At 55.8% G+C, this 57,671-nt stretch carries 45 protein-coding genes (2 of these 45 running past the window's edge); 21 read left to right on the top strand and 24 right to left on the bottom strand.

The window, feature by feature from the left end:
- On the top strand, positions 1-1,330 hold the 3' portion of the coding sequence (locus tag ACYVHX_RS07810; protein ID WP_460671076.1) for an MBL fold metallo-hydrolase. 77 nt of this gene lie to the left of the window's left edge; the window shows 1,330 of its 1,407 coding nt (coding positions 78-1,407); the start codon falls outside the window, past its left edge; its stop codon occupies positions 1,328-1,330.
- Position 1,331: 1 nt separating this feature from the next.
- On the opposite strand, the gene nuoK is transcribed toward ACYVHX_RS07810, so the two are convergent.
- From nuoK to ACYVHX_RS07790, 4 genes are all read right to left on the bottom strand, one after another.
- Complete coding sequence (nuoK, locus tag ACYVHX_RS07805) at positions 1,332-1,640, bottom strand: NADH-quinone oxidoreductase subunit NuoK (protein WP_460671075.1); 309 nt, start codon at positions 1,638-1,640, stop codon at positions 1,332-1,334.
- Positions 1,641-1,644: 4 nt separating this feature from the next.
- The gene (locus ACYVHX_RS07800) at positions 1,645-2,169 is read right to left on the bottom strand and encodes an NADH-quinone oxidoreductase subunit J family protein (protein ID WP_460671074.1); all 525 of its coding nucleotides are present in this window, start codon (positions 2,167-2,169) and stop codon (positions 1,645-1,647) included.
- Between the two features lie 24 nt (positions 2,170-2,193).
- The gene (locus ACYVHX_RS07795) at positions 2,194-3,888 is read right to left on the bottom strand and encodes a 4Fe-4S dicluster domain-containing protein (protein WP_460671073.1); all 1,695 of its coding nucleotides are present in this window, start codon (positions 3,886-3,888) and stop codon (positions 2,194-2,196) included.
- A 382-nt stretch (positions 3,889-4,270) separates the two neighbouring features.
- Positions 4,271-6,679 (bottom strand): alpha-ketoacid dehydrogenase subunit alpha/beta, encoded by a 2,409-nt coding sequence (locus ACYVHX_RS07790; RefSeq protein WP_460671072.1) that lies wholly within the window; start codon positions 6,677-6,679, stop codon positions 4,271-4,273.
- Positions 6,680-6,968: 289 nt separating this feature from the next.
- On the opposite strand from ACYVHX_RS07790, the gene ACYVHX_RS07785 reads away from it, so the two are divergent.
- Positions 6,969-7,427 carry a DUF1573 domain-containing protein gene (locus ACYVHX_RS07785; protein WP_460671071.1) on the top strand — a complete coding sequence of 153 codons (459 nt, stop codon included), beginning with the start codon at positions 6,969-6,971 and terminating at the stop codon, positions 7,425-7,427.
- 65 nt (positions 7,428-7,492) lie between these two features.
- On the opposite strand, the gene ACYVHX_RS07780 is transcribed toward ACYVHX_RS07785, so the two are convergent.
- From ACYVHX_RS07780 to ACYVHX_RS07770, 3 genes are all read right to left on the bottom strand, one after another.
- Positions 7,493-8,863, bottom strand: coding sequence for a hypothetical protein (locus ACYVHX_RS07780; protein ID WP_460671070.1), 1,371 nt, complete (start codon positions 8,861-8,863; stop codon positions 7,493-7,495).
- A 3-nt stretch (positions 8,864-8,866) separates the two neighbouring features.
- Complete coding sequence (locus tag ACYVHX_RS07775; RefSeq protein WP_460671069.1) at positions 8,867-9,094, bottom strand: hypothetical protein; 228 nt, start codon at positions 9,092-9,094, stop codon at positions 8,867-8,869.
- Between the two features lie 135 nt (positions 9,095-9,229).
- Complete coding sequence (locus ACYVHX_RS07770; protein ID WP_460671068.1) at positions 9,230-12,112, bottom strand: putative LPS assembly protein LptD; 2,883 nt, start codon at positions 12,110-12,112, stop codon at positions 9,230-9,232.
- 228 nt (positions 12,113-12,340) lie between these two features.
- Here ACYVHX_RS07770 and ACYVHX_RS07765 point away from each other — a divergent pair, with 228 nt between their 5' ends.
- The 5 genes from ACYVHX_RS07765 to ACYVHX_RS07745 all read left to right on the top strand — a co-directional run bounded on the left by ACYVHX_RS07765 (position 12,341) and on the right by ACYVHX_RS07745 (position 19,581).
- Positions 12,341-13,195 (top strand): N-acetylmuramoyl-L-alanine amidase family protein, encoded by an 855-nt coding sequence (locus ACYVHX_RS07765; protein ID WP_460671067.1) that lies wholly within the window; start codon positions 12,341-12,343, stop codon positions 13,193-13,195.
- A gap of 213 nt (positions 13,196-13,408) precedes the next feature.
- Positions 13,409-14,392, top strand: a complete 984-nt coding sequence (locus tag ACYVHX_RS07760; protein WP_460671066.1) for an MlaD family protein — start codon at positions 13,409-13,411, stop codon at positions 14,390-14,392.
- Between the two features lie 95 nt (positions 14,393-14,487).
- On the top strand, positions 14,488-16,113 hold the full coding sequence (locus ACYVHX_RS07755; protein ID WP_460671065.1) for an acyl-CoA carboxylase subunit beta: 1,626 nt from the start codon (positions 14,488-14,490) through the stop codon (positions 16,111-16,113).
- Positions 16,114-16,245: 132 nt separating this feature from the next.
- Entirely contained in the window at positions 16,246-16,368 is a 123-nt protein-coding gene (locus tag ACYVHX_RS07750; RefSeq protein WP_460671064.1) for a hypothetical protein, read from the top strand.
- A 195-nt stretch (positions 16,369-16,563) separates the two neighbouring features.
- On the top strand, positions 16,564-19,581 hold the full coding sequence (locus ACYVHX_RS07745; protein WP_460671063.1) for a hypothetical protein: 3,018 nt from the start codon (positions 16,564-16,566) through the stop codon (positions 19,579-19,581).
- Here the strand turns inward: ACYVHX_RS07745 and ACYVHX_RS07740 are convergent.
- Positions 19,578-19,823: a hypothetical protein gene (locus ACYVHX_RS07740; protein ID WP_460671062.1), complete on the bottom strand. Its 246-nt coding sequence runs from the start codon at positions 19,821-19,823 to the stop codon at positions 19,578-19,580. The two genes, ACYVHX_RS07745 and ACYVHX_RS07740, sit on opposite strands and share 4 nt — an antisense overlap.
- A 407-nt stretch (positions 19,824-20,230) precedes the next feature.
- Positions 20,231-20,548, bottom strand: a complete 318-nt coding sequence (locus tag ACYVHX_RS07735) for a thioredoxin family protein (RefSeq protein ID WP_460671061.1) — start codon at positions 20,546-20,548, stop codon at positions 20,231-20,233.
- A 212-nt stretch (positions 20,549-20,760) separates the two neighbouring features.
- Here ACYVHX_RS07735 and ACYVHX_RS07730 point away from each other — a divergent pair, with 212 nt between their 5' ends.
- The 4 genes from ACYVHX_RS07730 to ACYVHX_RS07715 all read left to right on the top strand — a co-directional run bounded on the left by ACYVHX_RS07730 (position 20,761) and on the right by ACYVHX_RS07715 (position 23,757).
- Entirely contained in the window at positions 20,761-21,978 is a 1,218-nt protein-coding gene (locus tag ACYVHX_RS07730; RefSeq protein ID WP_460671060.1) for a PAS domain-containing sensor histidine kinase, read from the top strand.
- Positions 21,956-23,011 (top strand): response regulator, encoded by a 1,056-nt coding sequence (locus ACYVHX_RS07725; RefSeq protein ID WP_460671059.1) that lies wholly within the window; start codon positions 21,956-21,958, stop codon positions 23,009-23,011. The genes ACYVHX_RS07730 and ACYVHX_RS07725 overlap by 23 nt, the downstream gene beginning before the upstream one ends.
- 105 nt (positions 23,012-23,116) lie before the next feature.
- The gene (locus ACYVHX_RS07720; protein ID WP_460671058.1) at positions 23,117-23,353 is read left to right on the top strand and encodes a hypothetical protein; all 237 of its coding nucleotides are present in this window, start codon (positions 23,117-23,119) and stop codon (positions 23,351-23,353) included.
- The gene (locus tag ACYVHX_RS07715; protein WP_460671057.1) at positions 23,350-23,757 is read left to right on the top strand and encodes a PIN domain-containing protein; all 408 of its coding nucleotides are present in this window, start codon (positions 23,350-23,352) and stop codon (positions 23,755-23,757) included. Before ACYVHX_RS07720 ends, ACYVHX_RS07715 begins: the two co-directional genes overlap by 4 nt.
- A gap of 55 nt (positions 23,758-23,812) precedes the next feature.
- Here the strand turns inward: ACYVHX_RS07715 and ACYVHX_RS07710 are convergent, their stop codons facing one another.
- The 11 genes from ACYVHX_RS07710 to ACYVHX_RS07660 all read right to left on the bottom strand — a co-directional run bounded on the left by ACYVHX_RS07710 (position 23,813) and on the right by ACYVHX_RS07660 (position 36,712).
- Positions 23,813-24,721 (bottom strand): SMP-30/gluconolactonase/LRE family protein, encoded by a 909-nt coding sequence (locus ACYVHX_RS07710; protein ID WP_460671056.1) that lies wholly within the window; start codon positions 24,719-24,721, stop codon positions 23,813-23,815.
- Positions 24,722-24,799: 78 nt separating this feature from the next.
- Positions 24,800-25,906, bottom strand: a complete 1,107-nt coding sequence (locus ACYVHX_RS07705; protein ID WP_460671055.1) for a bile acid:sodium symporter family protein — start codon at positions 25,904-25,906, stop codon at positions 24,800-24,802.
- A gap of 182 nt (positions 25,907-26,088) precedes the next feature.
- Positions 26,089-27,369 carry an amidohydrolase/deacetylase family metallohydrolase gene (locus ACYVHX_RS07700; RefSeq protein WP_460671054.1) on the bottom strand — a complete coding sequence of 427 codons (1,281 nt, stop codon included), beginning with the start codon at positions 27,367-27,369 and terminating at the stop codon, positions 26,089-26,091.
- Between the two features lie 48 nt (positions 27,370-27,417).
- Positions 27,418-28,635, bottom strand: coding sequence for an aminotransferase class V-fold PLP-dependent enzyme (locus ACYVHX_RS07695; RefSeq protein ID WP_460671053.1), 1,218 nt, complete (start codon positions 28,633-28,635; stop codon positions 27,418-27,420).
- 10 nt (positions 28,636-28,645) lie between these two features.
- Positions 28,646-30,103 (bottom strand): PQQ-dependent sugar dehydrogenase, encoded by a 1,458-nt coding sequence (locus ACYVHX_RS07690; RefSeq protein ID WP_460671052.1) that lies wholly within the window; start codon positions 30,101-30,103, stop codon positions 28,646-28,648.
- Between the two features lie 2 nt (positions 30,104-30,105).
- Positions 30,106-30,546: a c-type cytochrome gene (locus ACYVHX_RS07685; RefSeq protein ID WP_460671051.1), complete on the bottom strand. Its 441-nt coding sequence runs from the start codon at positions 30,544-30,546 to the stop codon at positions 30,106-30,108.
- 23 nt (positions 30,547-30,569) lie between these two features.
- Positions 30,570-32,330: a c-type cytochrome gene (locus ACYVHX_RS07680; protein ID WP_460671050.1), complete on the bottom strand. Its 1,761-nt coding sequence runs from the start codon at positions 32,328-32,330 to the stop codon at positions 30,570-30,572.
- A 35-nt stretch (positions 32,331-32,365) separates the two neighbouring features.
- On the bottom strand, positions 32,366-33,619 hold the full coding sequence (locus ACYVHX_RS07675) for an amidohydrolase/deacetylase family metallohydrolase (RefSeq protein ID WP_460671049.1): 1,254 nt from the start codon (positions 33,617-33,619) through the stop codon (positions 32,366-32,368).
- Between the two features lie 4 nt (positions 33,620-33,623).
- A complete protein-coding gene (locus tag ACYVHX_RS07670) occupies positions 33,624-34,844 on the bottom strand; it encodes an aminotransferase class V-fold PLP-dependent enzyme (RefSeq protein ID WP_460671048.1) in 1,221 nt (406 codons plus the stop codon).
- A 108-nt stretch (positions 34,845-34,952) separates the two neighbouring features.
- The gene (locus tag ACYVHX_RS07665) at positions 34,953-35,417 is read right to left on the bottom strand and encodes a RidA family protein (RefSeq protein ID WP_460671047.1); all 465 of its coding nucleotides are present in this window, start codon (positions 35,415-35,417) and stop codon (positions 34,953-34,955) included.
- A gap of 170 nt (positions 35,418-35,587) precedes the next feature.
- Positions 35,588-36,712, bottom strand: a complete 1,125-nt coding sequence (locus ACYVHX_RS07660) for a FecR family protein (protein ID WP_460671046.1) — start codon at positions 36,710-36,712, stop codon at positions 35,588-35,590.
- Positions 36,713-37,207: 495 nt separating this feature from the next.
- On the opposite strand from ACYVHX_RS07660, the gene ACYVHX_RS07655 reads away from it, so the two are divergent.
- The 3 genes from ACYVHX_RS07655 (at position 37,208) to ACYVHX_RS07645 (ending at position 40,948) form a co-directional block, all read left to right on the top strand.
- Entirely contained in the window at positions 37,208-38,026 is an 819-nt protein-coding gene (locus tag ACYVHX_RS07655) for a ThuA domain-containing protein (protein WP_460671045.1), read from the top strand.
- Between the two features lie 50 nt (positions 38,027-38,076).
- Positions 38,077-39,303 (top strand): DUF5009 domain-containing protein, encoded by a 1,227-nt coding sequence (locus ACYVHX_RS07650; protein WP_460671044.1) that lies wholly within the window; start codon positions 38,077-38,079, stop codon positions 39,301-39,303.
- Positions 39,304-39,421: 118 nt separating this feature from the next.
- Positions 39,422-40,948, top strand: a complete 1,527-nt coding sequence (locus ACYVHX_RS07645; protein WP_460671043.1) for a T9SS type B sorting domain-containing protein — start codon at positions 39,422-39,424, stop codon at positions 40,946-40,948.
- Between the two features lie 30 nt (positions 40,949-40,978).
- On the opposite strand, the gene ACYVHX_RS07640 is transcribed toward ACYVHX_RS07645, so the two are convergent.
- Complete coding sequence (locus tag ACYVHX_RS07640; protein WP_460671042.1) at positions 40,979-42,598, bottom strand: S8 family peptidase; 1,620 nt, start codon at positions 42,596-42,598, stop codon at positions 40,979-40,981.
- Positions 42,599-42,881: 283 nt separating this feature from the next.
- Between ACYVHX_RS07640 and ACYVHX_RS07635 the strand changes: the two genes are divergently transcribed.
- Together ACYVHX_RS07635 and ACYVHX_RS07630 are read left to right on the top strand one after the other, a co-directional pair.
- Positions 42,882-43,073: a cold-shock protein gene (locus tag ACYVHX_RS07635; protein ID WP_038120070.1), complete on the top strand. Its 192-nt coding sequence runs from the start codon at positions 42,882-42,884 to the stop codon at positions 43,071-43,073.
- 233 nt (positions 43,074-43,306) lie between these two features.
- On the top strand, positions 43,307-45,232 hold the full coding sequence (locus ACYVHX_RS07630) for a histidinol-phosphatase (protein WP_460671041.1): 1,926 nt from the start codon (positions 43,307-43,309) through the stop codon (positions 45,230-45,232).
- A 226-nt stretch (positions 45,233-45,458) separates the two neighbouring features.
- Here the strand turns inward: ACYVHX_RS07630 and ACYVHX_RS07625 are convergent, their stop codons facing one another.
- Positions 45,459-47,390 carry a glycoside hydrolase family 2 protein gene (locus tag ACYVHX_RS07625; RefSeq protein WP_460671040.1) on the bottom strand — a complete coding sequence of 644 codons (1,932 nt, stop codon included), beginning with the start codon at positions 47,388-47,390 and terminating at the stop codon, positions 45,459-45,461.
- A 167-nt stretch (positions 47,391-47,557) separates the two neighbouring features.
- On the opposite strand from ACYVHX_RS07625, the gene ACYVHX_RS07620 reads away from it, so the two are divergent.
- Both ACYVHX_RS07620 and ACYVHX_RS07615 read left to right on the top strand, forming a co-directional pair.
- The gene (locus ACYVHX_RS07620) at positions 47,558-49,297 is read left to right on the top strand and encodes a DUF885 family protein (protein ID WP_460671039.1); all 1,740 of its coding nucleotides are present in this window, start codon (positions 47,558-47,560) and stop codon (positions 49,295-49,297) included.
- Between the two features lie 109 nt (positions 49,298-49,406).
- Positions 49,407-51,815, top strand: coding sequence for a M1 family metallopeptidase (locus tag ACYVHX_RS07615; protein ID WP_460671038.1), 2,409 nt, complete (start codon positions 49,407-49,409; stop codon positions 51,813-51,815).
- A 98-nt stretch (positions 51,816-51,913) separates the two neighbouring features.
- Here the strand turns inward: ACYVHX_RS07615 and ACYVHX_RS07610 are convergent, their stop codons facing one another.
- Positions 51,914-53,692: an ABC transporter ATP-binding protein gene (locus ACYVHX_RS07610; protein WP_460671037.1), complete on the bottom strand. Its 1,779-nt coding sequence runs from the start codon at positions 53,690-53,692 to the stop codon at positions 51,914-51,916.
- 197 nt (positions 53,693-53,889) lie between these two features.
- Between ACYVHX_RS07610 and ACYVHX_RS07605 the strand changes: the two genes are divergently transcribed.
- The 3 genes from ACYVHX_RS07605 to ACYVHX_RS07595 are packed head-to-tail and all read left to right on the top strand — an operon-like array spanning position 53,890 to position 57,388.
- Positions 53,890-54,960, top strand: a complete 1,071-nt coding sequence (locus tag ACYVHX_RS07605; protein ID WP_460671036.1) for a DUF1611 domain-containing protein — start codon at positions 53,890-53,892, stop codon at positions 54,958-54,960.
- Entirely contained in the window at positions 54,950-56,023 is a 1,074-nt protein-coding gene (locus ACYVHX_RS07600) for a mandelate racemase/muconate lactonizing enzyme family protein (RefSeq protein WP_460671035.1), read from the top strand. The genes ACYVHX_RS07605 and ACYVHX_RS07600 overlap by 11 nt, the downstream gene beginning before the upstream one ends.
- A 3-nt stretch (positions 56,024-56,026) precedes the next feature.
- Positions 56,027-57,388: an APC family permease gene (locus ACYVHX_RS07595; protein WP_460671034.1), complete on the top strand. Its 1,362-nt coding sequence runs from the start codon at positions 56,027-56,029 to the stop codon at positions 57,386-57,388.
- Between the two features lie 88 nt (positions 57,389-57,476).
- Here the strand turns inward: ACYVHX_RS07595 and ACYVHX_RS07590 are convergent, their stop codons facing one another.
- Positions 57,477-57,671: the 3' portion of a helix-turn-helix domain-containing protein gene (locus tag ACYVHX_RS07590; RefSeq protein ID WP_460671033.1), read on the bottom strand. The gene runs 648 nt beyond the window's last position; the window shows 195 of its 843 coding nt (coding positions 649-843); its start codon lies off the right edge, out of view; it ends in the stop codon at positions 57,477-57,479.

Raw genomic sequence — 57,671 nt, 5'->3', positions numbered from 1 at the left:
AATCGACCCCCTGCGGGACACCGATTCGTACCTGAAAAAGGCGGAACGCAACGGCGCCCGGATTGCCTACGTGTTTGAAACCCACTTCCACGCCGACTTTGTCTCCGGGCATCTGGATCTGGCCCAAAAAACCGGGGCCACCATTGTTTACGGCCCCAATTCCCCAACCAGTTTCGACGCCCATCACGCCAAAGATGGCGAAGTCTTTACGCTGGGCGGGATCACCATCAAGGCGCTGCACACGCCCGGGCACACGCTCGAATCGACGACGTATCTGCTGGTGGACGAAACCGGGAAAAACCGCGCTATTTTTACCGGGGATACGCTCTTCATTGGCGACGTGGGCCGCCCGGATCTGGCCATCAAGGGCGATCTGACGGAGGAAGATCTGGCCGGTATGCTCTACGACAGCCTGCACACGAAAATCATGCCGCTGGAAGACGAAGTGATCGTCTATCCGGCGCACGGGGCCGGGTCGGCCTGCGGCAAAAACATGAGCAAGGAAACAACGGATTTGCTGGGCAATCAGAAACGGTTTAATTACGCGCTCCGGGCGCAAACAAAAGAGGAGTTTATCAAAGTCGTGCTCGACGGGCTGACGGAAGCCCCCGCTTATTTTGCCGAAAACGCCCGTTTAAACAAGGAAGGCTACGAAGCCATCGACGACGTGCTGGAACGCGGAGCGCAGGCCCTCTCGCCGGAAGACTTTGAAGCGACCGTTAACGAAACCGGCGCGCTGGTGCTCGATGTACGGCAGGCCGGGGAGTTTGCACCGGGTTTTATTCCCAACGCGATTAACATTGGTCTGAACGGCCAGTTTGCGCCCTGGGTCGGCGCGTTGATTCCGGATTTAAAACAACCCATTGCCCTGGTCACGCCCGTCGGTCAGGAAGAAGAAACCGTCCGGCGACTGGCCCGCGTGGGTTACGATCACAGCATTGGTTTTCTGGAAGGCGGTTTTGCGGCCTGGCAACAAGCCGGCAAAGAAGTGGATGCCATCGCGTCTCTGTCGGCGGAGGAATTTGCCGGTCAATACACGGAAGGGCAAGTGGTGGATGTTCGCAAACCCGATGAATTTGCGGCTGAGCACGTTCAGAATGCTGACAACCTGCCGCTGGACAATTTAAACGATCACATGGCGGAAATCGACAAAACCAGGCCGGTTTTTGTGCACTGCGCGGGTGGCTACCGCTCGATGGTGGCCGCTTCGATTCTGAAAGCCCGCGGTTTTGATAACGTTGTCAATGTCGAAGGCGGAATGGGCGCTATCAAAAAAACCGGTCAGGTGCCTGTTGCAGGTGAGCCGGCAGCCAGTACCGACGGACTTTAACTTACTTCTTCAACTCGTTTATTTCGTCGAGCTGAACGGTTTTGAAATGCCGGTAAACCTGCAAAATAATCGCCAGTGCAATGGCGGCTTCGGCGGCTGCGACAATCATGACAAACAGGCTGAATAACTGGCCCTGCAGGTGTTCCGGATCATTTTGACTAAACGCAACCAGATTCAGATTGACGGCATTCAGCATCAGTTCGATGCCCATCAGCACCATGATGGCGTGGCGTTTCAGCACCACAATGGCCAGCCCAATGCTGAACAACGCAGCCCCAACGAGCAGAAACAGGCCGGAATTGATTTCCATACGGTTATTTATTGCGTGAAGAAGCGGCAATTGTTGTGGCGCCAATCAGCGTCACCAGCAACAGCACGCCCGTGAGTTCGAACGGAATCAAAAACTCGGTCATCAGTTGGCGCCCAATCGTATCGACCGTCGAGCGGTACGCCGGTGTGCCCTGATTCAGCAGCACAAAATTGCCCCGGACCAGCGCCCGGTATAAAATGCTAAAAATGCCGCCGGCCACCAGCAAGGCCCACAACCAGCTCCGGTGGCGGGTCAGAATGTGGTTGGGCTGCGTAAAGTCGGTTTTGGCCACATCCGTCTTGTGGGTCAGCATCACCCCGAAAATAATCAGGACCAATACCCCGCCGACGTAAATCATGATCTGGGAAACCGCCAGAAAATCGGCGCCGGCCAGAACGAATAAGCCGGCAACACCCAGCAAGGTCAGGAGCAGAAAAAAAGCCGCATACAACACGTTCTTCGTCAGCAAAACCGCCAGGGCCGATCCGAGAGTAAAAACAATAAATAAATAAAAAACGACCTGAACCACGGATTGAACGGTTTTAAGAACGGATTAGGATTCGCCTGGGGGCGGTGTTTTGGGCCGCATCGTGGGCCGGAACGCCGGGCGCGGTTTCGGCGGTTCATCCGGTTGGGATTCTTCGCCAGCCTTTTCCGGTTCGGCCGGGCTGGGCGGTTTTTCCGCAACGGGTTCCGCCGGTTGGGCCTCTTCTACCGGTGGAATCGGGGCGGTTTTGGGCCGCATCGTGGGCCGGAAAGCCGGTTTGGCCGCGACCGGTTTTGATTCTTCGGGAGCCGGTTTTTCCGCAATCGCCGGCTGTTCGGCAACAGGGGGCGCAAGGGGTTGGGCTTCTTCCGCCGGTTTCACTTCCTCATTCGGAACCGGCGATGATTTCGGTCGCATCGTGGGCCGGAACGCGGGCTTGGCCGGAGCCGGTTTTGGTTCTTCGGGAGTCGGTTGTTCCGAGACCGGAGGCTCCACGGGCTTCGGTGTTTCAACGGCGGCTGGTTCCGACGCTGCGGTGGTTTTGGGCCGCATCGTGGGCCGGAAAGCCGGTTTGACTACAACCGGTTTTTCTTCCTCGGCGACCGGTTTTTCCGCAGCCGGGGATTCTTCCGCCGGTCTGTTTTCGTCCGTTGCCGAACCTGGTTTGGGTCGCATCGTGGGTCGGAAAGCAGGTTTTGGCGCTACGGGTTCGTCCGCAGCAGGTTCGTCCGGGCGTTGGGCTTCCGCCGGCTTGGGTTCTTCGGCGGTCGAAGGGGCGGTTTTGGGCCGCAGGCTGGGCCGGAACGCGGGCCGGGGAGCCGGGGACGCGGCCGGTTTTTCCCGTCCTTCCATTGCAATTTTTTCCGCTTCGTCGGGCGTGACGTCCGTGAGGGGATGCTCGGCAACGGACCCGGCGGAGTTCTGTTCCGTCAGCGGTTTTTCTTCTTCCGCTGGCGGGCTGGGCGGTGTTTTCAGGGTTGGACGGAAAACCGGGCGCGGTTTCGGGGCGGGTGTTTCCGCCGGCGGAACGACTTCGGCGGGTTCTGCCGGTGGTTGCTGAGCGGCTGGCGCGCTGGCGGGCCCGTTCTCCAGCCCGACGGGTTTCGGAGCCGGTTTCAGGCCGGGCCGGAACGCCGGTTTTTTCGGCGCGTCGGCTGCGGGTATAGGGGCCGGAGCCGCTTTGGCCGCGGCCTGTTGGGCCTTCAACTCGTCTTTTTCCCGGACAAATTGTTCGTATAGCCTCCGCTTTTCATCCGCCTGATCGGGCGAGAGATTGGCGTAATGGTACGTCATGTTGCCCAACTCGAACTCGCTGTAATCGTAGGTTTTCGTCATCGTCAGGCACTCGGTGGGGCAAACCGTCGTGCAAAGGCCGCAGTAGCAGCACTTGGCCATGTCGATGTCGAATTTGCCCGCATACAGGCGAATGGGCGAGCCGTCCGACGCCTTGCCGACTTCCTCCGTCGCCTTGATCGCGTCAATCGTAATGCAATCGACCGGACACACTTTGGCGCATTTGTCGCAGACGATGCAGTCGTCCATTTCGTTGTGCAGGCGGTAGCGGCTGTTGTCCGGCAGCGGAATCGTCTCAAACGGATATTGCAGCGTGACGATCCCCGTATCCTGTCCGAAATAACCCGGTTGCTGGACATTGATCGGTTTGCGGCTCTGGCGGGCGTTCCAAAGGTGCCGGAACGTCAGCTTCAGCCCCGTCAGCGTGGTTTGGATGCCCTCCCGAATATCTTTGAAGTATTGGCTCATTGGTAACAAAAGTAATACCCACCGTAAAAAATAAGCGGAAAGCGGGCGGAGAAAGTTTCTGAGCGCCAGAATCTTTTCCAATACCAATCGGACGGGTGTGCTCTGATCGACTCCAAATGGGCGTTGCCGGCCCAAACGGGGCCATTCAAGGAACGTAAAGCTTTTACCTTTTGTGATGAACAAAGGCTCCACAGGAAAGTGGGCGAAAGCGGACGCATTTTGCGCTGCCAACCGACACGAAAGCTGAACGGCCTGAAAACAACGGTGCCGGGAACGTTCGAAAACCGTCCGGCAGGTGACCGTTAACGACAGCCTGACGATTCAACTCGTCGTTTCGGGTGGGCGGTTTTTCTGAAACGAATAGACGAAGGCGGTTTTTGCGTTAATACAAGCCTGGAAACCGGGCCGGATCGGCTTCGTTCATCAGTTCGTAAACCAGATCAAAAACATCCTCAACGCTGGGTTTGGAAAAATAATCGCCATCCGAACCGTAGGCCGGGCGGTGGGCCTTGGCCGAGAGCGTCCGCGGAGCCGAATCGAGGTAGCGATAAGCATTCTGGGTTTCAACCACCTGCTGCATCATGTACGCCGATCCACCCCCCGGACAGTCTTCGTCGGCAAACAAAACCCGGTTGGTTTTTTTGATGGATTCGACAATGGAGTGCGACAGGTCGAACGGCAGCAAGGTCTGCACATCGATGATTTCAACCTCAATCCCGAAGGCCTGAAGCTGGTCGGCGGCTTCCAGCACAATCCGGCACATGGATCCGTAGGTCACAATCGTCAGGTCGGTACCTGGGCGCAGGGTTTCCGGAACGCCGAGCGGCAGGCAGAACTCATCCAGATTTTCCGGCAGGCGCTCTTTGAGCCGGTAACCGTTCAGGCACTCAATCAGCAGGGCCGGGTCATCGCCCTTGACGAGCGTATTGTAAAAACCGGCAGCCTGGGTCATGTTGCGCGGCACCAGGATGTGCAGCCCACGCAGGCTGTTGACCATCGCACTCAGGGGCGAACCCGAATGCCAGATGCCTTCCAGCCGGTGGCCGCGCGTCCGGATAATCACGGGCGCTTTCTGACCGCCTTTGGTGCGGTAGTGCAAGGTTGCGAGGTCGTCGGTGAGCGTCGCCAGCGCATAAAAAACGTAATCGAAATACTGGATTTCCACAATTGGTTTTAGCCCGCGCATGGCCATGCCGATGCCCTGTCCGATGATGGTGGTTTCGCGAATACCGGTATCGGTGATGCGTAGTTCCCCGTATTTTTCCTGCAAACCGGCAAATCCCTGGTTGACGTCGCCAATCAAACCGACATCTTCGCCCATGGCGACCACCCGCGGATCGCGGCCAAACAGGTTATCGAAGTAGCGCTGCATCAATTGATAGCCGTCGATCAGCGGGCTGTCGTCGGTATACCGGGCCGGCACGGGCGTCACTTTCAGGGGCGAATCCGGCGACTGGCTGTAGAGGTGCGAACTGTACCGGTCTTCATTTTCGGCGCTGGTGCGGTTCAGCCACGCCAGCAGGCCCTGTTTCGCTTCCGAATCGTCGGTTCGCAAATACCGCAGCGCCCGCTTCACGGCGGCCACCGAATCCCGGCGAATGGGGACATGGGTGGTTCTCAACTGTTCCCGGATGCTGGCAATCGCTTTTCCTTCCCGGGCGGTTTCGGCGGCCTGTTGCAGCAGTTGCATGGCTTCGTCAAAATCGCCTTTCAGCGAGGCCAGATAGGCACTCCAGGCTTCCTGGCGGGCGGCCTTGGTGACCTTCGAGGCTTCCCGCTCGATGGCATCCAGTTCGTCATCGCTGGCGTAACCGTTCTCTAGAATCCACTGCCGGAACTGGCGGTTGCAATCATGCTGGCGTTCCCATTCCAGCCGTTCGCCGGTTTTGTAACGCTCGTGCGAACCGGAGGTCGAGTGGCCCTGCGGCTGCGTAACTTCCTGTACGTGAACCAAAACCGGAACGTGTTCTTCCCGGCAGATGCGGGCGGCTTTCTGGTAGGTTTCGATCAGACCCGGATAATCCCAGCCTTTCACGGTCAGAATTTCAAGCCCTTTTTCGGTTTCCGTCCGCTGAAAACCGGCCAGGGCTTTCGAGATGCTGGCTTTGGTCGTCTGGTATTCCACCGGAACTGAAATACCGTAGCCATCGTCCCAGACCGACATCAGTAGGGGTACCTGCAAAACGCCCGCGGCATTCATCGTTTCCAGAAACATTCCCTGCGAGGTCGAAGCGTCGCCGATGGTTCCGAAAATAATTTCGTTACCATTTTGCGAGAATGTCGTCAAAAGATGGAGATGAGGATTCTGACGATACAGCCGCGATGCGTAGGCCAGCCCAATTGATCTTGGAATCTGGCCTGCCGTCGGGGCAATATCACCAACTGAATTGAAAAGTTCGGTTTGGTTGCGCCACAAGCCGTTTTCGTCGAGCCAGCGGGTGGCATAATGGCCGTTCATCTGGCGACCGCCCGAGTTCGGATCGGCTTCGATGTCGGTGTGGGCGTAAAGCTGGGCAAAGAACTCCTGCCAGGTCAGTTCGCCCAGGGCCACTACGAAAGTTTGATCGCGGTAGTAGCCCGAACGGAAGTCACCGGCTTTAAAGGCATGAGCGGCTGCCAGCTGGGCAATTTCCTTGCCGTCGCCAAAGATGCCGAACTTGGCTCGTCCGCCCATTACCTCGCGCCGGCCCAACAGGCTGGCGTGGCGGCTTTCACAGGCCAGTCGATAGTCCTGCAGGATTTTTTCCTGCGTCAGCGTATCGGTTGTATTCAGTTGTTCGTTTGCAATCACAGAACGGCCATAGTTTTAGAGGTTCTTGTTTGCTCGATGAATTGCCTGTTCAACGGTTTTGATTGTCTTTCAGTGAGATACCGAAACCAATCGATCTTTGAACAAACAACGTTACTCCGGCGATCGGAGTAAAAATAATATAAAGTTTCGCAGCTTTCAAAAAAACGATTTTTTGACTTTCTTTGTTAAGCGAAACACAGACCAACATTTATTTGGCAAACCTTTTGTGCTCTAATAGGATTGTAAAGTAGTCTACCCGTTTGTTTGTAACTAAATTTTTTAAAAAGAAATGAAAAAGGCTTTTTCACTTATCGTGGTTTTTCTGGCAATAACTACGATTGCGTTCGCTCAGAAAGGCGTCATTAAATTCACCAAAGAGTCGCATGACTTTGGCAAGGTTCCGCAGGGAACGCCGGTTACGTACACCTTCGAATTCACGAATACCGGTACGGATCCCGTCGTCATTTCCAACGCGCAGCCTTCCTGTGGTTGCACCACGCCCGACTGGACGAAAAGCGCGGTTTTGCCGGGCCAGAAAGGGTTCGTGAAAGCAACGTATAACGCGGCTGCGATGGGTTCGTTCAACAAGAATGTAACGGTAGTGAGCAACGGCGAACGGGCTTCCATTCCCCTGACTCTGACGGGCGAAGTAACCGCGAAGGAAGGCGCATCGACGGCGGCAGCAACGCCAGCGGCTGCACCGGCTGCGGAGAAAAGCAAGAAAAAAGGAGCGAAGACTTCCCGCTAATAAACCGTATTTGATTACCGGAAACCGCTCGTCAGCCAACGCTGACGAGCGGTTTTGTTTTTTATTTAAGTGACCGGGATTTGTGCGCAACCGCCCAGTTGGGCAATTTGGGTATCCATGCGGGTCCATAACGTGAGGGCTTCCAGTTCGGCAACGGTATAATAGCGCGAGAATAGCTCAAAAACCGCACCCCCTGCGTGACTTTTACCGGCGGCCTTGTCGTTGCAATAGGTCTTCAGCAGGTAGGTTGGCAGGTAAAGCAGGGCCAGTTCAACCGGGCGCCGACCAATGTTGTTGTCTTTCTGCTGATCCGAAACGGCCGACCCAAACCACTGATCGAACAGCGTCTGGCTGATGAGCAACTGCCCGGCCGGAACCGGCGGGTTGCCCTGCTTGACCAACCTGGAGTACGGATCGTCGCCGTGGCTCAGGTAGTGGCCATCGGCCATAAACCACGGCTGGGCGTGGCCCGCAGTGCTGACCAGTTTGACCGGAATATTGACAACCCGCAGCAACGCCCGCAGAAAACCGGTAGTACCCCAGCACCCCGCCGTCCGGTGCATGATCCGAACGCTGGGCTCCAACGTACTTGGTGTTCCTTCGATAACCCGCACCATCGGCGGATAACCCCGGTATTGCCACTGGGCTTCGGCGTTGGCGGCCGTGAAACTGCCGGTAAAATGAATCAGATTCAACCGGCACCAGTCGACCGCCCGGCTGATGGTATCCAGGCGGTTTGGCCCAATCAGGTTTTCGCGGGCTAGAAACTCGTAACTGTAGCGGGGTGGCGCGGGAATGACCCGGCCGTGGCGGCTCCTGAATTGATACCCGGCGGGCGAGGCCGTCCACTCGAACAGTTCGCGGCTATCGAACAGTTGCGCCAGCTCATTGGGGGAGTAGCCCACCAGCGACCAGGGCAGGTGTTGACCGTATTCGACCGCCAGCGAGTGGCCAACGCTGGCTTTGAAGTAGGCCCAGGCATCGGAAACGGACAAAACCGTTGCGCCACCGTCGTCGCTTAGCTGGTTGACGGGGATTGCCGCCACCGGAATGGACCCCCGGTTCCAGGCTTCGTGGAAAGCGTCCCGGAGCTGCCCTTGCTGGTTGACGGTCCAGGAAGACCAGGGGTGCACCCCCGCGGCATCCTCCCAGACGATGCTGTTGGCAACGGCCGGATGCGCCGTTAGCCAGGCCGCCAGATCTGGAGCGACCTCCGCTTCCCCGACAGGCTCGGCGATTAGCGTGGATAGCCGTTTGCGATCGTGGTCGTAAGACATCGGTTTTTCGTTCCGCAGCAGATCCACCACGTAAGCGGCTTCGGCGGCACTGACGCCCTGTACCGAATCCGAACCGCCCTCTTCGTAATAAAAAACGATGTCGCAGCCGTCCGTCGGGTTCTGAAAAACCGCATAGCTGCTTAGCTGTTTTCGGGCCATGATCTATTCGCCCTCGCCGACGGGCTCGGCGGTTAGCGTGGAAAGCCGTTTGCGATCGTGGTCGTAGGACATCGGTTTTTCGTTCCGCAGCAGGTCCACCACGTAAGCGGCTTCGGCAACGGGAACGTCCGAAACCGTATCGGCTCCTCCGCCCTGATAATAGAGAACAATGCTGGACGTGCCGCCGATGGTATGAAAAACGGCGTACTGCGTAACGGTCTTGCGGGCCATACAATGGGGTTTAGAAAGTCGAGGGCGTTGGAAACGCCCGAAATACACCCGCAATGGTAATCAAATAAGGGCCCGGTCTGGCAGACCATTTACTATACGGTTTTCCGGTGGCGCAGAGCCTGATTTTGCTGGCTTTTAATAACCGTAGCCACCCAGCGAACTGCCCCGACGGCGGCTGATTTTCAAATCCTGAAGAATCGTAGACTTGACGCGCAGATCGAACGAGTAGAAATTGGACCGGAAGCGGTTGCCGGAAAACGGCGTGTAACTGAAGTTCATGTCCCAGCAGTGCAGGTCGCGGTGCACCGTGATCGTGGTAAGCGAAGGCGCTTTGGCCGCAAAGTCAAAACCGGTTTGGAGCGAAACTTTCCATTTGGGCGTCAGGCTGAGGTCGCCCGTCACCTGCAAGGTCTGGATGATCTGGCTTTCGATGGGAGTAAACTTGGTCATGCTGAACGTATAGCTCAGGTTGACGCTCCACGGAATGTTAAAATCGACGTAATCTTCCGGGTTTTTATTGAGGTGTCGCAGTTCGGCGGCATCGGTGGGCGTCTGTGCATTCTGATTAGGAGCCACCTTCGGTTTTTGGGCGTTCTTGGGCGCAAACTGCGTGCTCAGGTAAAAATTCAGGTTCTGCAAATGGGCCAGTCCCTGTCCTTGCGTGATGGCGAGTTTGTCGATTTTGTTGAGCCGGTACGTATTGACGTAAGGCCCGGTCTGGTAAAACTGATTTTGATACATCAGGTAGTACACGCCCGTCGGGATGTCTTCCGTATCGGAATACGCGTACGGATCGAAAACCGTCGAGAAGTTGAAGCTGATTTTCTTCAGGATCTGGGTGTTGGCGCTCAGGTTAACCTGCGAAAATTTAAACTGGGTCGCGTAGGGGTTATACGAACCCGCCAGGCTGATGTTGTCGAACAGCGAAATCTTCTCGAATTCGCTCTGGGCCGAATCGCTCCGCGACCGCACCTTCATTTCGATCTGGTTCACGATGCTGTAACTGAGGGTGGCGGCCCGGGGCGTGAAGGTGGATGAGCCCGCCGTGCCGCCCAGGCCCCGATAGCGCGAAACCCGCAGCGCGCGCGTGGTGTCGGTCGGGTCGCGGTATTGCGGCAGGTCCACCGTAAATGCGGTGGATAAATCCGGGGTATAGCTAAATGAAATCGAGGGGGCAATGGTGTGGCGGATGGCTTCCAGCCGTCCGGCGCGGATAAAGAACGTGCCGTAGGCCCGGGTGTTCATCGAGGCATTGAACGAAAGAAAATACGTGGCCGAAATCCCCGGCAGCGTATCGACCTTCACCGCCCGGCGGTCCGGTAAGTAGGTGTATTGCAGTGATTTGGTGTACAAATCGCCACTCAGTGAAACACCGGGGGTGAAGTTCAGGTAACGGGCAATTTTGAAGTTCGGCAGCGAAATGGGAATCGAATAGCGGCTTTGAATCTGCGCGTTTTTCAAAACCGTCGGCAGCGTCTCGAGCGTCAGCGGAATCAGGTTGGAGTTGATGTAGACATCCTGATTGGCCAGAGCCGCCAGACTGTCCCGCTGCCGCTGGATGCTGTCTCCCCGAATGGTCAGCGTGGTTACAATTGGAAAACCGAGGTTGGTCACATCCACGGTACGGGCCGTGTTGTTCACGATGGCCTGCGCGTTGAAATCCAGGCCGAGCCGGAAACTTTCGTACCAGCGGCCCGTGCCGCCCTTCAGGGCAAACGGGGCAATCTGCGTAACGCCCAGGTTAATGCCGGACGAAATGTTGGTCTGGCCGCCCTCCCGGGTGTTGGTGGTGGGGTTATACCGCCCGAAGTTCTGACTGACGTTCAGGTTGGCCGAACTCGTGACGTACTGCCCGAATTTACGGCTGTAGTTGACCCCTGAATTGGCCGCGTTGGAAACGTAGTTTCGCGAAGCCATCGAGGTGTTCAACTGATTGTAACTGTTGCTGCTGATGTTGACGTTGGCCGAAAACTGCGAGTTGCCGCGTGGCCGGGGCGAGTGCGACCAGACGATGCTGAAATCATTGCGTGGTTTGGAAGCCGTATCCACGAGCGAGGTCGTGCGGTTTCGGGCGTAGGTCAGGGCGAAATTGCCGCCAAAGCGGTAGCGTTTCAGGTATTCCGACGCCAGGCCGAGTCCCCAGCTTCCGTTGGAATAAATCTGCCCCCGAAGGCTCAGGTTGACATACTGGCTGATGGCGAAGTAATACCCACCGTCGCGGAGGTAAAAACCGCGTCCGTTCGGTTCTTCCCCGTACTGCGGAAAAATCAGGCCCGAGGTGCCAATTTCATTTTTTTTCGGAATTGGAAAAAAACCGAACGGCAGGGCCAAAGGCGTCGGAATGTCGTTGATCACCAGGTTGAACGGGCCGGAAATGAGCTGTTTGTTGTGAACAACCTTGATTTTGCTGGCGTTGATGTGAAAGTGGGGCGTGGTCAGATTACAGGTCGTATAAATCGCATTCCGGATGTAGAGGTTGTCTTCGGCGTCTTTCTTAACGGTTTTTCCCCGCACATTGCCCTCCCCCTGGGCCGTAATGACGCCCTTGATAAACCCCTTTTTGGATTTAAAATTGAAGCGGATTTCCTGCGTATCATACCGGCCGCTGTTGTCCTGAAAAACCGGTAGCCCCAGCATTTTTTTCGCTGTGGAATCGTAGCGGCCCTTCGCGAAAACCTCGTTGGTGGTCCAGTTGAGCTTGATGTAGGCCGCCGTCAGGTGAATGTCGCCGTAATCGACCTTGGCATCGCCGAAAAGTTCAACAATCTGGCCCGTAGCGTCGAAGAGCGTGGAATCTTTCGCGGAATAGTTGACGGTTGTTTGTAAATTACCGTTACGATTGGCCGAATCCAGTTGGGCCACGCGGAGCGAATCCCCGGTGGCGTTTCGCCGGGTGGTGTCCACAATCACCGAATTGCCGGTAACCGTCGCCGAACTGGGGGCGGCCGAACGCGGGGTAAACGCCGGGATCGTCCGGCGCGCCGGCTGTTGCTGCGCGTGAGCGATGAGCGGAAGCACAACGATCAGGCAACTAACCAGGTTCCGTATAATAAAGTATGTATTTTTCAGTTTTATCAAAAAAATTATATTTGCTCGTAAGACAGCGCTGGCTTAGACGGTCCGTTGTTCAGGCCGGGTTGCCAACCGGATTTCGACCGAAGCCGGATTACAAAGTTAGTCGCTAACATCATTCCAATCACTGCCTTGAAACGGTTAAACCTGTTAAAAATTATTAAAGCATCCGGAATGGCGTCCAAAACCGCCAGCCGGGTGCTGTTGATGTGCGGTTCGTTGCTGTTCCTCGTTCTCGGTTTGGTGGTGCTGCCCGGTATGAAACCGGTTATTCCGCAGGATAATCCAAAACAAGAGCACGAGCAGGCCGAAGTCAAACCGGGCCGTTTGCGGACGGTGGTGCTCGACCCCGGCCACGGTGGCAAAGACCCCGGCACGATGACCAAACGAAACCGGGAGTCGCGGATTGTCCTGAAGATTGCCCTGGAGTTGGGTCGGCGCATCAAGGAAGAACTGCCGGGCGTCAAGGTGATTTTTACCCGCTCAACGGATGTGTTCATCGAACTGAACGAACGCTCGGCCATTGCCAACCGCAGCAAAGCCGATCTGTTTATTTCGATCCACGTCAACGCCAGTCCGTCGTCGAGCAAAGTCAACGGCACGGAAACCTACACGATGGGTTTGCACAAAACCAACGGGAACCTGGACGTTGCCAAACGCGAAAATGCGGTTATTTTGAAAGAAAGTAACTACAAGGAAAATTACCAGGGCTTTGACCCCGACTCGCCCCTGGCCCACATCATGCTGGCCAATTACCAGCACGCGTTCATGAACAGCAGCGTTGATTTCGCCCAGAAAGTCGAGTGGAGTTTCAAGAAAAACGCCGAGCGCCCCAGCCGGGGAGTCAAACAGGCCGGTTTTCTGGTGCTCTGGCGAACCACCATGCCCAGCGTACTGGTAGAAACCGGGTACATCACCAATCCGGACGAAGAACGGTATCTGGCGTCGGAAGAAGGACAGAATGAAATGGCCAACGCCATTTTTCGGGCGTTCAAGGCGTATAAAGAAGAAGTTGATGCTGGAGAGTAGCCAGTTGTTGCTAACTTCGCAACGGTTTTTATTGTTGAATGGAAGAGATGATTTGAATGGTTAAAAAACGCCTGAATGGTTAAATGGATAAAAGAGTTAAGTGGTTGAGGATGAATTCTTAGAACCCAGCAACCATTTCTAACCGTAAAACCGTTCACCATCTGACCAACCATTTTTGACCATCCAGCCATTCATTCCTTCACACATCCACGCATGAATATTTCAAAAGAAGCAAAAGTTGGCATCCTGGCGGTGGTAACACTGGTGATGCTCTATTTCGGATTTAATTTCCTCAAAGGTTCCGATATTTTTTCCAGCTCCAACAAATACGTCGTTGTGTATGATAACGTCGATGGCCTGACGCCCTCAAACCCCGTCCAACTCAACGGCTTGAACGTCGGACGGGTCGATCGGATCGATATTTTACAGACCCGGAACAATCAGCTGCTGGTTACGCTCGACATCGACAAACGGATCGGGATCGGCAGGGGCTCCAAAGCCATTCTGGCCGATGCCGGTGTGCTGGGCGGCAAACTCATCGTGCTGCAAATCAATCAATCCGCCAGTCAGCTCGAAAAAGGCGATACGCTGCTCAGCGGCAAAGAAGCCGGGCTGACTTCGCTGATCAAGGAAAAAACGCTGCCGGTTTTGAACAGCGTCGATTCGCTGACGATCAACCTGAACAGAATCGTCAAACAGTTCGACCGGACGGGCCTCATTCTGAACCGGACGCTGGAAGGCGTGGAAACCACCACCGGCGCCGTCCAGCTGACGATCGGCGAAAACCGGGAGAACATCCGGCGGCTGATGACGAACCTCGGCAACCTGTCGGCGTCGCTGGCCGAAACCGAGAAGGAAATCAAACCGCTGCTGTCGAAAGCCGGCACCTTTGCCGATTCGCTGAACGCCCTGAAACTGAGCGAGACGCTGGCGAACGCCAACCAATCCATCGGAACGCTGCAACAGATGCTGGCTGATATCAACAGCGGCAAAGGAACCCTGGGCAAACTGAAGGGCGACGAAGCGCTGTACAAAAATGTCAATGGCGCCACGGCCAGCCTGGAAAAACTGCTGACCGATTTCCGGGAAAACCCGAAACGGTACGTTCATTTCTCGCTGTTTGGGCGGAAAGAAAAGAAAGCCGCGACGAGCCCGGCGCAGAGCGCGACGGTTGTTGTTTCGGATTCAACGCAATAAGAAAACCGACAAATTGGCAAGACCTGCAAGGTTTTTAAAACCCTGCAGGTCTTTTTAGTTTTGGTCTTTTCGCTTAAAAACCGCACCCGACCCCGATGATCCCACTTCTGGACGAATTAAACCGCAAGGCGGCCCACACCCAACTCGGCGGTGGCCCGAAAAAGATCGAAGACCAGCACCGCAAGGGCAAACTGACCGCCCGCGAGCGCATTGCCTACCTGATCGATGCCGGTTCGGCGTTCATCGAGATCGGCTTGTTTGTGGGCGAAGGCATGTACGCCGAACACGGCGGTTGTCCGTCGGGGGGCGTGGTGGTTGGCATCGGCTACGTATCGGGGCAGCAGTGCGTGATCGTGGCGAATGATGCGACCGTCAAAGCCGGAGCCTGGTTTCCGATCACGGCCAAAAAGAACCTCCGGGCGCAGGAAATCGCGATGGAAAACCGCCTGCCGATCATTTACCTGGTCGATAGCGCGGGTGTTTACCTGCCGTTGCAGGACGAGGTCTTTGCCGACAAAGAGCATTTCGGACGGATTTTCCGGAACAACGCCCAGATGTCGGCGCTGGGCATCGTGCAGATTGCGGCCATCATGGGCAGTTGCGTGGCGGGTGGGGCCTACCTGCCGATCATGTCGGACGAAGCCCTGATTGTGGAGGGAACCGGCTCTATTTTTCTGGCCGGCCCGTATCTGGTCAAAGCCTCGATTGGCGAAGAGGTTGATGCCGAAACGCTCGGCGGAGCCAGCACCCACAGCGAGATTTCGGGCGTCACCGACAACAAATACCCCGACGACAAAAGTTGTCTGGACGCCATTCGCCGGATTTTTGATAAAATCGGCGAGTCGGGCAAGGCCGGTTTTAACCGCGCGGAACCGGCCAAACCGGCCCGGAATCCGCAGGAAATTTACGATTTGCTGCCGGCCGACCGCGTTAAACCGTACGACATGCGCGAGATCATTGCCCGTTTGGTCGATCATTCCGAATTTGACGAATACAAGGAAGCATACGGCCAGACCCTTCTGTGCGGGTATGCGCGCATCGACGGCTGGGCCGTGGGCCTTGTTGCCAACCAGCGGAAGGTGGTGAAAGCAAAAGGCCGGACGGGCGCGGGTGGCACCAACGGTCCGGGCGAAATGCAGATGGGCGGGGTCATCTATTCCGACTCGGCCGACAAAGCCGCCCGGTTTATCATGAACTGCAACCAGAAAAAAATACCGCTGGTGTTTTTGCAGGATGTGACCGGTTTTATGGTGGGCAGCCGGTCGGAGCAGGGCGGAATTATTAAGGATGGCGCCAAGATGGTCAACGCCATGGCGAACTCGGTGGTGCCGAAGTTTACGGTGGTGGTCGGAAATTCCTACGGCGCGGGCAATTACGCCATGTGCGGCAAAGCCTACGACCCCCGGCTGATGGTGGCCTGGCCCACGGCGCAGATGGCAGTGATGAGCGGAGCTTCGGCGGCCAAAACGCTGCTGCAGATTCAGGTGGCCTCGATGAAAGCCAAAGGCGAAACCATTACGCCCGAAAAAGAGCAGGAACTCCTGCAAAAAATTACGAATCAATACAACGAACAGCTTTCGCCTTACTTTGCCGCTTCCCGGCTCTGGGTCGACGCCGTGATCGACCCGCTCGAGACCCGCACCTGGATTTCGGTGGGCATCGAAGCCGCCAACCACGCGCCGATCACCAAACCGTTCAACGTCGGCGTCATTCAGACCTAAGCGTTTCACCGTCAGTATGTTAGGTTCAAACAATCGGTCCGGCCAGGCGATTCTATCCTTTTCAATTCCTGGAAGAAATGGACACGTTTGTGGTAAAGCGAACCGTTCGGGCCAAAGCCGATCGGCGAAACCGTGCTGTCCATCACCGACGATGTGGGGCCGGAAAAAGGGGCCGAAGACCGGTTTAAACGCTCGGAAAAGGGCTGGGACGAAATCCTGAAAAGCTCGAAAACCGTGGTGGAAGCAAACCCGTAAAACCGGTGGCAGCGCGTATTTTCTGCGCCCTCGCACGGAGGAGTAAGCGCGCAAAAACCGCCTGCGTTCCGGTTTTTTGCACCAATCGAAACCGGACGGCTTGTAGCTTCCTTCAGAACTACTTAGATTCAGGCAACCGTTTTGGCTTCGGGCGTTCGACGCTCATGACACTGCAAAAGCCGTCCGGTTGCGCGCATGCAGGAACTCTACACGAAAGAAAATTTTGCGACGAACTACCGAAAAACCGACTACGTGTTTGTGGGCGTCACGGGCCACCGTGATCTGCTTCCCGGCACCGAACCGGTTATCCGGGCGGCCGTTCAGGCCAGGCTGGCAGCCATTCGGCAAGAGGCCGGCAAACCGGTCCTGCTGATTTCAGCCTATGCCAAAGGGGCCGATCAACTGGTGGCCGAATGCGCCGAACAGCTGCCGGATACGGTTTTTTGCCTGCCACTCACGATGCCGGCGCAGCACTACAGCGCGGATAATTTTGCTGATCCGGAGGACGAATCAGCGCGGCTTGCTTTTGAGAAACGCCTGGAAAAACCGGCTACCATCCGGGTCGGACTTTTTGAGGACTATTCCGGTCAATTGACCACCCGCCAACGGAAGGCGGGGTACGAAGAGTTGGGGAAATTTCTGACCGAATCCTGCGATCACCTCATTGCGCTCTGGGACGGGGTCGATGGCGGTGGGGTGGGAGGAACATCCGACGTGGTGCGCATGATGGTGTTGGGAAAGAGCCTGATGGGCACCACGATCAAGCGCCCGGCCCGCCCGCAGGCCCTGCATCAGTTGGTGGTGCCCCGCCGGCAAAACCATTTTCCGATTGGGCGCCGGTTTGCCCGAAATCAGGTGGACTGGCCCGTGGCCGAGCCGTACAGCTGGGTCGAAACCAGGCTGGAAAACCGGCGCGTGTCCCGCTGGCAGAACCTGAAGCGGGCCGCGTCGAAACTGCCCTTTTTGTATTATGTGATTGGCGGAGGCATTCTGCTGCTCTGCGGGATCGATCTTCTTAAAACCTGGTATCCGGAACAGGATTTATGGACCTGGGGCATCATCAGCGGTTTGTACGGGGCAGCGGGCTGGGCGTTCGTGAAGTACAATCCGGTGCGGGAGCTGCTCTTGCAGTTTGTTTATCCGCTGGTCATTGCTAGTGCGATTTTGACGCTCGGTACGGCCGGATTCATGCAGGCCCGGCTGGGCAACAGCGTCGATAGTTTTTTCGGAGCCGCCAATCTGATCACGCTCAATACGTCGGTTTTTTCAATGCTGGAGGAATCTCCGCCGGAAGATGCAAAAGCCAAAAAGAGTCTTTCAAAGGAGGAAGAGTCGGACGGCAAAAAAATTGAGTTGAATGCCTGGCTGAAAACCGCCCGGATTCTGGGCGGTTTTCTGGCGGGTTACGCCTTCATTCTGGCGTTTGCACTGGCGGCTGGCAAAGAGAACATCGGGCGGTTTATGTTTTTTCTGCACCGTCGGTTCTGGGGCCGTTTCAGCGTTGTGGTTGGCGACGGAATTATGGCCATCGACGTGGCCTACGATCTGGCCAAAAACCGGAAAGAGCGCGTTGTTTTTCTGACCGACCTGAGCGATCCGGCTTCGCTCGCGTTGCTGACCGATCAGCGAATCTGGCTTTTTCAGGGCAAAAGCACTTCCCGCCAGGCCATTTTGAAGACGTTTTTCTGGCAGGCCAACGAAGTTTATGTCATCAGCGAATCCGACGAAAACAATTTTCGCTGCGCCCAGGAGCTGGATGAGTTGTTCGTGCTGAAACACAAAACCGGGTCGTCGGAAAAGGGCCCGCAGCCGAAGTGGTATGTCCATTTGCAGAACATCCGGCAGCGCTCCCTGCTCCAGCAGATCGCCCGGCAGTATCTGCACACGTTCAGCATCAGTGAAAATACGGCCCGGCGGCTGCTCCTGCGCTACCCGATTGACCGGTTTCGGGCGGCTGAAAAAACCGGGATCGCCCAAGTGATTCTGATCGGATTCGACCAGCTGGCGGAGCAGATTGCCCTGTCCTGCCTGCGGTTGGGGCATTACACCACGTCCCGGCACCTGCACATCAAGGTGTATTACCCGGAAGCCGATCGGCCGAACGTGGAAGCCTTCCGGAAGGCGCATCCTGAACTGGAACCGGTGAGCAAAATCCAGCAGCTCGTCGGCGCGGGTTCGACCCAGGAAACCGTCCGGCGGTATACGTTTCTGTCGAAAAACCGCTCGATTATTGATTTTGAACCTTTGCCCACGGCCGAACGGGAATTAATCGACGCCCAGTTCTCGCTCTATGACTACCTGACGCCCGAGCGGGCCGTCAGCATCTACGTTTGCCTGCCAACCGGCCTGGAGTCGGCTTCGCTGCTGGGGAGTATTCTGCCCCGGATCGAATGGCTCAAGCTGGGAAAACCGGCGGGCCAGCGCCAGATCGATGTGCAGGTTTTCTGCTTCTATAATTTCCCCGACCCGGATGAGGAGCAGTATGTCGAAATGAAACTCAACGGCCTGGCGTCGTACGTGCCGGTGACCTGTTTCGGGAATCTGATTCACGAGTGCACGGTTCACGCGATTAAGAACGAGTCGTTCAATCGGCTGGCCCGGCAAATTGCCCTGTTGTACGCCAGTTTATACCCCAATGAAGACGTGCTGGATACGCTGGGTTCCCTCCGGGAGCATCTTACAAAGTGGTCGATTGATAACCAAACCGCCTGGCATCCGGACCCCAACCAGGCCAATGTGGAAAAAACCCGGCATTTGCTGGCTCAACTGGCGACGATCGACCCGGAACAGGTTAAGAACTGGGCCGACGAATGCTGGCTCAACATCAACGAAGTTGATCGCTGGGCCAACATTCAGGCGGCTGACCATGCCTGGGTGAAGCTCCGGTTGATGGGTCGGAAATGGGACGAAATTGACCCCCTGCGATGGGACGATTACTGGACGCCGGGCGAAATTGCCGAACTGGGGGAAGTGGAACACCGGCGCTGGAATGCCGAAAAGCTGTTGCTGGGCTGGTTTCCGGTGCCGGATAAAGCGCTGTGGAAAAAGCATAAAAAAGAGCTTCGCGCGCAGAAACACCACCATTTTCTGGCCCTTTTCGACGGGCCGGGCGGTTTGCCCGAAGAAGAGCAGAACAAGGATTTTACGCAGGTTGTCGGACTCCCGTATTTTTTCAGCGCGCTGCGGGCCGCGAACGAAGAAGTACCTATTTAGACGGGTTCGTAAGTTGCCTCGAAGATGTCCGGTTTGCAGGGATAACATTCACCTTTGATGCCCCTGATGATGTAATCACCCCGATCGGCGGTCAGGTCGCCTTCGAGCGTGGGAATACTCAGCGACTCCGGGGTTTTGCCGGGTGTCAGGGACCGCCCAACCAACTGTTCGATTTCAGCCTGATTGGCGCCGTTCCAGCGAAGGGCATCGATGACAACCGGTTTTTTACGATACTGGGACATGGTCTGGATAACAGGGCCAGAAAGGTGCCTGAAGACCTAACGCTCAGAAACCGTAAAGTGCTATAAAAAGCGGCTGCAATCGCATTCTTTTCAAAACCGCCGTCGGGGCGCAACGGGGGTGTCGGCGGGCGGTTCTAAGGTAATTTTAAGTTTTTCTTAAGCTCGCTCTTAATTCTCCGGTGTTACTTGCAGTTGATTCGCCCGTCCGGGCGATCGGCCCAACCGGCCGGATCGAAAGCGGTTTTGCCGGTGATGCCGAAAATAATAGCCTAGTCGAATATGTTTTGAGTAAGATGGTAGCAGGAACCCTGCCGGGGCGGTTTAGACCACTGGCAGGGTTTTGTTTTCCTGACTTTTCAACACAACGTTTCCGAACAGCAAGTCGACCGGGTACTCCTGTTACTTTTTTACCAGTTGGCCGCTTCCTGTAAACGCTCGGTCAGGAGCCGGCTTAGCTCCGCCGAATTGAGCAAACCCATGTGCCGCCAGATTTCGATGCCCTGTTTCAGCAGCACGAACGAGGGCAGTTGCTGCACACCAAAACTGCGGACTACTTCGGGGTGCATGAGCTGATCGACGCGGGTGATCCGGACGCAATCGCCCACTTCCGCCCGGACCCGTTCCAGCAGCTGGCTGATCGGTTGCGTCGGTACAGTGGGGACAAAGACCAGCAAAACCGCTGTTTTAGCAGGGACGATGAGAGGGTGAAAAAGAGCCGTTTCCATACAACAGACGGTTGTTTGACGATCAAAATGGGTTTCTGGTTTACGGGATTCTGGCCGCCCGGTTTTGTAAAATTGCTTCTTTTGTGCCGGAGCAACCCTGAGGCTGGTTAGCTTCGGAACTGACAGTTGTCAGGGGGCGGCTCATTTTTTCCGTTTATCTTGCACGTAATCCCCGGATCCGCTTTTCTTTGCAGGAAACCGGATGATACCGTATGATTACCGACCTGTTTCCTGCCGTTTTTGCCAATGCCACCATCGGGATTATCCTGTCAAACAGCCGGGGCCGGATGATTTCGGTCAGTCAGTTCGCGCTTAAACTGTTTGGCTATTCCGAAACCGAAATGGTGGGGCAGCCCATCGAACTGCTGGTGCCCGATCCGCTGGTTGACCTGCACAAAAACCTCCGAAAATCGTTCAACGCCCATCCGGAAGTGCGGCCGATGGGCCACGGGCGCGATTTACACGTGAAGCGGAAAGACGGTTCTCTGTTTCCGGCCGAAATCAGCCTGAGCTATTTTCACCAGGAGGAAGAACTCTACATCGTGGCGTATATCATCGATACGACCTTTAAAAAAGAAGCCGAGCAGTCGCTGATTGAACAAAAAAACCGCATCGAGCAGTTGAACGCCGAACTGGAACAGAAAGTGGCCGACCGGACCAACGCGCTCATGGTGACGCTGCACCAGCTGGAAGTGTCGAAAGACGAACTTTCCAAAGCCCTGACGACCGAGCGCGAACTGGGCGAACTCAAATCCCGGTTTGTGTCGATGGCGTCGCACGAGTTCCGGACGCCCCTGAGCGCCATTCTGACTTCCGCCGATCTGCTCAACAAGTATACGACGACCGAGCAACAGGACAAGCGAAACCGTCACATCCAGCGGATCAAAGCGTCGGTCAACCACCTGAACGACATTCTGGAAGAGTTTCTGTCGGTCGGCAAACTGGAAGAAGGGAAAATTGAAGCATCGTATTCCCTGTTCGATCTGACCGAACTGACCGCCAGCGTCGTTGCCGACGTTCAGGGAATGCTGAAAGAAGGGCAAACGATCCAAACCGAGTCCGATTGCAGCGGTAACGTCTGGCTGGACCCCTCGCTGGTGCGCAAGATGCTGGTTAATCTGCTGTCGAACGCCATTAAATACTCCGGCGAACACAAGCCGATCCGGGTGCGGCTGTATGGCCGCGACGGCCAGGTCCGGATTTCGATTCAGGATGAAGGCATTGGGATGTCGGAAGAGGACCAGAAGCACCTGTTTGAGCGGTTTTACCGGGCTAAAAACGCCACGGCCATTCAGGGAACGGGGCTGGGCCTGCACATTGTCGCCCAGTACCTGGCGCTGCTGAACGGCACCATCGACTTCCAAAGTCACCTTAACCGGGGAACCACCGTCACCCTTTCCTTCCGTTATGAAAACGATTCTGCTTATTGAAGACAATACCGACATTCGGGAAAATACCGCCGAGATTCTGGAACTCGCCAGCTACCACGTTCTGACGGCGGAAAATGGCAAAACCGGCGTTGAAAAAGCCCTGGCGACCAAACCGGATCTGGTGATCTGCGACATTATGATGCCGGTTCTGGACGGCTACGGGGTGCTCCATATTTTCAATAAAAACCCGGATCTGTCGGGCGTACCGTTTATTTTTCTGACCGCCAAAACCGAGCGCGCCGACTTTCGCCGGGGCATGGAAATGGGCGCGGATGACTACCTAACCAAACCGTTCGACGAAATTGAACTGCTGAACGCGGTGGAAGGACGTCTGAAGCGCTTCGACCAGATGCGGCCCGCATACGAACCGACCAAAGCCGGGTTGGTGCAGTTTCTGGACGATGCCCAAACCGCCACCGGCATCGACTCGCTGACCGTAGACCGGAAAGGCCATTTGATTCGGAAAAAGCAGTTTGTGTATTCGGAGGGCGACGAGCCGCTGCGCTTGTATTTTGTGCAGTCCGGCCGGGTGAAAACCTTTAAAACCAACCCGGATGGCAAGGAATTTATCACCGGTTTGTATCAGCCGGGTGATTTTTTTGGCTATGTGAGCCTGCTGGAGCAAACCGATCAGACGGATTCGGCCGTGGCGCTGGAAGACTCGGAGCTGGTCTACATCCCGCGCGAATTCTTTATCGATCTGGTTTCGCGCGACGGCGAAGTGTCCCGGCGGTTTGTGCAACTGCTGGCAAACCGCGTCACCGACCGGGAGCAGCAACTGCTCGGCATGGCCTACAACTCGCTGCGCCGGCGGGTCGCCGACACGTTGCTGCGGCTTCACGGAAGTTTGCAACACGGAACCAGCCAGCCGGTGATCCAGTTTTCGCGCGACGATCTGGCCGCGATGGTCGGCACAGCCACCGAATCGCTGATCCGGACGCTGAGCGAATTCAAAACCGACGGTTTGATCGAGATCAGCGGGACCACCATTCGCCTGCTGCAACCCGAAAAGTTAAAGCGGTCGCGGTGGTAGGAGGATTTACGAAGGATATGCAAATTGCCGAAGCCCTGGTTTTGCTGTAACTTAGAACCTAAATCGAATGGACCCGGTTTTTAATTAGAAAGAAAGGAGGCCGATATGACTCACACCATCATTATTGAAACACAGAATGATACCCTTTTTGAGCAGGTCAAAGCGTTTGCCAAGCAGTTGGGTCTGCCCTTTTCTGAGCAGCATAGGGATACAAAACCAGCCGATCAGCAAGAAGCCCTGAACCAATTTTTCGGAAGCTGGGAGGGGGAAGAAACCGGCGAAGAACTGGTCCGCCGGATTTACAGTGCTCGTAATGATCGTCCGCGCGATGTCGAATTATGAGTTATTTACTGGATACCAACATTTGCATTTACTTATTCAGGGGGCAGTACGATCTGGATCGAAAAATTAGCCAGGTCGGCATTACTTCCTGCTTCCTGTCAGAAATTACGATTGCTGAGCTTCTTTACGGTGTTGAAAATAGCGACCCGGGCCGCCGGACCAAAAACCGGGAAAATCTAAATTGGTTACGCACGGCATTTGCAGGCCGGATTTTAGTGATCGGACTAAGTTTTCCTGAATATGCCCGGCAGAAAACAGCCTTGAAACGAATCGGGCGGCCGGTCGGTGAGTTTGACCTCTTAATCGGATCAACGGCAATTACGCATAATCATACGTTAGTGACGCGCAATTTCCGTGATTTTGAAAACATGGATCGAATCAAACTGGCGAACTGGATCGACTAAGTGATGGAAACTACCGGAGACGTTTTCGGACGGTTTTCTCCCGGCAACCAAACGTTTATTTCTTCCGCATCGTCCACTCCCGGCCCGGTTTGTCGACCCGGAAGCTTTCAAGGTTGCCCTGGTCCTGGAGCGTGACGTAGGCCGTACGGCCGTCTTTACCGCCAAAACAGATGTTCGTGGGCCGTTTGCCGACTAGCTGGATTTCCTCAATCACCTTGCCATCGGGCGACACCTTGGCGACGGTGCCTTTGCCGTGCCGGGTTACGTACAGATTGCCGTCGGCGTCGCAGCGCATGCCATCCATGCCGAAATCCGGAAACTCGATCAGCAGGCGTTTGTTGCTTACCTTGCCCTCCGCCGACAAATCGTATACCCACACTTTCCGCTGCACCGATTCGTTGACGTACAGCCGTTTCTCGTCGGGACTGACTTCGACGCCGTTGGTGGTGCCCATGTTTTCTTCCAGCAGGGTCACCTTGCCGTCCGTATCGATGCGCCAGAGGTTGCCGGTGCTGTTTTTCCAGCTCGGATCGCTGGCGTACAGGCGGTCTTTGCCGTCGATGGCGATGTCATTGGGCTGGTTCATGCGCGGTTCGTGGGCAAAAACCTGGACGGTTTTCGAGCCGGCCGCCACTTTCAGGATGTTGTGTTTGGGGTAATCGGCGATGAACATATCGCCTTTTTTGCTGAACCGAATTCCGTTACCAATGCTGCCTTCGGGTAACGCCACGAAGATGCTGGCTTCTCCGTTCGGGGTAATTTGCCCAATGGTGCCCTGCTTCCCGAAATTCACCGCGTAAACCGTCCCGGTTTTGTCCACCGCCGGACCTTCGACGCCGGACGTGAAACCGTTCGCGGGCGTAAATACCGTGGATTTGAATAAATCTTCCATAAAACCGGCGCTCATCAGCAACAACCCCAGCCCGCTGAGCGAGGCAACAAGGGCAAACGATCCTTTATTCATTCTGCAAGGTTGATTCGTGGATCGTTCAGGAAGTACGGGTTGGGGACCCCAAGCCCTGAACGGTCCACGGGTGTACACTTAATGACGGCGGTATTCCACTTCCTGAACCGCGTCGCGTTCTTCTTTCGGCATGCGGCTGTGCCACCACGACGCCAGAATGGAACCCGTGATGTTCATCAGCGGTCCGAAGATGGCCGGTGCCAGCCCGACCGTGGCCATTTTGCCCATTTCTTTGGCAATGCCGGACGCCAGACCGCCGTTCTGCATGCCGACCTCGATGGCCATCGTCCGGCAGTCGCGCTCGCTCATCCGGAAAAGCCGTCCCGACCAGTAGCCCAGGAAATAACCGCACAAATTATGGATCAGAACCAGTCCCAGCAGCAGCGGCCCGATGGTCAGCAGGCTGTTGCGGCCAGCCGCCGTAATGATCACGATGATAAAGGCGATGCCAAACATTGAAACGAACGGCATCAGGTTGTCCAGCCAGACGGCTTTCCCGCTGAGGAATTTATTGAACAGCAGCCCCGCACCGATGGGAATGATCACCATTTTGGCAATATCAAACATCATGGCGACGGTGTCGATTTCGACAAAAGCACCGGCCAGCATTTTCATCAAAACCGGCGTGATGAACGGGGCCATCATGGTCGAAACGGCGGTGATGGTAATCGACAGCGCGAGGTTGGCTTTCGCCAGGTACGAAATCACGTTGGACGCCATGCCGTTGGGTGAACACCCGATCAGGATGATGCCGGCTGCGATTTCGGGCGGCAACCCGCTGATGCTGGCCAGAAAATAGCCCAGGCTGGGCATAATGAGAAAGTGACTGATGACCCCGATCAGAACGCCTTTCGGCATGCGAATGACACCCACAAAATCGTCCAGACTCATAGAGGTTCCCATGCCGAACATGATGAGCTGGATCAGGGGGGTAATGAGCGAGCTGAACTTGAAATCACCCGCCGAAACAAAATACTGCGGATAATACAGGGCGGTGGTGACCGCGGCAAAAATGATAACCGTGTACGAAAACCCTTTCAGATTCGGGAAGCCGCGAAAGGCGATGGCAACGCCCAGAAAAAACGCAATCAGGAAGGGCCCCGCCATCGGCAAATTACCGCTGACCATCAATCCCAGCGCAACCAGCAGACACACCCCCGCCAGACCCAAAAGCAATTTATACATGATATTTCTCAGAAGGTTTAGGAAAAAACATTCCCAAATATAAGGATTTACGGTATTCGGTGGTCGGTTTACGGTTTTCAGTTGGCTAGCGCCTGCAAAGAAGGCGTCAGCCCCGCGTATCGACGGCCCGGCGTAAACTGAAAACCGTGAACCGTAAACTGAATACCGAATACCGAATACCGTCACTGCGGCCGCTGGCGAACGACAACCGGTTCGGCAATGCCGTTCAGATCGTAGACAATCCGGCCTTTGCGGATGGTCATTTCGCAGCTCAGCTTTTGTTTGCCTTCGATTTTATGGCCCGTGTAGTCGAAAAAACCAAAATGGCCCACATCCCGCACCGCAAATTTGCCGTCCACCAGATCCAGAATGGCGACATCGGCCTCCGAACCTTCAGTCAGTTGACCCAGTTCCGGCCGTTTGATGGCTTGCGCCGGGGCCCAGGTGCTGGCTTTGATGACACTTTTCAGATCCATGCCCATCGCCAGAAACTTCGACATCACGTTCAGCATGTCTTTCATGGCGTTGTTCATGCTGCCCGTATGAATGTCGGTGCTGATCGTGTTTGGCAGAAAACCGCCTTTAATGGCCGGAATGGCCTGTGAAAACGCAAAGCTGATGCCGCCGTAGCCCACGTCGAACAAGATGCCTTTTTTCTGCGCTTCCCAGACGAACGGTTTTAGTTTGTTGGTGGTCACGTCCAGAATCGGCTCGCGGGTGGCCAGTTGGCCGAAGCAATGCGTGAAAATATCGCCCGGCCGCAGGTGTTTCAGAAACAAATCTTCAATGGAAAGCGTCGGCTTGCTGCCGCCGAAGTCGATCATGACCGGTTTTTCGGCCAGCTTTCCGGCTTCCACGGCCCGGTCGGTGGGCGTCCAGTCGTGGCCGTTGAAGTGCGCCAGTTTGATGCCCACCACCTGATCGGGGTATTTCTTCGCCATGTCCGCCGTGGCTTTGGGGTCCATGTCCTCGATGTTCTGCTCGAACTTGCCGCCCCGCATGCCGCTGCCGACGATGTTGAGCAGGGCCAGCACGCGCGTCTGCGAGGCATCAATGGTCTGCTTCTTGAACGCTTCAAAATCCCGCCAGCCCGAGCAGCCCGCATCCACGATGGTCGTCACGCCGTTCCGGAACGTAAACCCGTCGGGCGGCAGGGCGTTGGGACCGTTGCTGTACGTCTGATCCATGTTGGTCCCGAAAAAGACGTGCGTGTGAATGTCGATCAAACCGGGCGTAACGTACAGCCCTTTGGCATTGACCACCTGCCGGGCGCCGGTGGCGTCGATGGATTTGGCGACTTTCGCAATTTTTCCGTCCAGAATCGCCACGTCCATCACCGCGTCGATGTTGTTTTTCGGGTCGATCACGTGCCCGTTCCTGATCACAATGTGGTACGGCTGCGCCAGCGCCCGGCTGCCGACGGCAACCACGAGGGCAAAAAGGAAAAGAAACCGGTTTTTCATGGGAAATAGGGTCAGGTTAGAATGACAGATCTTGACAACGTTCCGGCGTTAAACCGCCTTGGAAAGTTCTTCCTTGATGCGTTTGGCAACAATTTTCTCCTGACCCGGTTTCAGCATCCAGACCGTCACGCCGATGCTGCTCGGGCCACCGCCCCCAACCTCAATTGATGGGTCGCCGTTGCGCAGCGCTTCCTGCACCTGTTTGCCCGTCACCTTCAAAACCGCCGGATCCCACGAAATGCGGAGCGAGGGCGTGTGGTTGCCCAGCGGATTGACGCGCACCTCGGTTTTGATGCCGTTGATGGTTTTGACCGTATTTTCGACGTGCGCAACGCCTTCTTCCCAGCTTTTCCAGGTTTTGGCAAAATCCTGCGCCAGAAACTTCTCGACCGCGACGTACATGCCCAGAATTTCTTCCTTATTGACTTTCATGCCGCGTCCGATGTTGAAACCACGCGGAGGCATGTGCATCCGGGCGGCCGCAATGATGTCTTTTTTGCCCATCAGCAACCCGGCGCTCTGCGGGCCGTGCATGGCTTTTCCGCCCGACACCACCACGAAGCTGAACCCCATGTCGTTGAATTTGTACAGGTTTTCGACCGGCGGCACGTCGGCGGCAATGTCGATGGAAGTCGGAATGTTGTGCTTTTTGCCCAGCGCCACCCAGTCTTCGTGCATGATCTTGCCCTTGTCCGACTGAATGTGCAGGAAGTGCAGCAGGGCGGTTTTTTCGTTGATCGCCTTTTCCAGTTCCTCCACGGTTTCGATGTACACCATCGTGCAGCCGGTGTTGACCAGCGCGTGGTTATACACAATTTCGTGGCCTTTCTGGCAGATTACTTCCGACTTCATGCCGGTGCCTTCCAGGTGCGGCAGTTGTTCGACCTTCTTCTGATCCATGCCCGTCAGAATGCCCGCCAGCCCCAGGGTCATCCCGGCAAACGCGCCCGAGGTCACCACGGCGGCTTCCGAATGCACCAGTTTCGCAATCTTCTCGCCCACTTTATCCTCCAGTTCGTCCAGCAGACAGAATTCTTTCACGGCATAATTGATCGCGTCGAGCACTTCGTCGTGCATCAGCGAACCGGTCATGTAGGTCAGTGTTCCGGCGGCATTGATGAACGTCCGGACGCCCAGTTCCCGGAACAGATCGCGTTTGGGAGCGGCCACCGCGGCTGCTTCGGCGGCCATGGGCAGCGTGCCGACCAATCCGCCCAACAGCGGAAAGCTCGACAACCGTTTGATGAGTTTTCTTCGGCTTAGCATAAAAGTCGGGTTAGGTTTTTTTTCGGCGGTTTTTCTTGGCGGTTTTGGCGTCGGCCGGCAGCGTGATTTTCCAGATGTTACCGCCCTTTCCGCCGTATTCGATGATGTATACGGTGTTATCCACCAGCAGCGCGTCGGTCGGCTCCGTAAAACCGTCGACCAGGCGGGTGGTTTTCGTCGTGTAGTTATCGGTGGTTTTGTCGTAAGTCAGGTCGAGGTGCAGCAGGTCGCGGCCCTGTTTTTTCAGGGGATTGATGATCGTGGCATTCCGGCGCGGACCCGAATACCGGATCACAAAACCGTCCCCTTTGAACTCGTCGGCCAACTCGTTTCGGGTGTCGAAAAACAGCCCCAGCGGAGAGCTGTGCGCGTTGAACGTGCCCACGCCGACGCCCGTCGAATCGCCGTCCATGACCAGGCCGGTTTTCGGGTCGCGGTATTCGTTGGCATCCGGTCCCTGATTCAGAACCGGGCCGGTGAACTTGACGCCCGCCGGTTTTTTCGGAAAGTCTGGATCGTTGCGGAAATACCGCATCAGCCAGGCGTGGGCAAACTTGCTGATGAACGGATCTTTCTCCGGATCGGGCTGCCAGTCGGGGTATTGCTGCGGGTTGTCGATGCCGCCCCCCATCACCCACGGAAAACCGTAGTGGTGCCCCTGCCGAACCCAGAACATGTCCTCGGCGTGGTCGTAGTCGCCGGAGTTGGAAACCGCAAACAGCTTTCCGTCCGCGTCGAACGCCATGTCGTAGGCATTCCGGATGCCTTCGGCGTAAACGTACCCGTCGGCTTTCAGCTTCGCCAGATCATCCGGCAGTTCCAGATTTTTCACGCCCACCGGAAACCGGAAAATTTTGGCCGTCAGCGCGTTGTCGCGGGCGTTCGGATACACCCCGCCGTTGTCCTGGACCTCGCCGTGGTCGGTCCGGGCGCCGGTGTTGACGTAAATGTATTTTTCGTCGGGGCTGATTTCCAGCGCGTTCCAGCCGTGGTCGAAGGTGGTTTTGTTGGTGCCGTATTCGACGGTGTTGAATACCACGGTCATTTCCGGTTTTTCGCCCGACGCCAACTCGTAGCGCACCATCCGGCCTTTCGTCCCTTTGTTGTCGTTCACGCTGATGTTACCCGCCAGAAACAAAGTGTTCTTCAGAAAAGCGGCCCCCTGCAGGCGCGTAATGCCGTGGTCTTCCGCCGAAAACACTTTCTCGGCCACCGGCGGCTGTCCGTTCATCTTCACCCGAAAAACGTCGCCTATGAAGGTGGTGTAATACAGATCGCCGGTGCCCGGGTGCTGAATCAGCCGCACGGCTTCGGGGCCAACGGCCAGGAAATGCTCGACCTTGATGTCGGGGCGCAGAGCCGTCGGCGGAACGGGTGTTTTGGCGTCGGGGCCCTGGGCAAACAGCAGAAACGGGCTGCACAGGAGGGTAGCCAAGGCGCCTATTTTTTTCAGGAAAGGACTTCTCATTATCATTTGTTGTTGGTCTTGGGAGCGGTTAATTTGCGGAGGTAAGCCACTAATTGCCAGCGTTGTTCGTCCGAAAAGACGTCTTTAAACGGCGGCATGTTTCCCCGCCCGTTCGACAGTTTCCAGAACAGCGCCCCGTCGGTTTGTCTGGTCACGTCGGGCTCGTGAAAGTTGGCCGGTTTCGCACCCAGCGCCCGCCCGGCTGCCCCGTCGCCGTAGCCCGCTTCGCCGTGGCAGGACGAACAAAATTCCATGAACAGTTCTTCGCCCTGCGCCAGCGTCAGCGGTTCGGTCGGGTAGTGGTTTTTCAGCGTGTCGGCCCAGGCCGGCGCCTTCCATTGATCCTGTTTCGGATCGTCGGTTTTCCGGTTTTCCGTAAATCCCAGCAATCCCAGACAACTCAGTACACAAAAACCGGCAATCAATACTTGATACGGACGCATTGAAACAAGGGTTAAGCTAACGTTTATTTCTTTGTTTTCAGCGTTTTCCGGACGGTTTTCACTTCATCGGCCGAAACCGCGCTGGCGGAATTGCCGAAGCTTTGCCGGACAAACGTCAACACTTCGGCGATGTCGTCGTCTTTCAGAAAATCGTGCTGCGGCATCACGTTGTTGTACGACTGACCTTTTACTTCAATCGGCCCTTCCAGCCCCTTCAGCAGCACTTCGATCAGCCGTTTTTTGTCGCCCAAAACCCATTCCGAGTCGGCCAGGGGCGGAAACCGCTGCGCATCGCCCCGGCCGTTGCGCTGGTGGCAGGCGGCACAATACACCGCGTAGACCTTGCTGCCCAGCACCGGCTTGTCCCGGTCCAGATTGTCGGCTACCTTGTCGGGCGTGCGGATGTTCGACATCGCCTTGCGCTTCTCCATCTGGGCCAGTTGCGCCGGTCCGAATTTGCTTTTATCGCCCTTGTAGGTCACCTTCCAGATTTTTCCTTTCTCGGTTTCGGCCAGATACAGCGATCCGTCGGGACCCACGGCAATGCCCATCGGGCGGTAAACCGCGTCGCTCACATTCACCACCGGATCAACACCCGCAAAACCGTCGGCAAACACCTCCCAATCGCGGCCCGGCGAGCCGTTTTTGGCGGGAACAAAGCCGATGAAATAACCGGCTTGCGGATACGGGGCGCGGTTGGTCGATCCGTGGAAGGCAATGAACGCGCCGTTTTTATAGTGTTCCGGAAAGCCATTCTGGGCGTCGTTGCCGCGGTAAAACACCAGATCGTTGGGCGCCCAGTGCGCTGGAAAACCGATGACCGGCTGCTCATACTCCGCGCCTTTGCCCGGTTTTTTGCCGTCGCCACCATATTCCGGATTCAGCAGTTTTTTCTTTTTTTCCTGATCGTAGTAGTAATACGGCCAGCCCGCGTCCATGCCGTCTTTCACGCGCAAAAACTCTTCGGAAGGCAAAACCGCACTTTCCCAGGGCGAATACAAACCGGCCCACAGCATCAGAAAGTCATCGCGACCATGCTGCACGGTGTAGAGCGTCTGGTCGGCCGGATTCCAGTCCAGGGCGACGATACTGCGTAAACCGGTGGCGTAGCGGTAACCGTCTTTCTGCGTCTGACCCGGTTTGTTGGCATCGAACCGCCAGATGCCGCCGTGGTCGGAAAGCATGCCGCAGGGGTCCTGCCCCGGCGAACTCGGAATGCGGTTTTTTTCCTGGCAGGCGTTGGAACCGGCCCCGAACGGCACGTACATGTACCCTTTATCATCGAACGCAACCGGTTTGGTGATGTGTTCGTGCATGCCGTGGGCGTGGTCGTCGATCAGAATCACTTCTTCCGGCCCTTCGGGCACCAGCTTGCCGGGCGTCAGTTTATACCGGTACACGATCAGTTCGGAACTGAAATACAGGTAGCCATTGTGAATCCGCATGGCGGTGCCGTAAGCGCGCTCCCGCTCCCGACCCCCAAACCGCTTGATGAGATCGGCGCGGCCGTCGCCGTTGGTGTCGCGCAGGGCCATCACCGACTCGCCTTTGTCGCGCGCAAACCGGGCTTTGACGTAAATATCACCGTTGGCGTTGACGGCAAGGTGCCGGGCGCGCCCGGGCAAGCTATCGACGACGACCGTGGCTTCGAAGCCTTCGGGCAGAAAAAGACCGCCGTTGTCCACCGTCCGAACCGGCAGGGTGTTTACGGGCTCATCGCGCCGGACAAAACCGGCAACCGCCAGCAACGCCAGGATCAGGCTTTTGATGTAGTATTTTGACATTCAAGGATTTAGGAAACTATAGTGAAAACTTAGGGTCAATTTTGGGAAACCACCAGCGGATTGGCAATGCCGTTGAGATCGTACACGATTTTGCCCCCTTTGATGGTCATTTCGCATTCAAATTTCTTTTTGCCTTCCATCCGGTACCCGGTTTTGTCGTAAAAGCCAAAATTGCCTTCGCGCATGCTCAGGATGGCGACGTCGGCAATGGCGCCCACCGACAGATGGCCCAGCATTTCGCGCCTGATCACCTGCGCCGGAGTCCAGGTGCTGGCTTTGATGACGTCCGGCACGGGCACGCCCATCACGACGAATTTGGACATGATACTCAAAATGTCTTTCATGGAGCCGTTCATGCTGCCGGTGTGCAAATCGGTGCTGATCGTGGTGGGGTAAAAACCGGCTTTGATGGCCGGAATGGCCTGGGAATAATTGAAGCTCGCTCCGCCGTAGCCCACGTCGAAAACGATGCCTCTTTTTCGGGCTTCCCAGACGAACGGTTTGACGTTTCCGCTGGCTTCATCCACAATCGTTTGCCGAACATTCCCTTCCAGCAGCGTGTAGGTATGCGTGAAAATATCGCCCGGCCGCAGGTGTTTCAGAAACAGGTCTTCCAGCGACAAAGGCGGGTCGTGCATTCCAAAATCGATCATCACGGGCATATTCGCCAGCTTTCCGGCTTCCACGGCCCGGTCAACGGGTGTCCAGGTGCCGCCCATGAAGTGCGCGACTTTAAAGCCGACCACATCGTTTTTGTTGCCGAGGGCCATTGCTGCCGCCATTTTGGGGTCCATATCGGTCGTATCCTGCTCCCAGTTGCCACCCCGCATGCCTTCGCCCACAATGTTCAGCAGCGACAGAACCCGCGTTTTTGACGAAAAAATGATGTTTTTCTTAAACGCCGGAAACGACTGCCAGCCCGCGCCCCCCGCATCGACGATGGTGGTAACGCCCACGCGAAACGTAAACCCGTCGGGCACGACGGCCACCAGACCGTTGCTCAGGTAGTGATTCGGCTCGGTGCCGAAATAAACGTGGCCGTGGATGTCGATCAGACCGGGGGTGATGTACATGCCCTTGGCGTTGACCACCTGTTTGCCCTGGCGCGCGTCGATGGTTTTGGCCACCAGCGCAATCCTGCCGTCGTTGATGGCCACATCCAGCACCTCGTTGATGTTGTTTTTCGGATCGATGAGCCGACCGCCTTTGATGACGATGCTGTAGGTCTGGGCCTGCACCAGACCGCTGATCAGACCAGCCACAATCAGGGCGAAAAGCGACTTTTGCATGCTTTTAAACCGCTGCTTTGGATAATTCTTCCTTCAGGCGTTTGGCGACGATTTTCTCTTCACCCGGTTTTAACATCCAGGTTGTGAGGCTGATGCCGTTCTGCTCGCCCACAATTTCGATGGACGGGTCGCCTTTGCGCAGCGCTTCCTGCAAGGATTTGGCGGTCAGGTTGACCTTCGCAGGTTCCCAGCTAATCCGGAGCGTCGGCGTGTGGTTGCCCAATTCGGGCCGGAAGGTTTCGGTGGTTACACCGTTTACTTTTTTAACGGCATCGGCAATGTGAGCCACGCGGTCCTCCCAGAGTTGCCACTCTTTCTGGTGGTCCTGTTTGACGAATTTCTCCAGCGCCACGTACATGCCCAGAATTTCTTCCTTGTTGACCTTCATGCCGCGCCCGATGGTCGAACCGCGCGGGGGCATGCTCAGCCGGGCGGCATCGATCAGGTGTTTTTTGCCCATCAGCAACCCGGCGCTTTGCGGGCCGCGCATGGCTTTTCCGCCCGAGACGCAAACCAGATCGAAGCCCATTTCGTGGAATTTCCAGAGGTTTTCGACCGGCGGCACATCGGCGGCAATGTCGATCATCGTCGGAATGCTGTGCTTTTTGGCCAGGTTCACCCATTCCTGGTGCATGATCCGGCCCTTGTCCGACTGAATGTGGAGAAACCACATCAGGGCGGTTTTTTCGCTGATCGCTTTTTCAACCTCCTCCGGCGTTTCCACGAACACGATTTTACAGCCGGTATTGGTCAGCGCGTGCGAATAGCCGACATTATGCCCTTTCTGAACGATCACTTCCGATTTCATGCCGGTGCCTTCCAGTTGGGGCAGGGCCTCCACTTTTTTCTGATCCATGCCCGTCAGGACACCCGCCAGCCCCAGGGTCATGGCCGAGAAACACCCCGCCGTGACCACCGCCGATTCCGAGTGCACCAGGGCCGCGATTTTCTCCCCGACTTTGGTTTGCACATCGTCGAGCATCATGAACTCTTTCGAGGCTGCCTGAATGGTTTCCAGCACTTCGTCCTGCATCAGCGAGCCCGTCATGGCCGTATACGTACCGGCGGCATTGATGAAGGTCCGGATGCCCAGTTCTTTCACCAGGTTACGGGGCGCCAGCGCGGTTGACGCGAGGGCCGATTGTAGCGGAGCGGCACTGCCAACCAGACCGCCCAGCAACGGCACGGTCGATAATCGTTTCAGAATGGTTCTACGGCTGATCATAGGGATGAGGTAACTTAAAATCGGGAACAAAAACCTTTCCCGCCGATGGGCGGGAAAGGAATACCTATTTTTTTAATGCGGTTTATTGGTAAGCCAATGCGCAATACACTAAATGTAGGCGATGCAGTCCATTTCAACCAGCGAGTCGCCGGGAACTCCGCCGTAAACCGCCACCGTCGTGCGCACCGGCGGCTTGGCACCGAACCGGCCTTTATACACATCGTTCATGCCTTTGTAATCGTTCAGATCGTGCAGAAAAACCGTCACTTTCAGCACTTTTTCCATTGACGATCCGGCTTTGATCAACTCTTTTTCCAGTCCTTTCAATACCTCATCCGTGTGCACTTTGATGTCACCTTCCTTGTGGTAGCCTATTCCGGCAATAAAAACCATATTGCCCAGTTTGGTAGACATGGAGAACAGCGGAATATCCTGCTCGGTCACTACGTTGAACGCTTCTTTCTGCGGAGCCGCTACGCTTGCTTCTGCTTTGGTGGTCGCTACTCCCAGGCCAGTGACACCGGCAACAGAGGCAAAAAGTCTTTTTAGGAGGGATCGGCGTTGTGGTTTCATTAAATTTTAAGAAATAGTTGAATGATTAATAAAAATATTGAATAAATCGTAAAGAAAAGAGCTTTCTACTCGTTTCAGGTTATTTTTCCTGAAAACAGATTCTGACGTTTGGGTCGTGGTGGACGGACCCAATTTTCATTCTCTCTTTCCTGCCTTGGAACGATCTCCTGTCAGGGCTGGCAACCCTGGCTGCTCACGATGATGTGCGCGTCCAGCTGTTCGTAGCGGGCGTTGATCGTGTTACAGATCAGATCCAGTTTTTCGAAAAGCGGTTCGTCATCCAGGGACGCCGTCAGAAAACACGATTTCATGATTTCCTCATCAAACACGATCTTAATTCCGTACGATTTCTCCAGGGTAGCGAACACGTCGGCAATGGGCGTGCGCTTGAATGTAAACGGCTGGATCTGAACGGTTCCGGCCAGCAAAGCCGGCTTTTCGACCACGCTCTTGATCAGGCTCGTGTTGGTAGGCGAAAAGATAATCTGCTGGTTGGGGGTTAAAACAACTCCGCCCAGTTTCGTACTGGCTTTATCCTGGGTTAATTCGGTTTGATTACGGGCGAAAACGGAAACCTTACCGGTTTTAACTACCACTTTAACCTGCGGATCCGTTTCGAATGCCTGAACCGTAAAACTCGTCCCTAAAACTTTCGTTACCAGCCCCTTGGCGTAAACATAAAATGGCTTTTTAGGATCTTTATGAACTTCAAAAAAAGCTTCACCCGTTAAATATACTTCCCGGATACTATCCTGAAACGTGCTGGAATAACTGATGCGACCACCCGGTTTTAACAGCAGCGTACTGCCGTCGGGTAAACTGACTAAACGGGGTGATAAACCGGTGTTGGCTACTTCCTGAAGTGGTGTAGTGGTCTGAGTAATTAACTCGTTATAGGTTACGTCAATTTTGGTGGGGGGCTGGTGAATAAAAAACCGCCAGAACAGGCCAAGCATCACCACAATGCTGGCGGCCATTCCGTAGCGCAGCGGGCGGAACTGGAACCAGTTCACCGACGGTTTCTCGTGACTGTCGAGCGTCTGGTGCAGCCGCTGAATTTCGTGCTGAATTTCCCGGTCGGAGATCGGGAGACGGTCGTTGGAGGGTTGAGCGTAGGCACCATTCAAGCTGCTTAACAGGTGGTGTGCTTTGTCAACCAACTCTTTTTTGTCCGGATTCTGAACCAGCCATTTTTTCCAGAAATCGCTTTCAATGGGGTCATTAAATAGTTTCCAGCGTTGAAAAGACAGATCAATGGCTAATTCTTCAGGTTCAAAATTCCGGTAATCTTGCATACAAATTGGTAACGCTTTGCTATCTGTAGTAAAGATGCAAGCCTGTGCGGTCAATACTCTATTTTCCAAAATTATATTTCGATTTTTTTAAAATCCCGGCAATAATGCGTCTTCCAACGAGCGGTTTTCCCGGAAATGGACCGGCCGTATGCCGCCCGCTCGAAGCCGATCGGTACGCCGGTAGCCGCGATCTGTTTTTTTATTCAGCTGATTTTTTACCTTTGCCCGTATTCGTCAGGCTTCCGTTGAAAAGTCATCTACGCATTCGGTTTATTCGCTACTAAACCCGTAAAACCGGCTGGATAGTATGCAATGGAAAAAGAGTTTTAAGCTGATTTTAGCGGAGAAATACCGACGCGTTATGCTGAAAAAAGGGGTAGATAATCCGGGATAAAATCTTTTCTTTTCAGAATTGTAACGGATTTTGATAAAATAATGCGTTGGAAATTACTGGCTATGTACGGCAAAATTGTACCGGTTTTAAGTCGAATTCGTATGCTGAAAATAGACCCGTCTGATATCGTGAAGAAGCAAACTATACGGTTGTTTTATCTCTCTTTTTTTTGGACTTTAAGTGCTGTACTTCACCCGGTTTTTGGCCAGGATAAAAAGCCGGTTTTTCGGGTGGTGGTCATGGCGGAGAAGGACGGGGGAGTTCACGCGCCTTTTGTGGCTGCCGCTAAAAAATGGCTTCAGGAAGCGGCCCGGCGTCATCAGTTTACCATCGATTATATCGAAGATTCCGGCCCGATCAACGATGCGTTTCTGGCAAACTACCAGGTGTTTATTCAACTGAACTACCCGCCTTACCGATGGACCGATGCGGCCAAAACCGCTTTCGAAAAGTTTATCCGCGAAGGCAAGGGCGGGGGCTGGGTCGGCTTCCACCACGCTAGCCTGCTGGGCGAGTTTGATGGCTTTCCGATGTGGCCGTGGTTTTCGGCGTTTATGGGCGGTATTCGGTACAAGAATTACATTCCCGGTTTTGCCAGGGCAACCGTGCAGGTGGAAGCCCGGTCGCACCCGGTCATGCGCGGATTGCCGGCATCGTTCGAGGTAGAAAAAGAAGAGTGGTATACGTACAACAAAAGTCCGCGTCCCAACGTCAAGGTATTGGCAACCGTCGACGAAGCGACGTACGTGCCCGATTCCGAGATCAAGATGGGCGGTGACCATCCGGTGATCTGGTCCAACGAAACCATGAAAGCCCGGAACGTCTATATTTTTATGGGTCACCACCCGGATTTATTTAAAAATGAAGCGTTTAAAACGATTTTCCAAAACGCAATTCTGTGGGCTTCGGGTCATCCGTAGGCTACCCTGTCGCCCGGTTCCGTGCCCAAGCTAACTTCCTAACCGCAACCATGAACAAAACCGGAACCTCAACCTCCCAATTCACGACGCTGAACGCGCTTAATTCGGCGCGGGTGGGGGCCATCGACATCATACGGGCCTTGACGATGGTGTTGATGATTTTCGTCAATGACCTCTGGTCGCTGACCCACATTCCGGGCTGGCTGGAGCACGTACCCCCGGGCGTTGATGGCATTGGGCTGGCCGACGTGGTTTTTCCGGCTTTCCTCTTTATTGTCGGTATGTCGCTGCCTTTCGCCGTCGATAACCGGCGGAAAAAAGGCGACAACACCCGCCAGCTCGTGGGGCATGTGCTGCTCCGGTCGGTGGCCCTGCTGACGATGGGCCTATGGCTGGTCAACGGCGAATCCATCAACGAAACTGCCACGGGCCTGTCCCGGCTTTTGTGGAATGTTTTGTCCTGTACATCGTTTATTCTGATCTGGAACTCGTACCCGAAAACCGCCCCGAAAGCGCTGGTAACGGGCTTAAAGGCCGCGGGCATCCTGACGTTGCTCGTGCTGGCGGTGATCTATCGCGGTGGGGAATCCGAAAAAATCAACCGGTTTGAGCCGCAGTGGTGGGGCATTCTGGGCCTGATTGGCTGGTCGTACCTGGTGGCGGCTCTGGTGACGGTTTTTGCCCGAAACCGGCTGGTCGTGCTGGTTGCCGCCTGGTTTGGTTTTGCCGGTTTGAGCCTGGTGGCCCACGCAAACCTGTTGCCCGAAGCGCTCAATTTCATTCCGGGAGCCATCCGCAACGGAACGCTCGTGGGCCTGAGCATGGGCGGTGTCGTGACCGCGACCTTGTTTCGCTATTACCGCCGGAAGGCCGATAACCAGCGGATGATTCTGCTTTTCGCCGTCATGGCGATTGTCCTGATCGGCCTGTCGATGATGGTGCGGCCCTACTGGGGGCTGGCCAAGCTGGGCGAAACACCGGCCTGGCTGTTTTTGTGCAGTGCCTTTACCCTGCTGGCGTTTATGCTCATTTACTGGATGGCGGATATTCGGGGGCAGAGCCGCTGGTTCAGCTTCGTCAGACCCGCCGGAACCGATACACTGCTTTGTTACCTGCTACCGTATTTTGCGTATGCAACCACCGCTTTTCTCGGTATTCATTTGCCGGAAGTTCTGCTAACGGGCGGCATCGGTCTGCTGAAATCGTTTCTGTTTGCGCTGTTGTGCGTCTGGATAACCGGCTTGCTCAGTCGGGCCGGTATCCGCCTGAAGCTGTGAGCAGGCCGGCAAAATGCAGGCGGCTCATCCAGAAAACCGGGCGTGATCCGGGGCCGCACTAAATTCCCGAAAAGCCCGTATATTACGTTTCTGATTCTTACCTCGTTGTACGGAACGTATGCAGAAAGGTGCGGTTTGGGCGGTTTTTTGGCTGGCAGCATTCCTCCCCGGGATGACTTGGGCGCAGAACCTCATTCCAAATGGCGGTTTTGAACACTACCGGACCTGTCCGCGCCAGGATAACCTGCTGGAAGAAGCCGTTCCGTGGTTCAATCCCAACGGTGCTACGCCCGATTTTTACCACCAGTGTCTGCCCACCGCCCAGATGGAGCTGCCACCCCGCAGCGGGCAGGGACTGGCGCGTTTGTTTCTGGACGTCAACTGGGCGGAATACCTGGCAAGTCCGCTGGCGAAACCGCTGGAAGCCAATGCGTGCTATTTTTTCGAACTCTACATTGCCACGCCGAGTCCGGCCCGCTACCTGTCGGGAAACATCGGGGCCTGTTTTTCCGAACAACCGCTGGCGGCCACGGGCAAGGAGCTGTTCGCGGTTGTCCCTCAGGTGCTCGATCAGGCCCTGAATACCGGGATGCCGCGCCTACGCTGGGAGCGGATTTCGGGCTACGTCAAAGCCAAAGGGGGAGAACGGTTCGTGACGATCGGGAGCTTCAAAAAACTACCGGTTTTTCTGGGCTTCTTTTACCTGTTCATCGATGATGTTTCGCTGCTCCCGATCCAACTGGATTTGGGGAAAGACACCACCCTTTGCGGCCATAAAAGCACGGTTTTGCTCAATGCAACCACCCCCGGCGCCACGGGCTATCGCTGGCACGACGGCAGCACGTCCCCGACCTTGCTGGTCACCAAACCGGGGACGTATTCGGTGACGGTGACGACGCCCTGCACCGTCCTGCAAGATACGATCCGGGTCGATTACGCCCTTGATTTCGATTTGGGACGCGACACCACGCTTTGCGAAGGACAAACGTTAACCCTCACCGCCCCCGGCATTATTCCACCCGCCTTTCGCTGGCAGGATGGTTCGACCGCCCGTTCGTACGCCGTCAACCAGGCCGGTTTATACAGCTTGCGGGTCGAGCAGGGCGGTTGCGTAGCCACCGACAGCATTCAGGTGCGGTATGTGCGGCCACCCCGGCTGAATCTGGGGCTGGATCAAAATCTGTGTGGCTCGGAAGTGTTTACGATCCGGCCCGAGTACGCCGAAGGACAATTCAACTGGCAGGACCAATCGACGGAACCCGAACGAACTGTCGGGCAATCCGGCCTGTTTCGGGCGTCCGTGCGCAACGACTGCGCTACCGTCAGCGATTCCATCGTGATTTCGTACGGCGATTGCGGCTGCGTGATTCATACACCGGATGGGTTTACGCCCAACACCGATGGGCAGAACGACCGGTTTCAGCCCGTTGCCTGCGGAGACATCACCATCACCAGGTTGGCGGTTTTCAATCGCTGGGGGGAGCTTATCTTCCAGACGGCGGCACCACCGTTTGCGTGGGACGGAATTTATCAGGGGAAAGGTTGCCCGGCCGGTGTGTATGGCTGGCAGATTGAGTACCAGTTGCGCCAGGGAACCGGTTTTTTGTCCGCACAAAAAAAGGGAGCCCTCAGCCTGATTCGGTGAGGGCTCCCCAAGGGTTTGATTTAAAAACCGTTAGCCTTTCTTGGCAGCCGCTGCGGCTTCTTCGGCCTGGGCCAGCTTGACGGCTTCGTAAAGATTCACGATGGCCCCGGTTTTCGACAGATCCGAGAAATCAACCAGGTTGGTGGATTCGGGACGCAGCACCTTGCGGTTTTGCACCACCGCCGATTTTTCGATGATTCGCTTTATATCCGTGGACGTCAGTTTCGGGAAATACGATTTCAGAACGGCCGCAATACCGGTTACGACCGGAGCCGCCATGCTCGTACCGCTCAGGTTGTCGTAGCCATTCTTGGGCGTGGTGGAATAAATCGCCATGCCCGGTGCAAACACGTCAACGGTTTTTCGGCCGTAATTGGAAAAGGACGCCACCAGGTTTTCGTCGTTTTTCGACGTAATCGCGCCCACCGTAATCAGGTTGGGAATGGCCGAACCGTCCATAAACCGGTCGGCCGGAAAACTGGCGGTCGAATCGAGCAGCTTGTTGTCATTCCCCGCGGCATGAATCAGCAGAACGCCTTTGGAAAGAGCGTACCGCATGGCGTCGTCGACGGTTTTGCGCTGGGGTGACACATCCTTTCCAAAACTCATGTTGATGATCTGAGCGCCGTTATTGACCGCATACCGGATGGCATTGGCCACATCCTTGTCGCGTTCGTCGCCGTCCGGAACGGCCCGGATGGCCATAATCCGGACCTGATCGGCCACACCCAGCACGCCGAGGTTGTTGGTGCGGTCGGCGGCAATGATTCCGGCCACGTGCGTGCCGTGCAGGGCGTCGGGGCCCGTGATATCCGGATTGCCGTAGGCGGTTTCGTTCAGGTCGTTGGGATTGTCGCCCACAATCGAGCGGCTTTCGTAGTCCGGATTATAAGCGTATTCGGCTTTGGCTTTGAGATCTTCCAGGCCCCTTTCGAGTTCCTTCTGAATATCTTCCGCCTGCGCGAAGCCCTGTTCGGCGGTCATTTCGTACAGCGCTCCGGCGGCTTTTTTGACAAAATCATTGTCGGTAGCCGGGTTGCGCAGGGTGGCCGTATCCAGTTTCGACACCCCCAGGGCGGTTTTCAGTCCGCCGATGATCGTAACCAACTGGTTGCTGAATTCGCTGTATGATTTGAACTGCTCCTGGTATTCGGAGCGTTTCTTTTCCACTTCCGTTTTGTACTTCACAAACAGATCGTAGTCTTTCTGCTGCGCCGGTTTGAGGGCCGCCCGTTTTTTGCCTTCGTAGAGCGGACGGAGCCGGGCGTATTGCCGGGTCACTTCGGCGGTTTCGTACTGCACATTGCGGCCATCTTTCCCACCAATAAAATTCCAGCCGTGAACGTCATCGACAAATCCGTTTTTATCGTCGTCGATGCCATTGCCGGGAATTTCTTTCGGGTTGGTCCACAAAATCCGTTTCAAATCTTCGTGCGTTGAATCAATCCCGCCGTCGATCACCGCCACGACGACCGGGATCGGTTTGCGGTCGTTGAGTAACTCGCGGTAGGTCCGGTCGGTGCTGATTCCCCAGACGCTATCGGCTTTCGAATCTAGGTGAAACCATTGGGACGTCTGACTAAAAGCCGCACCGGACAGAAGAATGGTAGAAAGACTGAACAGTCGGAACACCAACTTTTTAAACGCCATAAAAGAAAAATTATCAGTTGATTACCTGTTAACAACCGAAAGGGAATCTGTGTTCGTGCCGCTAACAGAGCAATATAACGAATCGAAGGTGAGTTGCGGTATATTTTGCTGCGAATTGGATTCAGATTCGAAAATTTCACCCAATCAAGGGGAGAACGAGGTCCCCCGAACGCTGAGAGCCTGACGGGCCTTTGGACCGATTTTCAAAATAAATCGGAGGTGTTGTGCGGTTCTGATTTATTTTGACTAACTTTGGTAAAATTTTCAAATACAATACAATATAATGCAAACAGGAACTGTTAAATTTTTTAATGAACTCAAAGGGTTTGGGTTTATTACCCCTTCGGATTCAGACAAAGACATCTTCGTTCACGTATCCGGTTTGATCGATGAAATTCGTGAGAATGACAAAGTTCAATTCGAAGTAGAACAAGGTAAAAAAGGTCTGAACGCCGTTAACGTAGAAGTTATTTAATCGAAAGATATAGATACTGAAGCGATTAAGAACATGCCCGGCGGGCATGTTCTTTTTTTTTATGCCCGGTTTTTGGTGTTTGTTAGTCAACATTCGCTATTCGGGGTTCGATGTTGTTTTCCGTTCTTAATCATGAATAGTGAATAACGAGCACCGAATTAGAATTACAAAGCCGGGTCGGTTAGAAACCGGCCGTCGGTCGCTTTCCCGGTTGCATCCTCTTTCTGACCGTCATGCGACCCTTCCTGCTTGCATTCTTTCTGCTCATCGCGCTCTCAGTGGCGCAGGCCCAGAACTGGTACAAAGGCAACCTGCACACGCATTCGCTCTGGAGCGACGGCGACGATTATCCCGAAATGATCATGGACTGGTACAAGGCCAACGGCTATCACTTCGTTGGCCTGTCGGATCATAACACGTTTCAGGAAGGGGAGCGGTGGATCAAGGTGCCCCGCGCGCCCGAACGCCGACGCACCTTTGAGCGGTATCTGCGAACGTTCGGCCCCGACTGGGTCAAGTACGAAACCGGCCCGAACGATTCGCTGAAAGTCCGGCTGAAAAACCTGAGCGAATACCGAAGCTATTTTGAAGAACCGGGTAAGTTCCTGATTCTGAAAAGCGAAGAGGTTTCCACCGGTTTTCAGGGCAAGCCCATTCATATCAACATGACCAACGTGCAGAACCTGCTGCGGCCCCTGCCGGGCAATAGCGTGGCCGAGGTGATGCAGAATAACATCGACGCCCTGGTGGCGCAACGGCGGCAGACCAGCCAGCCCATGTTTCCGCACATCAATCACCCGAATTTTTATTACGCGATCACGGCCAACGACCTCATGCAGCTTCGGCACGAGCGGTTTTTTGAGGTTTTCAACGGCCACCCGCTCGTACATAACTACGGCGACAGCACCCGCGAAGGCACCGAGTCAATGTGGGACAAAATTAACCTGCATTTTCTCAAACAGGGCCGTCCGCTGATGCTCGGTCTGGCCACCGACGACAGCCACCATTATTATTTCTTTGGTCCCACGTTCAGCAATTCGGGCCGGGCCTGGGTCATGGTGAACGCGCCCGAACTGAAACCCAACACGATTATCGAAGCCCTGGAAGCCGGGCGGTTTTATGCCACCACGGGCGTGACGCTGGAAAACCTGACGCAAACCGCTTCGACGCTGGCGTTCAAGATCAAAGCCGAACCCACGGTTAGCTACCGAATCCAGTTTATCGGCATTCGGCACGGGCAGGAAAAACCGGAAGTGCTCCGCGAGCTGACCGGCACGGAAGCGCGCTACGCGATTACCGACGAGCGGCTGGTGCGGGCCAAAATCATATCCAGCAAGCCCAAATACAACCCGTTTGAAGCCGGTGATGTCGAAACCGCCTGGACGCAGCCCATCGCCCGATTGGAAGCTCCGCAGCCGCTGGCGACCGCCAAGCCGCTGCCCAACGCCCACGCGCACAACGATTACGAGCAGTCAAGGCCGCTCTGGGATGCGCTCGACCACGGTTTTACGAGCGTCGAAGCGGATGTGTATGCCAACGGTGATTCGCTCTATGTGGCCCACAACCGCCCGGCTTTCTGGAACGTGGACCGATCCCTTGAAAACCTGTACCTGCGTCCGCTGGCCGCCCGAATCCGGCAAAACGGGGGCCGGGTGTATCCGAAGTACAACGGCCCGGTTTACCTGATGATCGACTTCAAAACCGGGGCCGACAGCACCTACAAAGCGCTGGAAAACGTCCTACAACGGTATCGCTCCATCCTGACGAGTTGCCGGGGAAACCGCTGTCAGCCGGGCGCGGTAACGGTTTTTATTTCCGGAAACCGGCCAATTGAAACCCTGAAAAAAGCAAAAAACCGTCTGGCGGGCATCGACGGTCGGCCGGCTGATCTGGGCAAGGGGTTCAGTCCGAACCTGATGCCGGTGGTCAGCGATTCGTACACCAATCAATTGAGCTGGCGGGGGCAGGGACCCCTGCCCGATGAGCAATTCCGGAAGCTCAGGCAACTGGTGCAGCGCGTTCACGGCGAAGGAAAAAAACTGCGGCTCTGGGCCTGCCCCGAAGATCCGGCGGTTTGGGCCAAACTCCGTGAAGCCGGGGCCGATTTCCTGAGCACTGACCAACTGGAACTGGTGCGGGATTTTTTGCTGAAAGAGTGATAAAAGGCAATTTTAATTTTCACTACGCAACGCCCCCAAAACTGTCCCGCTGAATGACGGACTGAGCAAAGTGACTGGCGATAACGAAACCGGTTTTCGGGAACCGCCGACGCGACCTATCGCAGCAAAGGCGGGGCGTTTAAACCGGGAGCGTTAGCCCGTAAAATCCTCCCCGTTTCCGGCTTCAAAAACCGGGTACGATTTTACGGCTAACGCCTACGGGCCATTATTTAAACAAAGGCGCGTGAATTTCCCGCAGCGTTTCCACCGGAATCTTGATCACTTCCCGGTCGTAGGTCAGCAGCCCGTTGACTTCGCCTTCGACGTCGGTGGTCTGGGTGTAAACGGCCGCCGAAACGCCGTTTTTCTGGTACATTTCCACCATTTTACCGTATTTGGTGCGGTAGGCTTTCAAAACCGCATCCTTGTCCTGGTAGGTTTGGTAGCCCCAGTTCCGTTTGTTGGGGTCCCAGAGGTGGCCCGAGACCGGCCAGCCGATACCGCCAAACTCGCCCACCACAATCACGCGGTCTTTTTTGGCTTCCGGAATGTTCGGCACTTCCTGATAGGTGTGAATGTCGTAGAAATCACCCGCGCCCAGATCGGTCCAGCCGCTGGCGGCATTGATCAGGCGGCTCGGGTCGAGTGCCTTCGTCCAGTCGGCCAGCCGGACGTTGTCGTATTGGCCCCAGCCTTCGTTGTGCACCACCCAGGTCACGATGCTCGGGTGATTATGCAGCCGGTTCATCATCCGGCGCAATTCCAGCTCAAACTGTTCCTTGCCTTTCGACCGGCGCAGCGGCTCGACGTTTTCCGAAGGGTGCATATCCTGACCGCTCAAAAAGCCCGACGGCATATCCTGCCAGACCATAATGCCCAGCCGGTCGCAGTGGTAATAATACCGGGCCGGTTCCACCTTGATGTGTTTTCGGAGCATGTTAAAACCGGATTTTTTCAGGAAATCGATTTCGAATACCATCGCGTCGTCCGAAGGGGGCGTCAGCAAACTGCCCGGCCACCAGCCCTGATCGAGCGGCCCGTTCTGAAACACCACTTTGTTGTTCAGCAACAGCATGGGTTGTCCGGCCACCGGGCCCGGTCCCATCGAAATTTTCCGCATGGCGAAATAGCTCGTCACGGCATCGGCCGCGTTGCCGCTCACCACCGCTTTGGCGTAAGCCGAACGCTCGGCTTCGTTATGGCGCGGGCGGTTGCGGTTTTCGGTATTGGGGAACGGATCATTCACCGTGACCAGCTCGGCTTTCAGGTTGTAGAGAAACGGGCTGTCGGGCGACCACAGTTTCGGATTGTTGATGGGCACATACGCCACCCGCCCCGACCGGATCAGCAGGCTCGACACGGTTTGCGTTCCGTCCAGCGCCGTCAGCCGGATAGCGCTCGTTGGACTCGTAATCGGTTTGTTCAGCAACACTTCCACCCGGATGCGGCTCGAATCCAGGTCCGGCGTAATGCGAACTTCTTCGATGTAGCCCGGATTCGGAACCGGCTCCAGCCAGACGGTTTGCCAGATGCCCGAAACCGGGGTATACCAGATGCCGTTCGGATTGAACACCTGCTTGCCGCGCGGTTGCTCGCCTTCCGTCGTTGGGTCGGTAACGCCCAGCACCAGCTCATTCTGGCCCGCTTTCAGGAAATCCGTGATGTCAAAGTCAAACGGGTCCGAACCGCCCGTGTGGGAGCCCACCAGCCCGCCGTTGAGCCATAGATTGCATTCGTAATCCACCGCACCGAAGTGCAGCAGCACCCGCTGGCCGTTCCAGGCCGCCGGGATGGTGATTTTCCGACGGTACCAGAGCCGCTGATTGGTGTTCAGGCCTTTGGTTACTTTCGAAAGGGTCGATTCCACGGCGAACGGCACCAGAATCTGGCCGTCGAATTTCGCGGGCTGGCCCTCGGTTTTGGGCCGGATGGCGTATTCCCACATTCCGTTCAGGTTCTGCCAGTTGGCCCGGACCATCTGCGGTCGCGGGTATTCGCGCCAGGCATTTTCGGGCGTTACCTGCTTCTCCCACCGGCTTAAAATGGCTGCTTTTGCCGGGCCCGAGGCCGGTGTCTGCGCCAGTGCGGGGGCAATAAGCAGGGTTCCGAAAAACAGACCGCGTACTAAATCGCGGGAACTTTGAATAAACTGTTTCATAAGTTGGGGTAATTTCTCTTCAAAAGCGCCGAAAGCGGAATACCTACTAAAAAAGGCCGCGAAGGATGGCGGTATTGCTTTCTGCACAAAATGTAGGTGGTAATTTGCGAATGGTTTCTTTTCTCAATATTATCCGGACCAATCCGGGGAATGACGGACGGTAAAAAATGGACCTTATGAAACGTTTAGGAATCACCCTGCTGATCGCGGTTTGTTCAACGACGGTTTTTGCCCAGCCCACGCCAGTGACCGGTTTGTCCCGGCAGACGAGCGATGTGCACCACCTGCTGACGCAGTACGAAGCCGATTGGGGCAGCCTGAGCCGGTTTTATACCATCACCAATTCGCCCGAGCGCCGGGAGCGGTTGAAAACATTTCATACGGAGTACCTGAAGCAGTTGCAGCAACTGGATTTCGACCGGATGAACACCGACAGCCGCGTGGATTATTTGCTGTTTCAGCGCAATCTGCGGAATGAACTCCAGGAGTTGGCCGACGAAGAAAAAGAGTTTAATCAGACCAAGAACTGGTTTCCGTTTGCGGATAAAATTTACAGCCTCGAAAAGCTCCGTCGGCGCGGCACTCCGCTGGTGGCCGAACAGGTCGCGGTCGATTTGAACAGCATTGGAAAAGACATTCTGGCCAGCCGGAAGACGGTTGAAAGAACGGAGAAGATCGACCCCGCGCTGGCCCGGCGCGCCGAAGGAACCGCCAAAGGCTTGCAGGCGGCTTTGAAAAGCGTGTTTACCTTTTACAATGCCTACGACCCGTCGTTTAGCTGGTGGGTGCCCCAACCGTACCGCAAAACCGACAGCCTGTTGACGGCTTACACCAGCCTGTTGAGTAAAAAAATCCGGGAAGCGGCCCCAACCCAGGACGATGGCAGCGGAATTGCGGGCATTGCCGTGGGGCGCGAGGAACTGCTCCGGCAGTTGCAGTACGAAATGATTCCGTATTCGCCGGAAGACCTCGTGGATATAGCCAACCGCGAATTTGCCTGGTGCGACCGCGAGCTGCTGAAAGCGTCGAAGGAAATGGGATTTGGTACCGACTGGAAAGCCGCCCAGGAAAAAGTTAAAAACAGCGTGGTGCCCGCCGGTCGGCAACCGGAGCTGATTTTGCGGCTGTATAATGAGTCGATTGCGTTTCTGAAGCAGAAAGACCTGATCACAATTCCGCCGGTTGCGGAGGAAACCTGGCGGATGCAGATGATGTCGCCCGCCCGGCAAAAAGTCAGTCCGTTTTTTCTGGGGGGCGAAACGATCCTGATCTCGTATCCGACGGACGCGATGAGCCACGAAGACAAGCTGATGAGCATGCGCGGAAACAACCCGCATTTCTCCCGCTCCACGGTGCACCACGAGCTCATTGCCGGACACCATTTGCAGGGATTTATGAACAATCGCTACAAAACCTACCGGCATTTCGACACGCCGTTCTGGACCGAGGGCTGGGCCTTGTACTGGGAGATGATTCTGTGGGATCTGGGCTTTCCGCAGTCGCCGGAAGACCGCATCGGCATGTTGTTCTGGCGGATGCACCGCTGCGCCCGCATCATTTTCTCGCTTAATTACCACCTCGGCAAATGGTCACCGCAGCAGTGCATCGACTTTCTGGTCGATCGGGTCGGGCACGAGCGGGCCAACGCCGAGGGCGAAGTGCGCCGGTCGTTCGTGGGCGGCTATCCTCCGCTTTACCAACTGGCGTACATGACCGGCGGTTTTCAGTTTTACGGACTGAAAAAAGAATTTGTGGACAGCAAAAAGATGACCTACAAGCAGTTTCACGACGCCATTATGCAGATGAATGCCATGCCGGTCGAGATGATCCGCGCCATCCTGACCAACCAGAAGCTGAACAAGGATTTCAAGACGACCTGGCGGTTTTACGGGAAAGACGGGAAATAGGCGAGACGCGATTCCTGTCCGGAAATTTGGGACGCTTCTTCTTTCATTTTATCTTTACCCTTTTCATAGTAACCCGCTTTTATACCAACACTTCGATCAACAGATGAGAATGAAACGTTCCGCATTGCTTGCGGTTTTCCTGGGTCTGCCGGCCTTCGTCTGGGCTCAGGCACCTTCGTCGCCCAACTATAAGGCCAACGACCGGTTTGAGCAGCTGGGGCCCCAATTGCCCACGCCCAACACCTTTCGGACCGCAGCCGGCGCGCCCGGCCGCGATTTTTTCCAGAACCGGGCCGACTACGACATCAAGGTGGAACTGGACGATGCCAACCAGAAAATCATCGGTACGGAAACCGTAACGTACTTTAACAATTCACCCGACGTTCTGAAGTACATCTGGCTTCAACTGGATCAGAACCTGTTCGAAAAGAATTCGACGGCCAATTTAAGTACGCAATCGGTGGTTTCGGCCAGCGGCACCAGCCTGACGCGCCTGCACAACCTCAACAACGCCGAACCCGGTGCCCAGACCGATCCCCAGAAAGAATATGGTCATAAACTAACCGCCGTTCGGACTGCGGCCGGAAAGCCGCTGAAGTATGCCGTCAACGGAACCATGATGCGGGTCGAGCTGCCCACGCCCTTAAAACCGGGTCAGAATTTCGTTTTTACGGTCGACTGGAATTACAACATCACCACTTATTACGGCCGGAGCGGTTTTGAATATTTTCCGGGGGATGGCAACCGGAATTACTTTATTGCGCACTGGTTTCCGCGCCTGTGTGCCTACGATGACGTAAACGGCTGGCAAAACAAGCAATTTCTGGGGCAGGGCGAGTTCACGCTCATTTTCGGAAATTACAAGGTCGCCATTACCGTGCCGAGCGACCACATCGTGGGTTCCACCGGCGAATGTCTCAACTACAAACAGGTGCTGACACCCACGCAATTTCAGCGGTTGCAGAAGGCCGCCACTTCCAAAACCCCGCTTAAAATCGTGACGCAGGCCGAAGCCGTCGCTGCGGAAAAAGCCGGGGGCGCAAACGCCAAACCGACCGGCAAGAAAACCTGGATCTACAAAGCCGACAACGTGCGCGACTTCGCCTTTGCGTCTTCCCGCAAATTCATCTGGGATGCCATGCAAACCGACGTTTACGGCGACGGGCGCAAAATCTGGAGTATGTCGTTCTACTCCAAAGAAGGTAACCCGCTCTGGGAGCAATACTCGACCCGGGCCGTGGAGCATACGTTGAAATCCTACGGAAACCGGACCTTCAAGTACCCGTACCCCGTAGCCATTTCCTGCCACGCGACCCGCTACGGCGGCATGGAATACCCGATGATCAGCTTCAACGGTGGGCGGCCCGACCCGGACGGCACGTATTCCGAAAGCAACAAAGCCGGAATGATCGGGGTGATTATCCACGAAGTGGGACACAACTTTTTTCCGATGATCGTCAACTCCGACGAGCGGCAGTGGACCTGGATGGACGAAGGACTGAACAGCTTTTGTCAATACCTGGCGGAGAAGGAGTGGGATTATAACTTCCCGAGCGGCTACGGCGAACCGTACCGCATCGTTCCGTACATGAAGTCAGACCCGTCTCAGTTGACGCCGATCATGACCTCGTCCGACAACATTCTGCAGTTTGGTCCGAATGCCTACGACAAACCGGCCGTTGCCTTGAACATCCTGCGCGAAACGGTCATGGGCCGCGAGTTGTTTGACTACGCGTTCAAGGAATATGCGCGTCGGTGGGCTTTTAAGAATCCGAGCCCGGCGGATTTCTTCCGGACGATGGAAGATGCCTCGGGCGTGGATCTGGACTGGTTCTGGAAGGGCTGGTTCTACGGCGTGGAGCCCGTCGATCAGGATCTGGTCGAAGTCGATTGGTACACGATCAACACCCAGAACCCCGACGTTGAAAAAGCCCTCGCCCGCACCGAAGCCGAAGGCAAGGCCAAAACCATCAGCAAGCTGCGCGATGCGGCCACCCAGCAACAAAGCGTCGTGGCTCAGGACTCGACCATGAAGGACTTCTACAACAGCTACGATCCCTACGCGGTGACGGACGCCGACCGGGAAAAATACCAGGAATATCTGACGACGCTCACCGATCAGGAGCGCAGGGTGCTCAACACCACCGGCAACTTCTACACGCTGACGCTGAAGAACAAAGGCGGTTTGCCCATGCCGGTGATTGTCAGGATGCAGTTTGAGGACGGCACGGATTCGGTGGCTCGTTTTCCGGCGGAGATCTGGCGGTTCAACGACGGGCAGATTCAGAAGGTGATTGCCACGGCCAAGAAGGTGACCCAGTGGACGCTCGACCCTTTCCAGGAAATTGCCGACATTGACACCGAAAACAATTCATTCCCGCGGCAGGCGCAACGGCCCACCCGCTTCCAGTTGTTCAAACAGCAGGGAGCGAGCCGTGGCGCTGCCAATCCGATGCAGCAACAACGGCAGGCGACGGAGCAAAAACCGGCCACGCAGGGCGGAGCGCCGAAGAATTAAAAAGAGAAGGCTAACTGTAAAAGGGTGATTGGTACCTGTAAAAATGGCGAGCGTCCGGCTACGTTTACAGGTACCAATCACCCTTTTACAATTAGCCTTTATTTCATCAATGTTTCAGTAACAACCGTTTTCTCCGGCCGACGCTCCCCGATCTGTTGCCGCCACATCGCGTAATACAGTCCTTTCTGCCCGAGTAGCTCGGCGTGGGTGCCGGTTTCGGCGATTTGGCCGCGTTCCAGCACGATGATCCGGTCGGCGTGCAGGATGGTCGAGAGCCGGTGGGCAATCAGGATGGTGATTTGCTCGCGCCGGGCCGAAATGCTGCGGACCGTATCGGAAATGGCTTCTTCCGTCAGCGAGTCCAGCGCCGAAGTGGCCTCGTCAAAAATCAGCAGGCGGGGCTGCCGAATCAGGGCGCGGGCGATGGAAATGCGTTGCTTTTCACCCCCCGACAGTTTCACGCCACCCTCGCCCAAAACCGTATCGATTCCTTTGCCGGATCGGGCAATCAGCTGATCGCAGGACGCTTTGTGCAGCGCTTCGCGGATCTCGTCGTCGGTCGCATCCGGTTTGACAAACAGCAGGTTCTCCCTGATCGTGCCCGCAAACAGTTGCGTATCCTGCGTCACAAAACCGATCTGTCGGCGCATCGGATTGTAGCGGATCTGGCTGGCCGGAACGTCGTTGAAGTAAATTTCGCCCGAAACCGGTTTGTACAGGCCCAGCAGCAGCTTCACCAGCGTCGATTTTCCCGAACCCGACGGGCCGACAAACGCTACGGTTTCGCCCATTCCGATCGTAAACGAAATTCCGTCCATCGCGTTCTGGTTGGCCGTCTGGTGCCGAAAAACGACGTTCTCGAACCGCAGGTGATCCAGCACGCCAAAGTCGATGGAGTCGTCGGGCCGCCGTTCGATGGGTTTGTGCATGAGGTTGTCAAACAGGCCAATCGACGCTTCGGCTTCCCGGTAAAACAAAATGATGTTGCCCAGATCCTGCAAAGGCGCGAAAATCGCCGTTGAGATAAACTGCATGGAAATCAGTTCGCCGGTGGTCAGAACGTCCCGGAAAATAAGCCACAGGAGCGCGAATAAAATCGATTGTTTGAGCACATTCAGCGTGGTGCCCTGAAAAAAGGACAACCGGCGCACCTGCCGCGTTTTCTCCATCTCGAGTTCGTAAATCCGCTGCGTGTATTGCTTCAGCCGCCGGATTTCCGGGAACGTCAGCCCCAGACTCCGCACGAGTTCGATGTTGCGCAGTGACTCGGTAATGGCGCCCGCCAGCTTCACGGTTTGCCGGTTGACGGCCCGCTGCACGGTTTTGATCTGCTTGCTGAGCAAACCGGTCAAACCGCCCAGCACCAGAATGCCGACGATGAAAATGGGAATGAGCGCCCAGTGTTTGGTGATGGCGTACCAGGTCAGGAAGCCCATGCCGACGATGGACGAAAACAGAATATTGATGAACGCGTTGATAAACTTTTCCGTATCGGTCCGCACTTTTTGCAGCAGGGCCACGGTTTCGCCACTCCGTTGTTCTTCAAACTCCTGAAACGACAGCCGGAGCGTTTGTTTCAGGCCGTCGTTAAACACCTGCGTACCAAATTGCTGCACCACCAGCCGCATAAAATATTCCTGAAACGACTTGGCCAGCCGCGCCAGCGTAGCGATCCCTACGGCCACCAGTAGCCAGAACAAAACGCCCTGCACCAGTTCCTTCTCGGACCGAACGGCCGGTTTGGTCGCGTATTCGTCGATAATTTTCCCGAAAATCAGCGGATCAATCATCGTCAGAATCTGGCTGATGCCCGCCAGCACCAGCGAGAAAAACACCAGCCAGCGGTGCGGTTTCAAGTATGTCCAAAGTATGCGCATAGTTTCTTTTTGCCTTCTCGGCCTAAAGGTAGGACCCGGAAAAAGGTGGTTTTGTTATCCGATTTTAGCGCAGCGGAATAAATACTAGATAAAAATGGAGTTTTCAGCTATTTTATCAGGGAAAGGTCAGTTCTGTTGAAATTTTAGCAAGGATTACGGAGAATGCCCTTTCTTTGCCGACTCATTCGCAACAGACCATGGCAGATCGCGCCCTACTTCTAACCAACGGCTTGCTGGCCACACCGAACGCCAAAACCGCCCACGGACTCATTCGGGACAGTGAACGATATACGATCGCGGGCGTCGTTGATCCGCCGACGGCCGGGCGCGACGCGGGAGAGGTGCTGGACGGAAAAAACCGCCTTATTCCGGTTTTTGCTTCCCTGGAAGAGGCCCTGGAAAAAGCCGGGCCGGTGCAGTACGGCATTGTGGGCGTGGCCACCACGGGCGGTATTCTGCCGCTGGAAGTCCTGTTTCTGATCGAAACCTGCCTGCAAAACGGCCTGTCGGTCGTCAATGGCCTGCACGATTTGCTCAACGACCGGCCCGCGCTCGTCCAACTGGCGGCCGAACACAACGCCCAGTTGATTGACATTCGGAAACCGAAAGCCCGCGCCGAGCTGCATTTCTGGTCGGGGGCGGTTTTCACCATTACCGCGCCGGTTGTGGCCGTGCTGGGCATGGACTGTGCGATGGGCAAACGCACCACCACCCGGCTGCTGACCCAGGCCTGCCAGGCCGCCGGCCTGAACGCCCAGATGATTTATACCGGCCAAACCGGCTGGTTGCAGGGTGGTCAATACGGTTTTATTTTCGACTCGACGCTCAACGATTTCATTTCCGGCGAAATCGAACACGCGCTGGTGTCGTGCTGGCAGGAGACGGGTGCCGAGGTTTTGCTGCTTGAAGGCCAGTCGTCGTTGCGCAACCCCAGCGGCCCCTGCGGACTGGAGTTTCTGGTTTCCGGCAACGCCCGGCACGTCGTGTTGATGCACGCGCCCAAGCGCCGGTTTTTCGACTACGAACCGCATTGGGGGGCGATTCCGTCGGTGGAGTCGGAAATTGAAATCATTCGGAAGTTTGGGGCTGACGTGCTGGCGCTGGCCCTGAACACGGAAGACTGTTCGCCGGAGGAAGCCCGGGCGTTTCAGCAGGAATACGCCAGCCGGCTGGGCATTCCGGTGGTGTTGCCGCTGGAAGAAGGCGTTGCGCCGGTGGTACCGCTCATTCGTCAGGTCATCGAAAAAACCGTTCGTCATGCAGATTAAATCCATCCGGGCTTTTCGCCGGGACCTGGCCCTGACCAAACCGTATACAATTGCTTATCAGACCATTTCGGCCGTCGAAAACATCTTCCTGATCGTCGAATTAACCAACGGAATCACCGGCATCGGAGCCGCCAACCCATCGCCGGAAGTGGTGGGGGAGTCGCCGGAACAGACCTTGACCAACCTGCAAAGTGACGCCATCCAGCAGTTTGTCGGGCGCGACATCCGGCACACGTTTCAGGTGATCGACGAAGCGCGGCAGCTCTTTCCCCATTGGCCCGGCACCCTGGCGGCTTTTGATATCGCGCTGCACGATGCGTTCGGCCAGTTTCTGGGGATTCCGGTAGTCGAATTGTACGGACAGAAAATTACGACTTTGCCAACGTCTGTCACGATTGGCATCATGAACATCGCCGATACGCTGGAAGCCGCCCGGGACTATGTGCAGCAGGGGTTTCGGGTGTTGAAAGTAAAAACCGGTCTGGATGTGGCCGAAGATAGCGGGCGGATTCGGATGCTCCGCGAGCAGTTTGGCCCCGACCTCGTGCTCCGCGTCGACGCGAATCAGGGCTATACCGCCGACCAGCTGATCCGGTTTATTAGCCAGACCGACGACGCCGGGGTGGAGCTGATCGAACAACCGCTGGCGGTCGGAACGGAGGACGAACTTCGCGCCCTGCCGCTTCCCATTCGCCAGCAACTGGCCGCCGACGAATCGCTGAAAGACGGAGAAACCGCCCTGAAGCTGGCCCGGGAGCCGCAGCCCTTCGGTATTTTCAACATCAAGCTCATGAAATGTGGCGGCATCCGGGGCGCTTTCGACATTGCGACGGTGGCCCGGCTGAGCCGGATTGAGCTGTTCTGGGGCTGCAACGACGAGAGCATTGTCAGCATTACGGCGGCTCTGCATGCGGCTTTTGCCTGCCCGAATACGCGCTACATTGATCTGGACGGCAGCCTGGACCTCGCCGATGATGTGGTAAAAGGCGGTTTTAAAATTGAGGACGGCTTCATGCGTCCCAGCAGGTTGCCGGGTCTGGGTTTAACCGATTGGGCCCGGTAACGAATGAAACCCGTTGTCAAACTGGCCCGCGTTCTGAGCCTGCCTTCGGCTATCGTCCTGGTCATCAGCATGATGATCGGTTCGGGGGTCTTCAAAAAAGTGGCTCCGATGGCCGCCGAGCTGCAATCGCCGGGCCTGATTCTGCTATGCTGGCTGCTGGCCGGCCTGGTGAGTCTGGCGGGCGCGCTGACCAATGCCGAAATGGCGGGGATGTTTCCGCAGTCGGGGGGCGAATACGTGTATTACCAGAAAGTCTACAACCGGTTTTTTGCTTTTCTCTACGGCTGGAGCAATTTTGTGGTGGTCCGAACGGCTTCGATCTCCGCCCTGGCGCACATTTTCGCCCAGTCGCTCATTGGCCTGCTGGCACTGGACGACGAAACCGGCTTTCGGGCGAACGTGATCGCTTCGGTTCTGATTCTGCTCCTGAGTCTGGTCAACTACCGGGGCATCCGGTTTGCGGGCGTCATTAGCTGGGTGCTGACCTCCGCTATCTTGTTAACAATCTTCGGGTTGAGTGTGGTAGGCTTCAGCTCACCGCTGGGCAGTTTCGCCAACCTGAGTCACAACAGCCCGGTTTTTGACGGCGGAACCAGTAGCGGCCTGGTGCTGGTTAAAGCCATGTTCATTGCTTCGCTCGGGGCATTCTGGGGCTACGACGGCTGGAATAACATCGCGTACATTGGGGAAGAAATCAAAAATCCGCAGCGCAACCTGCCCCTGGCGCTCGGGCTGGGCACGTTTTTCGTTATGGGGGTTTACCTGCTCCTGAACGTCATGTACGTGTATGTGCTGCCGATTGAAGACCTGATGGCGCTCAGCAAAACACCCGGGCGCATTGCCGCCGTTGAAGTGATTCGGCGGGTGAGCGGAGTGACCGGCGCCACGCTGGTGTCCGTCCTGATCCTGTGCACCACTTTCAACGCCACGAACAGCACCATTCTGACCTCCGCCCGGATTTATTTCGCCATGGCCCGCGACGGTTTGTTTTTCCGTTCGGTGTCCCGGATTCACCCTGCTTTCCAAACACCGTTTATTGCCATTGTCTGGCAAGGCGCCTGGGCCGTGGGACTGGTTTGGTCCGGCACGTTCGATCAATTGACGGATATGCTGGTGTTTGCCTCGTTTATTTTCTACGGCGCCACGGCGCTGGGCGTGATGCTCTACCGGCGGTCGCACCCGGCTTTGGCGCGGCCGTATCGGGTGATTGGCTACCCGGTTTTGCCGGCTGTTTTCGGCTTGTTTTGCCTGGCCCTGGTCGGCATCACGCTCGTCGAGCAGCCGCGCGAAGCCTTCCTGGGGCTGGGTCTGATTGCCACTGGAATCCCCTTTTACGCATTCTGGCAGCGGAAAAACCGCCCATAAACCGGGTTGCTTTATTGCCCCGCAATCGCCCCGCCCCACAGGTGTACGTGGCTATGCACAGTCAACCCCGATGGAGTTGGGGAAAACGTTACACGTGCTGCTTTCTGAACGCCATCGGATTTTGTCCCGTTAGCTTTTTGAATGTCCGGTTGAAGTACGACAAACTTTCAAAACCGCTGGCAAAACACGCTTCCGTCACGGTTTGATCGGACAGCAGCAGGCGCTTGGCTTCCCGAACGCGGTGCTGATTGACAAACTCGGTGAACGTGGTGCGCGTCATCTT

This window comes from Larkinella ripae (assembly GCF_054780775.1).
The sequence above is the reverse complement of the archived record's forward strand: the minus strand, read 5'-3'. Positions and strand labels throughout refer to the sequence as shown.

Coding starts and splice junctions, on each gene's coding strand:
- nuoK (WP_460671075.1), bottom strand. CDS start 1,640: ATGGAAATCAATTCCGGCCTGTTTCTGCTCGTTGGGGCTGCGTTGTTC.
- ACYVHX_RS07795 (WP_460671073.1), bottom strand. CDS start 3,888: ATGAGCCAATACTTCAAAGATATTCGGGAGGGCATCCAAACCACGCTG.
- ACYVHX_RS07785 (WP_460671071.1), top strand. CDS start 6,969: ATGAAAAAGGCTTTTTCACTTATCGTGGTTTTTCTGGCAATAACTACG.
- ACYVHX_RS07780 (WP_460671070.1), bottom strand. CDS start 8,863: ATGGCCCGAAAACAGCTAAGCAGCTATGCGGTTTTTCAGAACCCGACG.
- ACYVHX_RS07775 (WP_460671069.1), bottom strand. CDS start 9,094: ATGGCCCGCAAGACCGTTACGCAGTACGCCGTTTTTCATACCATCGGC.
- ACYVHX_RS07765 (WP_460671067.1), top strand. CDS start 12,341: ATGGCGTCCAAAACCGCCAGCCGGGTGCTGTTGATGTGCGGTTCGTTG.
- ACYVHX_RS07760 (WP_460671066.1), top strand. CDS start 13,409: ATGAATATTTCAAAAGAAGCAAAAGTTGGCATCCTGGCGGTGGTAACA.
- ACYVHX_RS07755 (WP_460671065.1), top strand. CDS start 14,488: ATGATCCCACTTCTGGACGAATTAAACCGCAAGGCGGCCCACACCCAA.
- ACYVHX_RS07745 (WP_460671063.1), top strand. CDS start 16,564: ATGCAGGAACTCTACACGAAAGAAAATTTTGCGACGAACTACCGAAAA.
- ACYVHX_RS07740 (WP_460671062.1), bottom strand. CDS start 19,823: ATGTCCCAGTATCGTAAAAAACCGGTTGTCATCGATGCCCTTCGCTGG.
- ACYVHX_RS07735 (WP_460671061.1), bottom strand. CDS start 20,548: ATGGAAACGGCTCTTTTTCACCCTCTCATCGTCCCTGCTAAAACAGCG.
- ACYVHX_RS07730 (WP_460671060.1), top strand. CDS start 20,761: ATGATTACCGACCTGTTTCCTGCCGTTTTTGCCAATGCCACCATCGGG.
- ACYVHX_RS07725 (WP_460671059.1), top strand. CDS start 21,956: ATGAAAACGATTCTGCTTATTGAAGACAATACCGACATTCGGGAAAAT.
- ACYVHX_RS07720 (WP_460671058.1), top strand. CDS start 23,117: ATGACTCACACCATCATTATTGAAACACAGAATGATACCCTTTTTGAG.
- ACYVHX_RS07715 (WP_460671057.1), top strand. CDS start 23,350: ATGAGTTATTTACTGGATACCAACATTTGCATTTACTTATTCAGGGGG.
- ACYVHX_RS07710 (WP_460671056.1), bottom strand. CDS start 24,721: ATGAATAAAGGATCGTTTGCCCTTGTTGCCTCGCTCAGCGGGCTGGGG.
- ACYVHX_RS07705 (WP_460671055.1), bottom strand. CDS start 25,906: ATGTATAAATTGCTTTTGGGTCTGGCGGGGGTGTGTCTGCTGGTTGCG.
- ACYVHX_RS07700 (WP_460671054.1), bottom strand. CDS start 27,369: ATGAAAAACCGGTTTCTTTTCCTTTTTGCCCTCGTGGTTGCCGTCGGC.
- ACYVHX_RS07695 (WP_460671053.1), bottom strand. CDS start 28,635: ATGCTAAGCCGAAGAAAACTCATCAAACGGTTGTCGAGCTTTCCGCTG.
- ACYVHX_RS07690 (WP_460671052.1), bottom strand. CDS start 30,103: ATGAGAAGTCCTTTCCTGAAAAAAATAGGCGCCTTGGCTACCCTCCTG.
- ACYVHX_RS07685 (WP_460671051.1), bottom strand. CDS start 30,546: ATGCGTCCGTATCAAGTATTGATTGCCGGTTTTTGTGTACTGAGTTGT.
- ACYVHX_RS07680 (WP_460671050.1), bottom strand. CDS start 32,330: ATGTCAAAATACTACATCAAAAGCCTGATCCTGGCGTTGCTGGCGGTT.
- ACYVHX_RS07675 (WP_460671049.1), bottom strand. CDS start 33,619: ATGCAAAAGTCGCTTTTCGCCCTGATTGTGGCTGGTCTGATCAGCGGT.
- ACYVHX_RS07670 (WP_460671048.1), bottom strand. CDS start 34,844: ATGATCAGCCGTAGAACCATTCTGAAACGATTATCGACCGTGCCGTTG.
- ACYVHX_RS07665 (WP_460671047.1), bottom strand. CDS start 35,417: ATGAAACCACAACGCCGATCCCTCCTAAAAAGACTTTTTGCCTCTGTT.
- ACYVHX_RS07660 (WP_460671046.1), bottom strand. CDS start 36,712: ATGCAAGATTACCGGAATTTTGAACCTGAAGAATTAGCCATTGATCTG.
- ACYVHX_RS07655 (WP_460671045.1), top strand. CDS start 37,208: ATGCTGAAAATAGACCCGTCTGATATCGTGAAGAAGCAAACTATACGG.
- ACYVHX_RS07650 (WP_460671044.1), top strand. CDS start 38,077: ATGAACAAAACCGGAACCTCAACCTCCCAATTCACGACGCTGAACGCG.
- ACYVHX_RS07645 (WP_460671043.1), top strand. CDS start 39,422: ATGCAGAAAGGTGCGGTTTGGGCGGTTTTTTGGCTGGCAGCATTCCTC.
- ACYVHX_RS07640 (WP_460671042.1), bottom strand. CDS start 42,598: ATGGCGTTTAAAAAGTTGGTGTTCCGACTGTTCAGTCTTTCTACCATT.
- ACYVHX_RS07635 (WP_038120070.1), top strand. CDS start 42,882: ATGCAAACAGGAACTGTTAAATTTTTTAATGAACTCAAAGGGTTTGGG.
- ACYVHX_RS07630 (WP_460671041.1), top strand. CDS start 43,307: ATGCGACCCTTCCTGCTTGCATTCTTTCTGCTCATCGCGCTCTCAGTG.
- ACYVHX_RS07625 (WP_460671040.1), bottom strand. CDS start 47,390: ATGAAACAGTTTATTCAAAGTTCCCGCGATTTAGTACGCGGTCTGTTT.
- ACYVHX_RS07620 (WP_460671039.1), top strand. CDS start 47,558: ATGGACCTTATGAAACGTTTAGGAATCACCCTGCTGATCGCGGTTTGT.
- ACYVHX_RS07615 (WP_460671038.1), top strand. CDS start 49,407: ATGAAACGTTCCGCATTGCTTGCGGTTTTCCTGGGTCTGCCGGCCTTC.
- ACYVHX_RS07610 (WP_460671037.1), bottom strand. CDS start 53,692: ATGCGCATACTTTGGACATACTTGAAACCGCACCGCTGGCTGGTGTTT.
- ACYVHX_RS07605 (WP_460671036.1), top strand. CDS start 53,890: ATGGCAGATCGCGCCCTACTTCTAACCAACGGCTTGCTGGCCACACCG.
- ACYVHX_RS07600 (WP_460671035.1), top strand. CDS start 54,950: ATGCAGATTAAATCCATCCGGGCTTTTCGCCGGGACCTGGCCCTGACC.
- ACYVHX_RS07595 (WP_460671034.1), top strand. CDS start 56,027: ATGAAACCCGTTGTCAAACTGGCCCGCGTTCTGAGCCTGCCTTCGGCT.